Source organism: Enterococcus ratti (assembly GCF_001886195.1).
Lineage (GTDB): Bacteria > Bacillota > Bacilli > Lactobacillales > Enterococcaceae > Enterococcus_B > Enterococcus_B ratti.
Map to the genome: position 1 here is coordinate 1 of NZ_JXLB01000015.1, position 57,671 is coordinate 57,671.

Here is a 57,671-nt window from a genome sequence, read left to right on the forward strand (position 1 = left end):
AAACAAGTATTCAGGTACAGAAAGTGTGCTACTACGCTCAACAGTTAAGCTTGTACAGGTAAAAGAACGCTTAGCCAAACAACTGATTGAACAAACAAAACTACTCCCTGAATTTGATCTTTATCAAAGTGTTCGCAGAAGTGCTTAACTCCGAGAAATAAGAAGGAATTCACGAAACTTACTTTTCAAATTTTTGTGAATTTCGGCTTANATTTTATCTCACGCTCTTTTTTATAATAAAAACGGTTTATGGATGCCAAAGAATTCACTAAAAAAGCTGTCTTTCGCTTTATTACTTTTTTCTTAAAGTAGCAAATTTACAATTTTTTAGTTTATTTTGTAAGATGATGACGAGAAATAAGTGTTGATGTTATTTCTTCTTGTTTTTTCTCGTTTGCGTGGATTTCTTGTGTGTTGTGACGAACCAATAAGAAGTTTACTAATACGAGAAAAGAGGTAGAAAGAAAAACGCTGCGATACCCAAATACGCTGGAAACACTCGAACCAATCATTGGTCCTACAACGTTACCGGTTGCTTGAAAAGATTGGTTGTAGCTAAAGATGCGTCCGGCTGCTTGTTGAGGAGAATATTTGGTGATTAATGCTTGAACGGCTGGCAGAAGACAGGCATCAGAAATACCAATCAAGAAACGAAGAATAGCAAGTTCCCAAACATTCGTAACAAAAGCCATGGGGATGTAAACTAAAATAGCAAATCCTAACCCGATAGCTAAAATCCGCTCACTACCAATTTTATCACCTAGACGACCAAAGCGCGGAGCAGCAATCAACGTGGCAATTCCGGGAATGGAAGCTACGATGCCACTGATTAGCGTTACATTTCCATGACCATGTAGCAGTTGGCGAATGTATAGACTGATGATTGGACTGATCGAGTTATTCGACGCTTGAATGATCATAGTAGTGACAAACATACCAATGACGACATGCGGGTAAGGTAATTCTTTAAAGATTTGCTTTGCGGAAGCCATGTTTTCTTTTTTTATAGGAACAAATGTTTCATGAACGAAAAAGAGGCTAAGCAAAAAGACGAGAAATAAAATGATGCCGGTAATAAAGAAAGTTGGACGAAACCCAAAAGCAGAAGCAGAAATTCCGCCAAGTAATGGACCAAGTAAAGTTCCTGTGACTGAACCAGTTGCCAAGGTGCCTAGAACTTGACCACTTTTTTCTTTTGGTGTACCTGTAGCGACCAGTGCAGTTGCGTTACTAATGTATCCAGAAAAAATACCTTGCAATAACCGAAGTGCAACGAGCTGATGCACGCTTGTTACACATCCCATCAATGAAATCACTAGGGCCATTCCCAAAGAAGAACGCAAAAGCATTAGTTTTCTACCTTTTTGGTCTGCAAGTTTCCCCCACCAAGGAGAAATTAACGTAGTTACTAAAAAGGTCGAAGAAAAAGTTAGTCCGCTCCAGAAATTCAATTGAGATGTGTTGTAGTTTCCTAATGTATCTATGTATAAGGACATAAATGGCATTACTAAGCTAAAACCGATGCCTGCCATAAATGTTCCAAACCATAGGACAAATAAATTTTGCTCCCAAGTTGCTCGTTTTCTAAATAGTTTTTCTTTTATCTGTGTGGTCAATGGGATATCCTTCTTTCTGAAAGTTTTCATTTATACTTGTTATTATAAACTACAAAGTGTAGTTTATCAACGGTCCCCCTTTTTTCTATTGGTTTTTCATGGTAAACTAATCAGGTGAAGCAGTGAATTGACAAGGGGAATAATGAAATGAAAAAAAGAAATCTATCTCAAGAAAAAATTATTGCTTGCCTTCGTGAATTAGCAGAAGAGATGGATGTTCAACAAGTCACTTTTCAACATCTGGCGAAACACTTAAATGTTAAATCGCCTTCACTATATAATCATTTCAAAAATATACGTGAAGTAAAAACTGCGTTGACGGCAAAATTATTGCAAGAACTAAATGATGAATTGCGGTATTCATTAGTAGGAAAAAGTGGGGCGGAAGCTTTACGTATATATGCACAAATTTATCAATCTTTTGCTTTGGCGAACCAATCTGTTTATGAATTGCTGATTAGTGTTCCGCATACGAAAGAAGAAATTTTGTTGGAAGGCATCTATGAAACGAACCAAATTATTCTCCAATTATTTGAATCTTTTGATTTAACGAAAAAAGAGAAAACCCATCGAAGCAGAGAGCTACGAAGTATGATTCATGGATATCTCTCTTTACGATTTTTAGGCTATTTTACAAAAGAATCCAATGTGTCTCCAGAAGACAGTTATTCTTGGATGATCAATGACTTTATTGCTACATTGCCTAGTAAGTAAACGAACATTTTTCTTCAAAAGGGATTCATTCATAAAATGACCCTTTTATAAGAGAAATTTCTTGCAACTTGTTTGAAAAGTGACTAAGATGATTCTAGGAAAAGCAAAGAGAAGGAGTACGAGTAAGATGTATCAAGTAGTGACGATGTTTGGGGATAATGAGCCTTGGTGGTTTTTTGAAAACTGGGAAGAAGATATTGAAATGGAAGAAACGTTTGATTCCTTCGAAGAAGCGCAAGCCGATTATGAACAAAAATGGCTAACCATCAAAGATCAATACGAGTATATCAATGCAAAAAGCAACTTTCTAAGTGCCTTTTGGAATGACGGAGATGAGCGTTGGTGTGAAGAATGCGACGATGACTTGCAACAATATAAGGGACTAGCCTTGTTACAAAATCATCAGCCAATTACTTTAAAAAGCAGAAAGGAATTTTATGAAACAACTAATTCTAGCGGAAAAACCAAGCGTTGCGAAAGACCTAAGCAAGGTGCTTGGTGCTAATCAAAAACATAAAAGTTATTATGAAGGACCTAAAGTGATTGTTACTTGGGCCCTTGGTCATTTGTTAGGGTTAAAAATGCCTGAAGATTTAAAGAAAGAATGGCAAAACTGGCAAATGGATACTTTACCAATGATTCCTAAAGATTTGGGAATCAAGCCATTACCAAAAACAGGTCATCAACTAAAAGCAATCAAACAATTAGCGCAACGTAAAGACATTTCAGAAGCCGTGATTGCCACAGACGCAGGTAGAGAAGGAGAATTAGTCGCACGCTGGATTTTAGAATACGTTCATTTTCATAAACCAGTCAAAAGGTTATGGATTTCTTCTCAAACGGATAAAGCAATTAAGTTAGGTTTTAAACAATTAAAACCAGCTAAAGAATACGACGCACTTTATCATTCAGCATTGGCTAGAGCAAAAGCCGACTGGCTAGTAGGGCTAAACGTCACGCGTGCATTGACGATCAAGTATCAAGATAATCTATCAGCCGGGCGGGTTCAAACACCGACTTTGGCTTTAGTCAGAAAGCAAGAGCGTAAGATTGAGACATTTAAACCGAAAACTTATTTTTCAATTTTGCTAGAAGTACAAAATGAGCAGGCAAAAATGGTACAAAAAAATCAATTTGCTTTAACGACTCATGAAGAAGCGCAAGCGCTGGTTCAACGTTTAATGAAGAGCAAGGGAAGTGTGACAGCAATTCAAGAAAATACAAAAATAGAAGCCGCTCCTTTGCCTTATGATTTAACTGAAATTCAACGAGAAGCCAATCAACGTTATGGCTATTCAGCTAAACAAACATTAGGATTTGTTCAAAGCTTGTATGAAACACATAAAATTGTGACTTATCCACGAACGGATAGTAAATATTTGACAACTGATATGAAAAGCACAATGAAAGAACGATTACAGGCAGTAAGCGACTTTGCTCCAGAAGTGAAACAATACTTAAAAAATGGAGCGCTGGTTCGTCAAACCAAAGTATTTCAAGACAACAAAGTAACCGATCATCACGCGTTGTTACCGACTGAAAATCGTCCACGTTATGAAAAATTAAGCAACGAAGAACAAAAAATTTATCAGATGATCGTTACTCGATTTTTGGGGTTATTTGCTGCACCGCATAAAATTCGTCAAATCAAAGTTACTGTAACCTTTGAAAAAGAGCAGTTTGTTTTTCATCAAACACACGTACTGCAAGCCGGCTGGAAAAAAAATAATCAAAGTGAATCCAATGAGATAAATTGGGCAAAAGGCATGCGTATTCAACCCAACTTTACGATCAAAAAAGAACTCACTACGCCGCCTAAGCCATTAACTGAAGCCAGTCTTTTAGGACAAATGGAAAAACACAGTTTGGGAACACCGGCGACTCGTGCAGAAATCATTGAAAAATTGATCAAATCAGAACTAATGGAACGGGCACCTCAAGGCTTGCAAGTTTCACCAAAAGGAAAGCAACTGTTAGAATTAGTGAATCCTTCACTTGTTACGCCAGATCTGACAGAAAGCTGGGAAAAAGATTTAGAGGCTATTGCAGCCGGAAAAAAACAGGCCCATTATTTTCTAAAAGGAATTGAAAAAGAGACAAAACGTTTAGTACAAGAAATTAAAACGAGTAAACAAGAATATAAAGATTTTTCAATTACGCAAAAAAAATGTCCGGAATGCGGGGCAAATTTACGAGAAAAAAATACACGTGATGGAAAAATTTATCTTTGCACCAATCAAGCGTGTACCTATCGTAGAAGAAAAGAGCCAAAACTTTCCAATCACCGTTGTCCACAATGCCATAAAAAAATGGAGATTATTGAAGGAAAAAGCGGAGCGTATTTCCGTTGTAAATATGATGGAACCACAGAAAAAATGTTAGATAAAAACGCACAAAAGAAAAAGATGACAAAGCATGAAGAACGTCGCTTGCTAAAAAAATATTCCCAAGCCGAAGAACCAGAGGAAAGTCCATTAGCCGCAGCTTTAAAAGCCGCAATGAAAAAATAAAAAGACTAAAAGAAACTGACATGCGCGCAAATTTCGATTGAAAAATCAAACAATGCGTGCGTGCTTTGTTTAAAAGCGATCATAAGCGAAAGAGAGGATTGAAAATGTAAACAAATGCACAAGAAAACGTCGTAAATCTCGCTTTGTTTAAAGTCGTTTTATTAAATAAACCCATACAAAAATTGAGAACGAATTTACGCATTTTTTAGCGGGTGTTTCGAAGTTTTGAATCTTACTATTTTTATGTTTAAAATCTGAGCAGACAGAAAGTCAAAAATAGTATTTTTTGGAAAATCTAGAATGTTGCCAAAAGTTTGAGAACCAAAGCTCCTTCATTTCAGCTAATCAAATAGACAATTTTTTGGGCTGTGTTTTTCTAATTATAATTCCTCATATATCGGTGAATGATCTAGATAGTTTAAGAGTTTGATGAAATCTGAAAATTGCAAGATTAAGGTCGAAGTATTGCTGTTTGGGTGAACCCCCACTGTGTCATTTTGATCAATCGCAACATCAATTACTACGTTGGATGCGTTTTTCCTGATCGTGCATCAAGGCAAGGGGTGTCACCGTACCGGGAGCCACGCCTAGTAATTCATAAAGCTGCTCTTTTGAAAGAAAAGATAAGCGCCTTTCTTTTAAGTGCTTGGCCAGCTGTTTTAAATTTGCTTGTTTTTCGTCAGGTAAAATAATTAAATAAGCTCGCTTCCCTTTTTTTGCCTTTACTAAAAGATTTTTCACCTGCGGTCCCGGAAGAGAAAAAGATAGATTCCTCACTGAAGTAATGGCTGGATGTTCTACCTTTTGATAAGAAATGTTTAGGACTTCCAGCAACTTATAAGCTTCTTTTTCAGCTGTAACAGCCATGTTCCAATCATTTCCTTTCGTTTTCTTTAGTTTAACATAAAAAATAGTTGACAAATAAAAAATAATCATGTAAATTACACGTAAGTTAAAATAGACGACATCGAAAAGAAGAGTAGCGAGTAATGGTTTTAAGAGAGTCTCTGGCAGGTGAAAAGAGGCAACACTTACTAGTGAAACACATCTTGGAGTCGGTTTTCTGAAACATAGTAGGAAAATCCGGGAAGCCCGTTACAGCTGCGGTCATTGTTGGATGACCAGATGAGGTTAATTTCCGTGAGGAATTGACAAAAAAAGGTGGAACCACGTTATTTACGTCCTTTGATCAAAAGATCAAAGGACGTTTTTTGGGTTTCACGAATCATTCGGCAACTAAAAGATAATTCGTTTTTAGCTGGTTTTTTTGCTAAGAATGACTGCATGAGGTTTCTTTTGTGAAAAAGAAACAAATAGAGGTGGAATCACGTAGTATACGTCCTCTTGACGAGAGTCAAGTGGATTTTTTTATTTATTAATGAGGAGGAAAAGGAATGAATGATTTAATAAGCGTTATGCCGCAACTATTGGTAGGAGCTCTCACGACCTTGAAATTGTTTGTTTTTACTTTAGTTGGCTCGTTGCCATTAGGAATGATTTTTGCGTTAGGTTTAGCTATACGCTTTAAACCAATTCGTTATTTCTTGCAAACGTACGTTTGGATCATACGAGGAACCCCTTTATTATTACAGTTAATTTTTATTTTTTATGGGTTGCCGACGATTGGCATTGTATTTGATCGTTTTGAAGCGGCACTACTTGCTTTTATTTTAAATTATGCTGCTTATTTTGCGGAAATCTTCCGTGGCGGTATCCAATCGATTCCAAAAGGACAATATGAAGCGGCACAAGTTTTACAATTGAGTTCTTTACAGACAGTCATTAAAATTGTGATTCCACAAGTGACAAAAATTGTTTTGCCATCAGTCGGAAATGAGATCATTAATTTAGTGAAAGATTCTTCTTTAATCTATATCTTAGGGTTAGGAGATGTGATGCGTGCAGGTAAGATTGCTATGGAACGTGACGCCACGCTGCTGCCCCTGCTTGGTGTAGCTTTTATTTATTTAGCGTTAACGGGTATTTTAACACTAATCATGAAACAAGTGGAAGGAAAACTAACTTATTACCGCTAGGAGGAACGAGTATGATGGAATTAAAAAAAATAAGCAAGGCATTCGGTGAGAAAAAAGTCATTAAAGAATTGGATTTGGTTATTCCGCAAGGACAAACTATCGCAATAGTCGGTCCTTCGGGCGGTGGTAAAACCACTCTTTTAAGAATTTTAGCAGGGTTAGAAAAAGCAGATAGTGGAGACTTTTATTTAGATGATTTGTCATTTGATCCAACAAAATTAAAGACAAATGAACAAGTAGTCGGTATAGTTTTTCAAGATTTTCAACTTTTTCCGCACTTAAGTGTTTATGATAACATTACTTTAGCACCAAAAATAGTCTTGAAGCAATCAAAAGAAACTTATACGACAAGAGCAAAAGAATTAGCGACTTCGCTTGGTATTAGCGATTTGCTCGCGAACTATCCCTATCAATTATCTGGCGGACAAAAACAACGAGTAGCGATTGCACGGGCACTTGCAATGAATCCACGGATATTGGCATATGATGAACCGACAAGTGCATTAGATCCTGAACTGCGGCAACAAGTAGAACGCTTGATTGAATCATTGAAAACAAAAGGCGTAACTCAAATCATTGTGACCCATGATCTTATTTTTGCCGAAAACGTGGGGGATCAATTAGTAAAAGTCATGCCCAATAAATAAAAAGGAGGGACAGTAATGCGAAGAATACGTTTGTTCCTTGCTATTTTTGCAGGAATCTTTTTTCTTTCCGGTTGCAGAAACGAAAAGAGCAATAAAGACAATTGGACCACTATCAAAGAAGAAAAAAAATAATTATTGGCTTAGATGATACCTTCGTACCAATGGGATTTCGTGACAAAGAAGGCAACTTAACTGGATTTGACATTGATCTTGCGTCAGCAGTGTTTAAAGAATATGGGATAAATGTGGTTTTTCAACCGATCGATTGGTCAATGAAAGAGTTTGAATTAACTAACGGGACGATTGATCTTATCTGGAACGGTTATTCAAAAACAGCAGAAAGAGCTAGGAAAGTTCAATTCACCAAACCTTACATGAAAAATGAGCAAGTGTTAATTACCCCTAAAAAGTCAAAAATTAAAAGTTTTCCTCAAATGAAAGGAAAATTACTAGGAGCTCAAAATGGTTCTTCCGGTTATGACGTGTTTATCAAGCAACCCAAAGTGTTAAAAGACACTGTAAAAAATCAAGAGGCAGTTTTATATGATAGCTTTAATGAAGCACTGATTGACTTGAAAAGTGGACGAATCGATGGATTATTGATGGATAAAGTATACGCTGGTTATTATTTGAAACAAAGACATGAATTAGCAGAATTTAACATGACAACGGGAAATTATCAAAGCGAAAATTTCGTTGTCGGTGTACGTAAAAATGATAATGAATTAGTCAAAAAAATAAATGAAGGAATAGCGCAATTAGAAAAGACAGGTGAATTTCAAAAAATCTCAACTAAATGGTTTGGCGAAGACGTTACGCCCAAGAAGTAATCAGTGAAAATGAAAGGAAAAAGATTCTTCAAGGTGTTTTTTTCTATACAATTTTGGAAAACCTTTTTGAACTAAAGTAGGTAGAAGCCATTTTTCTCCTATAGATATAGGATGAATGCCGCTCATTTAGCTAAGTGAAGGTGTTTCAGTGAAAAAGAGTTTTCATAAATCATTTTTTCGAAGTCTCCTTTTGTGTTGAAAGGGGTTTCGTGTTATTCTATTTTAGTGAGGAGTAACGCAAGAAAGGAAGAAAGAAATGGAACATCAAAAATTAACGGAATTTCCTAATGATTTCTTATGGGGATCAGCATCTGCTGCTTACCAAGTAGAAGGAGCATGGCAAGAAGACGGTAAAGGTGAATCAATCTGGGATCGTTTTGTACGTATTCCCGGTAAAACATTTAAAGGAACAAATGGGGATTTAGCTGTCGATCATTACCATCGTTTTAAAGAAGACATTGCTTTAATGAAAGAGCAAGGGTTAAAAGCCTATCGTTTTTCTGTAGCATGGACGCGTATCTTTCCTAATGGACGTGGGAAAATCAATCAAGCCGGCTTAGATTTTTATCAAGAACTAATTGATGAATTGATCAAAAATGATATCGAACCAATAGTAACTTTATACCATTGGGACTTGCCACAAGCCTTACAAGAAGAATACGCTGGCTGGGAATCGCGTCAAATTATTGAAGACTTCACCCACTACGCCGAAACCTTATTCAATGCTTTTCGTGGAAAAGTTCATTATTGGGTTAGTTTAAATGAACAAAATATTTTCACCTCATTAGGTTATTTGTTAGCTGCTCATCCCCCAGGTGTAACGAATCCTAAACGGATGTATCAAGTAAATCACATTGCTAATTTAGCCAATGCCGCAGTAATTAATAAATTTCATGAACTAGCAATGCCGGGAAAAATTGGTCCAAGTTTTGCTTATACACCAAATTATCCGATCAACAGTGACCCAAAAAACATACTAGCAGCAGAAAATGCCGAAGATTTGTTGGCTCATTATTGGCTGGACGTGTACATGTGGGGAAAATATCCGGTTGCTGCAATGAATTTTTTAGAAGAACATGGTTGGGCACCAAAAATAGAAGAAGGGGATGTCGAATTACTTGAATCAGCTAAACCGGACTTTTTAGGTATTAATTATTATCAAACGTCTACTAATGCTTTTAATCCTTTCGATGGTGTTGGAGCAGGAAAAATGAATACAACCGGAAAAAAAGGTTCTTCAGAAGAAACTGGCGTTCCCGGTATGTATAAAAAAGTTGAAAATCCTTTTGTAGAACGGACCAATTGGGATTGGGAAATTGATCCAGAAGGGCTCAGAATTGCGCTAAGACGAATTACTAGTCGCTATCGTACGCCTGTATTGATTACCGAAAACGGGTTAGGAGAATACGATCAACTGACACCCGAAAAGAAAATTCATGATGACTATCGTATCACCTACCTTTCTAATCATGTCAAAGCAATCAAAGAAGCAATTTCTGACGGTGCGAACGTACTCGGATATTGTACGTGGTCGTATACAGATTTACTAAGCTGGTTAAATGGTTATCAAAAACGTTATGGTTTTGTATATGTAGATCAAGATGAAACACAAAAAGGTTCTCTTAATCGTTACAAGAAAGACAGCTATTATTGGTATCAACAACTAATTAAAGAAAACGGGACGAATCTTTAAAAAGACTCCATAAAAAATACGAAAATGCAAACTTAGCTTGCTTAAAAATTAAATGAAGTAGCAAAGCGATGAAAGATAAAAATTTAATAAGTAAACTAAAATTTTCAAGAGTTGTTTAACTTTTTGTAAAGTTTTAGTTTATTTTTTTGTTTTTCTTCGCATGATTAGATGGCTAGTATATTTAGAATCGTTTTTACCAGCTTACATTTTTATGACTGTGGAGAACAAAACTTTAAAAACAAAACTTTTGTTCGCTCACTTTTTTTTGTATAATGGAATTTGATGAAATGAGGGATAAAAATGGCGAAGAAAAAACGTCCTGCGAAGAAAAAGAAAAAGACGAAAAAGCAGCAGCAACAGCAGGAACAGCTTTTTACGATCAGTATCGGCTTTGTTTTAGTACTATTTGCTATTTTCGGCTTTTTAAAATTAGGTTTTTTAGGTACTTTAGTTGCAAATGGTTTTCGGATAATTGCTGGCAATACGTACCAAGTTCTCTGCTTTTTACTAGCTATGTTGGGCTTGGCGATTGTTGTCAAAAATACCGAATTTAAAATAGGAAAAAGTCGTCGATGGTTGGGCGGTCTACTCTTTTATTTAGGACTACTCTTACTTTTACATGCTCATCTTTTTGGAAAACTCCATAGCGGTGAACCGAATATTCTAGGGACAACTTGGGACTTGTTAGCAAGCGACATTAAGCAAAGCCAAGTGGAAAATAATGTTGGCGGTGGGATGGTTGGCGCAACGTTATATCATTTGACTTATTTCTTGATTGCTCAACCCGGTAGTTATTTCGCCGCTATTTTATTATTGTTAAGCGGGGCAGTTGTTTTTAGCAACATAGAAGGATACCAGCTGGTAAATGGCTTGCAAACAATAGGGGAACGCCTTCAAGAGTTGTTGGAAGGAGATCCTGAAAAGCAAGCGAAAAAGCAAGCGGCAAGAGCAGAACGCCGACAACAGCGTGTCAAAGCACGAGAAGAGAAAAAACAAGCAGCAATAGCAGCTGCTGAAGCTGAAATTTCTGAACTTGAAAAACGTCGATTAGCTAAACGGAAAGAAGAACGGACACTTTCTTATCAAGAAAAAATAGCAGAAGAAAAATTAGAACCATTAAATATCGTGCCGATTGATAGTTTTCAAGGAACTGTCTCATCTTCTTCAACTTTCTTACAAAAGGAAGAATCTCCAATTCCAGCGCCTGCTACGTCAGATTTATCGGTAGATGAAGTAGAAGATGATGGAACATCATTAGAGTTTGAAATTCAGGCAGAACAAGAAAATCAAGATTATGTACTACCAGCAATTGATTTACTTGATTCCGTAAAAACAACCGATCAAAGTGATGAGTATAAAAAAATTGAAAAAAATATTGGCGTCTTAGAAAAAACTTTTCAAAGTTTTGGTGTAGAAGCGAAAGTAGTCAAAGCAAGTTTAGGTCCATCTGTGACAAAATTTGAAGTCCAGCCAGCTGTAGGAGTTAAAGTAAGTAAAATTGTTAGTTTAACAGATGACATTGCTTTAGCATTAGCTGCCAAAGATGTGCGGATGGAAGCGCCAATTCCGGGAAAATCACTGATTGGGATTGAAGTGCCAAATAGTAAAATCAGTATGGTTTCATTCAGAGAGATTATTGAAGCCCAACCCAATCATCCAGATAAATTACTAGAGGTGCCTTTAGGACGAGACGTTTCTGGACGAGTGCAAACGGCGGATCTTTCAAAGATGCCGCATTTACTTGTAGCCGGTTCAACGGGTAGCGGAAAATCGGTGGCGATAAACGGGATCATTACAAGTATTTTGATGCGGGCGAAACCCCATGAAGTCAAATTAATGATGATTGACCCTAAAATGGTTGAATTAAATATGTACAATGGGATTCCTCATCTTCTAACACCGGTTGTCACTAACCCAAGAAAAGCGGCACAGGCTTTACAAAAAGTTGTTCAAGAAATGGAAGAACGTTATGAAAAGTTTGCTGCAACTGGTGTTAGAAACATCGCCGGCTATAATGAATGGATTCAACAAAAAAATTTAGAAAATGGAACAAAGCATCCTACTTTACCATTTATTATTGTAATTGTTGACGAGCTAGCCGACTTAATGATGGTTGCAAGCAACGAAGTAGAAGATGCCATCATTCGTTTAGCGCAAATGGCACGTGCAGCTGGGATTCATATGATTTTAGCCACTCAAAGGCCAAGTGTGGATGTTATCACAGGAATTATTAAAGCAAACGTTCCTTCTCGAATGGCATTTGCAGTATCTAGCGGAACGGATTCACGAACGATTATTGATACCAATGGAGCAGAAAAGCTTTTAGGTCGTGGAGATATGCTTTTCTTGCCAATGGGAGAAAATAAACCAATACGGGTACAAGGCGCTTTTATTTCCGATCATGAAGTAGAAAGAGTGGTAAATTTTGTAACCGACCAGCAAGAAGCTCATTATGAAGAAAAAATGATGCCAACGGATGAAGCTGACTCAACTGGTTCAGTGGAACAACCACAAGATGAACTATTTGAAGAAGCCAAAGCATTGGTGATTGAAATGCAAACAGCAAGTATTTCATTATTGCAACGTAGGTTTAGAATTGGTTATAATCGCGCAGCACGCTTAGTAGATGAACTAGAAGCACATGGCGTTGTTGGACCATCCGAAGGTAGTAAACCGCGGAAGGTATTTATAGAACAAGTAGAAGATCCTATAGATAATTTGCCGACGGATCACGAATCATAATAAAAAGAAAGAGGCAAGTCTCACAATTACAGGCTTCCTCTTTTTTTATTAGTGGAACTGTACATAGAATATCGTCACATGAATAGTAATTTTCTTGTTGAAAGAAAATAATAGAAAAATATTCGCGTATTTTTTAAATAGATAAAGATTTTTCTACTGCTTAAAAGAAGAATAAAACATTCATAACTGTAAGGATCAACTGAAATTTGTTGCATGATAGAGCAAAAATCCAAGAAGGGAAGAAAATCGTGAAAAAACATGTGAAAATTTTAGGAATATTCATTTGTATAGGTGGATTATTATTAGGAAGGATGAGTTATCTAGAACACCGTAAGGCGCAAAGGGCAGCAGATTTACTAACAGCAGAAAGACAGTCTGTGAAGGTTTTAAAAGAAAAATTTGCCGAAATTAAAGAAGTAAAGGTGGAACATTTCAAAAAGAATCATATGACAGGAACGTATGGTGCACTGGTGACAATGATAAATATGGAAGGAAATGAAGTTTTTTTTGATTATTTTTATACAAAAGAAGCAAATGAAATTGGAAGTTACGGTATAGAAAATCGAGAAGTCCAAAAAGAAGGAAGAACGACTAATATAATAAAAGTAACTTATACAAATGGTGAGGTTGCCTATATATGACGATAACAGATGAAGATTGTCGGCATTTAAGTGAACACGTTTATTGGATAGATCCAATGCATCGCAACTATAAGAAGGATTCTTATAAAGAAGGCAGGATAAAAAAAATCGGAACTAAAGAGTTTAAAATTCTCAGACAAAAAGAAAATTCTAAGATTGACGGGATGCAAGCAATGGCAGTGGCACCAGTAATAAATGGCAATGTTGTGCTTTCTTTTATCGTTCTTGTTTATGCAGGAACAAATACAGCAGATATAAAAGACATTAGTACCGACTTGATTACTATCGGTGGGTTCTTAGATAAAACTGCCTCCTCGGGTTTTTCAATTGAACGTAGTCCTCAACGTTTAAAAGGACAAGCCAACTCTGCGTTACAATTTGCAAAGGAAGTGAAAACAGCGTTTGCCTGTTCACAAATTACGACAACAGGGCATTCCTTGGGGGAATATCTTGCTTTGATGGTGGCTGCTGAAAATCAATGGCACAATATTGGCTTTAATGGGCCGGATCCTTATGAACTGTTAACGTCAAAAGCCAAAAAATGGACGAAAAGTCATGCAAGCTGGTTAAAAAACTATCGTCATCAAGGAGATTTGCTTGGTAATTTAATGGGAAATAAAACGGGAGCAGAAATAAAAATAAATTTAGGAAAAGATTTATTTCCTTTTCAAGAGGACTATCATTCATTGGCAAGTTGGAATTTTGATGCTAAAGGAAAACTCGTGATTCCCAAAAAGGACTTCAACCAAAAAGCAAGAGTGAAACAAGAAATCTATCGTTTAAATGAAGATTTTGATGTAAAGTGGCGAGATTGTCAGGAAATTAAAAGAACGCTGAAAAAACAAACGAAAGGAGAACTGTCTAAAAATGTACGTCTTTATTTGGACAGTAAACAGGCTTATTTAGTTGTTACTAGTATTCAAGCTAAGTATCACTTAGCAATTACAGATATATTAAATATTTATCAAAAAGCAATTCAAGAAACGAATACAGCTTGGCAAGAAACTTTAAAGTTAGCAAGGAATCAGACTACTCTTTTATCTAATGCTCAAATCAAAGAACACTTAGCAATTGGAGGCGCAACGAAGCAAAAAAATGTTCTTGCGCCTATCCATTTTTATCAAGAGAAAATAAATCAGTTCAAGCAAATAGACCAAAGATTTACTTCTTTAATAAATGAATTAAAAATGAAAATTGCTGAATTAGTGCAAAGAGATCAGGAATTGGCGCAATGGTTGGGAAAAAGGGAGGCTTTTTATGGATGAATCAGAACGGCTTGCTTTGATTAATTATCAAATACAGAGAAACTTGGAAAAAGAGCAAGAAGAATTAATGGTTGTTCAGAAAAAAGGAGAACAGCTTATTCAAGAGTCTTTTGCTGCAATTTGTCAATTGTATCAAGCTTCTTCAAAAGAAATTCAAGTCCAAGTATTTGTTCATGCCCGTCAAACAGTCAAACGTTTGCAAGTGTCTTATCATATGGAGTTGCTGCTTAAAAAGAAGAGAATCCTTCAACGATTAGAAGTAGTCAAACGAATCTATAAAAACGACTAAGGAGATGAAAAAATTGGTTGAAATGGCACAAGTACTATTGAGAGATTTAAAGAGAAGTTTGGAAGAAAATTATGTACAAGTGATGGGACAAGTTTGTTGCCAACAAGCATCCACTAGACGACAAAAAGTGATGGACAACGGAAAAAAAGAACTAAAAGCAGTAAAATCCTTCATTGATACTTCAACGGAAGAATTAAGTGTCTATATTGAAGGTAAATTTGGAGAAAAGGTGAAAAAAGTATTTGATGAACAAAAACACCAATTAAAAAGTTACTGACAGACTATAGACAAAAGCTGTTCCAAACACGAAAGCCCGAGTTTGGAACAGCTTTTTATCTGCTTCATTTCGAGTTTTTGGACAAAAAATAAAGGCTCTTTGTCTTTTCTATAGCTATGTCGTTAATTTCTTTAAATTCATTGTAGCAGACACAAGCATTATATGCGTCGCGACTTTTTCTAAGTTTCGAAACTCGGTTCAACGCATCCCATACTTTTCTTTTGCATCCGCGAATATTCGTTCAATCGTTTGTTTTCGTTTTTTGTAAATCGATTTATTTTGATTAATTAGACGAAGATGTTTTGCTTCATTCATCATCCTAAACATGTCTCGTGATGACTCGTTCAGTCTTTATCTACAGTCTGACAGCAACTAAAAAATTGCTGATATTTTTTTCTTATTCTATGAACGCTTGATTTAAACATTAGAATAAGTTATAGTATGTAGCGATACTTTGAAAAAAAGAGGGAAACAATTTTGGAAAAACAATCCATTTATGGTTTAACAATTGAAGAATTAACCGCATGGTTTTTAGAAAATGGAGAAAAAAAATTTCGTGCGGCTCAAGTTTGGGAATGGCTATATATAAAGCGCGTGAGAGATTTCTCAGAAATGACTAACTTATCGAAAAATTTAATTGCCAAGTTAACGACACAATTTATGATCAATCCATTAAAACAAATGGTTGTACAAGAAGCCTCGGACGGAACAGTAAAATATTTATTTGAGTTACCGGATAAAAATATGATTGAAACCGTATTGATGAGACAAGAATATGGCTTGTCCGTGTGTGTGACTACCCAAGTAGGCTGTAACATCGGCTGTACCTTTTGTGCGAGTGGTCTTTTAAAAAAGAATCGCGACTTAACTGCTGGTGAAATTGTGGCGCAAATCATGATGGTTCAGCATTATTTTGATGAGCGACAAAAAGGGGAACGAGTCTCTCACGTTGTTGTGATGGGAATTGGAGAACCTTTTGATAACTATGATAATGTGATGAATTTCTTGCATATTATCAATGAGGCAAAAGGATTAGCAATTGGTGCACGTCATATCACTGTGTCAACTAGTGGATTGGCTAATAAGATTAAAGAATTTGCCAATAACGGGCTGCAAGTGAATTTAGCAATCTCGTTACATGCGCCCAATAATGAAATTCGTACGTCAATCATGCGCATCAATCGCCGTTTTCCAATTGAAAAATTGATGGATGCGGTAGATGAATATCTAGAAAAAACAAATCGTCGAATTACATTTGAATATATTATGTTGAATCAAGTGAATGATCGACCACAGCATGCACAACAGCTAGCTGATTTACTGAAAGATAAAAAGAAACTTACTTATGTAAATTTAATTCCCTATAATCCAGTTAGTGAACATGATCAATACACAAGAAGCACCAAAGCAGACGTCTTAAAATTTTATGATGTATTGAAAAAAAATGGAGTTAATTGTGTTATTCGTAAAGAACATGGAACAGATATTGATGCAGCCTGCGGACAATTGCGCAGTAAGCAAATGAAAAAACACATTTTTGAATAAAAAAACCGCAAGAGTAGCCGAGTTCGATCAGTTAAAGTAAAAGATGACTGGTCGCGCTCGGTTAATTTTATTAAAGAAATTTTTTTATAGTTTTCGTTTAGAAAAAATGTGGACTAACGAGAGTTACGCTTTTTTATTTGAATTCAATCATTTATTTGAGCATTGAAAATACAAACTACTTCTTAAGATAAATTTGCACTAGCAGCATAAGAAACATTTTCTTATTTATTGGTAGAAGACTTGCTTACTACGAGCATAACCTTTTCTCTTTTTAATCACAGACTGTTAAAATAAGCAAAAAGAGAGGAATGGCTATGATCATTAGTGAATTTGAACATGAGGATTTAGGATTAAGAGACCAGTTGGCTTGATCTTTTAAGATTAGTAGATTAGTGCAGCTCGATGAGTATGGCAAAGATTCAGTGGAAAAAGTAAAACAATTGATGGCATCTGAGTGTATTGCTGTATCGGCTATTGAAGCAGGTAAGCTGATTGGTTTTGTAGGAGCAATTCCTTTTTAAAAGCTATAGCTTGGTGCAAACCACCCTTTTGAATTGAAGGGTGGTTATGATTTCAATTTTATTTACTCGTCATTTCCAGCTTTCAATTGGTAGATTTTTGAAGGGCGTCCAATTCCTACAGGACGTTCGCCGATTTCATCAAAATATTGAAGCATGGCTTTTTTAAAATTTGAGTGATCGATCATTTTAAAGTCAATTCCCAAGAATTTTGCAAACACCTTACGTGCTTCTGTAATCGTAAAGTCTTTTCCTAAGACTTGTAAAACTTGTGGTTCGTGTTCCATTTTGTTTACGACGCGTTTAAAAGCTTTGAGGATGATTTCACTGTGGTCAAACGCCAAAGTGTCTTTTCCAGAAGATTTACCTGTGAGTAAGTTCAAAGAAATAGCTACATTATTGCTTGTTAAGTGAATGGTATTGCCTTCACGTTCTAACGTAAACCAACGGACTTCTTTTGCATCATCGCCTGCGATCAAAGGTTCTTCACCGATAAAAGCTAAGTAACTAACTGTTACGACCCATCCACGAGGATCACGATTTGGTGTGCTAAATGTGTGTAATTGTTCAATATTTTCTTGCGAGATAACGACACCTGTTTCTTCTTTTGTTTCACGCAAGACACTTGCACCTGTAGATTCATTTTTTTGTACGAATCCTCCAGGCAAAGCCCATGAGTTGCGATACGGATGGCTCTTTCTTTTTATAAGCAAGATTTTTAACTGATCTTCTTCTTTGTTGTAACACATCAACACGATATCTACAGTCAAAGAAGGTTTATCATATTCCGGACGTTTTTGTTTGTGATACCAAGCAAGAAAATCCGCTTCACTTGCTTCGTGTTCATAATACAATTTTTCTTCTTCTTTAGAAGCAAATTTTTTCATTTTTCTAACCTCCCTGTGACTTTTTTAGTTTAAAAGTCCTTTTTTCTCATTTTAGCAGACTTAAAAAAAAGTTTGCATTATATTACGTATTATATGTGAAATAAAAATGGCAAGATCAAATTAAATAAGAAGAAAAGCAGGTAAAAAGGTAAAATTTTTTGCTTTTCTTCACGAATGGCAAAGAAGCCGCATAAAATGATGTAGACATCTAAAGCGAATCGGAGGAGCTTAGAAGTCCAAATAAAGCTGTTTAAATTTCCATGAAGATTGAAATAGCCATACATTCGCATATAAAAATAACTAAATAGTAAGTGGAGAAATGAAAGAAATGCCATACTGATCGTAAAATAAAGATATTTTTTTTGCATGATTTTCAACCTTTCTTATACAATGAGCTTAAGTCCCAATAGTAAATCATTTTATAAATGACTAATAATGTAGTAATGGGAATTTTTTTGTGAAGTTAGTAGTAAAAGAAACGTTTTGTATCTAAATCAACCCATATTTTTTAGAACTTCTTTTTTATTATAACATGTTTTAAATCAGATAATGCGACGGAAAACGGTATCTGCTAGATGGAAACGAAAAAATGGTAGCAGTCCTTTTGTTTTATGGTATACTAGCAAAGAAGTGAATTCGCATCATGCGTTAAAGGAGGAAGAGCCCCATGGCAGAAAAGGAAACTTTTTATATTACAACGCCAATTTATTATCCAAGTGGTAAGCTGCATATCGGTAATTCATATACAACAATTGCCTGTGATGCAATTGCCCGTTATAAGCGATTGATGGGCTTTGATGTGTTTTACCTCACTGGGGTGGACGAACATGGTCAAAAAATAGAAAAAAAAGCAGCAGAGTTGGGTGTTGAGCCGCAAACGTATGTGGATAAAATGGCTGCGGATGTGAAAAAATTATGGAAAACTCTTGACATTAGCTACGATAAATTTATTCGAACAACGGATGATTATCACAAAGCGGCTGTTCAAAAAATTTTTGATCGTTTGGTTAAACAAGGAGACATTTACCTTGGCGAATATGAAGGCTGGTATTCTGTTTCTGATGAAGAATTTTTTACTGAAACGCAACTAGCAGAAGTCTACAAGGATGAGCAAGGAAAGGTTATTGGCGGTAAAGCGCCAAGTGGTCATGAAGTAGAATTAGTGAAAGAAAAATCTTATTTCTTCCGTATGAGCAAATATGCTGATCGTCTTTTAGATTATTATGATGCACACCCTGAATTCATCCAACCAGAATCTCGTAAAAATGAAATGATCAATAATTTTATTAAACCCGGTTTAGAGGACCTCGCTGTTTCAAGAACCACCTTTAATTGGGGGATTCCAGTTAAAGAGGATCCTAAACATGTGGTTTACGTATGGATTGATGCTTTGTCTAACTATATTACCGCGTTAGGTTATGGTTCAGAGGATGATTCATTGTTTAAAAAATATTGGCCAGCAGATGTTCATATGGTAGGAAAAGAAATTGTGCGTTTTCACACGATTTATTGGCCGATCATGTTGATGGCCTTAGATTTGCCTTTGCCTAAAAAAGTATTTGGTCATGGATGGTTATTAATGAAAGATGGTAAAATGTCTAAATCAAAAGGCAACGTAGTTTATCCTGAAATGTTAGTGGAACGTTATGGATTAGATGCTTTACGTTACTATTTATTACGTGCAGTTCCGTTTGGTTCAGATGGAGTATTTACACCGGAAGATTTTGTTTCTCGTGTGAACTACGACTTAGCAAATGATCTTGGAAACTTGTTAAATCGTACCGTTGCGATGATTAATAAATACTGTGGCGGCATTGTTCCTGATTATGCTTCTTTGGTCACGCCTTTTGATAGCGAGTTATCGACAACTGCTGCAAATGTAGTGGGACGCTATCACGATGCCATGGAAAAAATGGAGTTTAATACAGCATTAGCGGAGATTTGGGTCTTAGTTTCTCGTGCGAATAAATATATTGATGAGACAGAGCCATGGGTATTAGCAAAAGATGAGGAAAAGAAAAAAGAATTGGATAGCGTGATGATCCATTTAGCGGAATCGCTACGGATTACTGCTATTTTATTGCAGCCGATTATGACAGAAACACCAACAAAAATCTTTAATCAACTTGGATTGAATCCAGAATTAATGAATCTAGAAGGTTTGCATTTTGGTGAATTTCCTTCGGGGACAAAAGTTACAGTCAAAGGAACGCCTATTTTTCCACGGCTGGACATGGAAAAAGAAGTTAGCTATATTCAAGAAAAAATGTCTGAAGGAACGCAAACAAATGAAGAGTCTGTAAAATGGGATCCAGAAGAAACAGAACTTGTTTCCAGCAAAGATAAGCAAATTAAATTTGATGTGTTTGAAAAAATTGAGTTAAAGGTAGCCGAAGTGATTGACTGTCAAAAAGTTGAAGGAGCAGATAAGTTGTTGCAATTCCGATTAGATGCAGGAGATAAGCAAGACCGTCAAATTTTATCCGGTATTGCTGAATTTTACCCGGATCCAAGTGAATTGATTGGTAAAAAGTTAGTGATTGTAGCAAATTTAAAACCACGTAAAATGCGTGGACAAATTAGTCAAGGAATGATTCTTTCGGCAGAAGCATTAGATGGGTCGTTACAAGTCGTCGAAGCACCAAAATCTATGCCCAATGGTTCGATAGTGGCTTGATTTTTTGAATAGAAAAAAATATGCGCTTATTTTTAGTTTGTAGACAAAAGTATCAATTGCCTGTTTGTATAAAAGGTAAAGCAGATGCTTTTGTCTTTTTTTGTGGAAAATAAACGAGTATGAGAACGTCTGATCATTTGTCTACTTTTATTTAATATACATCTGTATTTTTCCTAATTGATGAAAAAAGAGCTCTTTAATTATCCGGCTTTGAAAGAATTTTTATCTGCCTGTACGATAAGAATGAGAACTTAAGCTGCAACTATCTAATAATAGCTGCTTTGATAAAAATTTCTGAAAAATAATGGAAAAATAGAATATTCTCAGTTATACTAAATTTTATATTAAAATCCATAAAAAGGAGATGCGAATGAACGGTAAGTTAAAACGTGAAATTAATTTATTTGGAGCATTAGCTACTGTTATGGGAACAGTTATTGGTGCAGGCGTTTTTTTTAAAACGGCGGCAGTTACTGCCAGTACGCAGTCTACAAGTTTGACATTGTTTGCGTGGCTGTTGGGCGGATTTTTAACAATCTGTGCGGGATTAACTGTAGCTGAACTTGCTACGGCTATCCCTGAAACGGGGGGAGCTGTAAAATATATCGAAGCAGCTTATGGAAAGCTCCCAAGTTTTTTACTAGGGTGGTCACAAAGTTTGATTTATTTTCCGGCCAATATTGCCGCATTATCCATCATTTTTGCGACGCAGTTGACAAATTTATTGCAATGGTCTACAGATGATCGTTTACCCATTGCTATAGTTACAGCCATTTCAATTACAGGTCTAAATTTATTAGGAACTAAAATGGGTACGTTTGTACAATCGACTACTTTAGTGATTAAACTGATTCCTCTAGCAGTTATTGTTATTTGGGGATTGTTAACGCCTAGTAATAGTATGATGCAATTATTTCCAGTTATAGCTGGAAAAGATGCTTCTTTTATGGAAGGATTAAGCAGTGCGTTGTTGGCTACGTTATTTGCTTACGACGGATGGCTAGGTGTAGGTGCCATCGCTGGTGAAATGAAACATCCTGAAAAGAATTTGCCGAAAGCTATTATTTTAGGTTTAAGTTTTGTGACAGGAGTTTATCTTTTAATTAACTATGTTTTTTTAAAAATGTTACCGATAAATCAACTTGCTAGTAATCTCAATGCGGCGTCAGATGCTTCAGGCGTTATTTTTGGTTCTATTGGTGGGAAAATTGTGACAATCGGCATATTAATTTCTGTATATGGTGCGCTAAATGGATACACATTAACAGGAATACGTATTCCTTATGCTATGGCGTTGGAAAATGAGTTGCCTTTTAGCAGCCAATTAACAAAGCTTTCAAAAAAATTTACGGTTCCGTATACCCCAGCAATTTTTCAGTTAGTGATAGCATGCGTTATGATGAGTTTAGGGTCATTTGATTTTTTAACGGATATGTTAATATTTGTGATGTGGCTATTTAGTTTATTAATTTTTATTGGAGTATTTATTTTAAGAAAGAAACAACCAAATCTTTTACGTCCGTATAAGGTTCCTTTGTACCCAGTGATTCCTTTAATTGCTATCTTTGGTGCGGTTTTTATTTTGGGAATGACGTTACTTACTCAAACAGGTCTTGCCTTAATTGGTATCGCGGTGACTTTGTTAGGTATACCAGTTTATTATTATAAAAGTAAATGAGTACTTTTAAATTAGAATCTGTGAGGAAAGAACGTCACAGATTCTTTATTTTGCAAGAAAAAATTTTTTATCAAGAACGCTTGATTTTTGTCTTTACTACTATTTCCTTAATTGCATATATGCTAAAGTAAGGGAGAAAAGTTTTATATCTAGAAATATTTTTTGAGAAAAATTATTAGATAAATAAGATCTTACGAGGAGAGATAGAAGATGATATTTGATTCTCATACTCATTTGAATGTGGAACAATTCAATGAGGATATTCCAGAAACGATTGAACGAGCAAAAAAATTAGGTGTATCTAAAATGGCTGTGGTTGGGTTTGATACACCAACCATTGATAAATCGTTAGCACTTAGTCGTGATTATCCTAATTTATACAGTATTATTGGTTGGCATCCAACAGAAGCAGGAGGCTATACAAAAGAAATTGAAGTAAAACTTCAAGAACAATTGACTACACCAAAAGTTGTTGCTCTAGGAGAAATTGGCTTGGATTATCATTGGATGCAAGACCCTAAAGAGATTCAAGATCGGGTTTTTCGTAGACAAATAGCGATTGCCAAAGAAATGAATTTACCAATTAGTGTTCATACTAGAGAAGCGCTTGAAGATACGTATAAAATTTTAAAAGAAGAAAATGTACGGGATATTGGCGGTATTATGCACAGCTTTAGTGGGAATGTAGAATGGGCCAAGAAATTTCTTGAATTAGGCATGCATCTTTCTTTTAGCGGTGTAGTGACGTTTAAAAAAGCGACAGACGTACAAGAAGCAGCCATGAATGTACCTCTTAATCAAATGTTAGTCGAAACAGATGCACCATATTTAGCACCAGTTCCCTATCGTGGAAAACGTAATGAACCTGGCTATACACGTTATACTGTAGAAAAAATCGCCGAGTTGCGCCATTTAACAATGGAAGAAGTGGCTGGTCATACGTGGAAAAATGCCCATCGCTTGTTTAGGTTAAATGAAAATGACTAAGATGAAGATTGAAGAAATCATAGTTGTTGAAGGAAAAGACGACACAAGAAGATTGCAAGAAGTAGTGAATGCTGACACGATCGAAACGATTGGTTCTGCGATTAATGAAGAGATTTTGATGCAAATTGAGCATGCACAGGAAACGCGTGGTGTCATTATTTTTACGGATCCGGATTTTTCTGGAGAAAAAATTCGCAAGACGATTATGGAAGCTGTTCCGCAAGCCAAGCATGCTTTTTTACCGCGTAAACAAGCTCAACCAAGAAAAAAAGGTAGTCTTGGCGTAGAACATGCAAGTGATGAAGCCATTTTAGAAGCTTTGAAAAAAGTGGTGACACCTGCTGTGACTGAGGAATTGACTGAAATACCAAGAGAGGTACTTATTGCTCATGGATTAATTGCAGGAGCAAAAGCAAAGGAAAAACGGGAAAAACTAGGTGATGAATTGAGAATCGGTTATACGAATGGTAAACAGTTGGAGAGGCGTTTAAAAATGTTTCGAATTACACCAGAAGAATTTGCACGAGCAATGAAAAAAGTGGAGGAACAAGATGAGTGAACAGCGTGATATTGCGACACCTTCTAGAACGAAAGAAATCTTATTAAAACATGGATTTTCATTTAAAAAAAGTTTAGGGCAAAATTTTTTAACGGAGCCTAATATTTTAAAAAAAATTGTTAAGACTGGAAATATCAATGAACAAACGAATGTGATTGAAGTGGGACCGGGAATTGGCGCGTTGACGGAACAACTAGCACGAAATGCTAAACAAGTTGTGGCTTTTGAGATTGATGATCGTTTGATTCCCGTGCTAAAAGAGACATTGGCGATTTATCAGAACGTGACCGTTATCAACAAGGATATTTTAAAAACAGACTTAAAGCAAGAAGCTGTTGCTTGCTTTGAACAAGAGTTACCCATTAAAGTAGTAGCTAATTTGCCTTATTACATCACGACTCCGATCATGCTACATTTTTTAGAATCAGATTTGTTGGTAGAAGAAATGGTTGTAATGATGCAAAAAGAAGTAGCTGACCGAATTTCTGCTAAGCCGGGAACCAAAGCTTATGGTTCTTTGTCGATTGCGGTTCAGTATTATATGGAAGCCGTCGTTGCTTTTATTGTTCCTAAAACGGTGTTCATGCCACAGCCAAACGTTGATTCGGCAATCTTAAAGTTAACGCGAAGAAATAAGCCGGCTGTGACAGTCACAGATGAAAAATCTTTTTTTCGTTTAACGAAAGCTGCTTTTAATCAGAGAAGAAAAACATTATGGAATAACTTGCAAGCCGTTTATGGCAAAGAGGAAGAAACGAAAACATGGTTGGCGAAAAGTTTAGCACAAGCACATATTGATCCTAAACGTCGTGGTGAAACGCTTTCAATAGAAGAGTTTGCTGCTTTAAGTAATGCAATGGTAGAAAAATAGAGAAAAATTGTTGGATGCTTCACTTAGTTGGGTATTCAACAATTTTTATGTGTAGGTGTCTTGACATGTTTCCTAACTGAAGTTAAAATAAGACGACACAAATATGTCAAGACATATAAGGAGTGAAAGCAAATGAAAAATAATTCTGTACGTTCACTGACAATTTCAGCCTTGCTAATAGGGTTGGGAGTAATCATTCCTATGGTTATGCCTAAAATCATGATTCCACCTGCTTCTTTTACCTTAGCTTCTCATGTACCTATATTTCTAGCGATGTTTTTTTCACCAACTATTGCAATTACAGTAGCTTTAGGGACCACCTTTGGTTTCTTTTTGACTACTCCGGTTATTATTGCACTTCGCGCATTATCACATCTTGTTTTTGTCATGATTGGTGCGTGGTATTTGCAAAAAAAGCCTGATATTGTTTTAAAAAATGGACAGTTTACTTTAGCTAATTGGCGTTTTCAAGGATTCAATTTGTTGATAGGTATTATACATTCACTGGTTGAAATGCTTGTTGTGAGTGCATTTTTCTTTGTAGGTAATTTGCCAGAAACTTACTATTCGCAAGGCTATTTTTATACAGTATTTATTTTGATGGGAATTGGCGGTTTGATCCATAGCTTAGTGGATTGCACGATTGCTTATTTTATAGCCGGTACTTTAAGTAAATCCTTTAATTTTCCTGTTTTTATGAAAGCCAAAAAAGTAAGTCAACAAAAATTAGCAACAAAAAGAATAAAAAAGCAGTTTAGTTGATTAATTGTAAGAATTTACAGAGAAATTGTGATTAAAAACAATAAGATAAATGGATAATAAATTTAGCTTTAAAAAACAGAAGAAATCTCAGAACTTTTATTCGGAGATTTCTTCTGTTAATTTATTTTTATAGTGAGTAGAGCAATTGCATGCATAAGATTTGACGTAGGGGGTTAAACTAAGGTGATCACTTCTTCCGTATCTTTGTCAAAGAAGTGACCTTTATTGATATTAAATGCTAATTCAACCATTTCTTTCGGTTTGTGGAAGTCTCTGGCATCTACTCTAGAAATAAATTCTGTTGTTCCAGTTTTTGTATAAAGCATGGTTTCAGCACCTAATAACTCGGACACGACGACTTCTGAACGAACTACTGCTTCTGGTTGCGCTTCTAATACAACTTGTTCGCTGTGAATATCTTCCGGACGAATGCCAAAAACAATTTCTTTGCCTTCATAACCTTTTTCGACTAATATTTTATTTTTTCCTTCTGGAATAGTTAATTGAAGACCTAATCCATCAGAAATAATACCTTTATTTAACATAACATGGAAGAAGTTCATCGCCGGTGAACCGATAAAACCTGCGACGAACATATTCACCGGGGTGTCATAAACTTCTTTTGGTGTTCCAATTTGTTGAATGAATCCGTCTTTCATAATTACAATCCGATCAGCCATGGTCATGGCTTCTGTTTGGTCATGGGTGACATAAATTGTTGTAGTTTCTAAACGTTGGTGTAATTTTGCAATTTCAGCCCGCATGGCTACCCGTAATTTTGCATCTAAATTTGACAATGGCTCGTCCATCAAAAAAACTTTTGCATCACGAACAATGGCTCGTCCTAATGCCACGCGTTGACGTTGACCACCGGATAAGGCAGCGGGTTTTCTTTTTAAGTAGTCGGTTAATCCTAAGATTTCAGCTGCATTTTCCACCCGTTTTTTAATGTCTGCCTTGTCATATTTTCTGAGTTTTAAGCCAAAAGCCATGTTATCAAAAACAGTCATATGTGGGTACAATGCATAATTCTGAAAAACCATCGCGATGTCACGATCTTTTGGTGCTACATCATTCATCACTTTCCCACCGATGCTTAGTTCACCTTTTGATATATCTTCTAGTCCAGCAATCATTCGTAGCGTTGTTGATTTTCCACAGCCAGAAGGACCGACAAAGACAATAAATTCGCGATCATCAATTGTCAAATTAAAGTCAGTGACAGAATAATTTTCTGCGTTGTCATATTTTTTGTATACGTGATTCAAAGCCATTTTTACCATCTCGTTATTTCCCACTTTCCTTTTTAATTAAATGTTTTCGTTAAGTATAATTGAAAGCGCTATTTTTAGACAATGTCAAGTTGAACAAGAATAAATTTGTTTTTTTGGTCAAGTTGCCTATTTTTGAGGTAGAAGGGTGAAAAATACTGTTTAACAAAAAAAGGAAAGTAAAAATGAGAATTGCTTTCACAACACACGATCGTAAAAAGCCATTGATGATCAATGGAGAGGACTATAAAGCACCTTAGAAAAACATGAATTATTTGCAATGGGGACGACTGGCGGAAAAATCATGGGAACTACCGGATGACAGGTGCATCCCTTTAAATATGAGCTGTTAGATGTCAATCAACAGATAGGAGTCATGATTTCAGAAAAAATAGTTAGATTTGGTTCTTTTTTGTGTGATCTTTTGGTCACTCAATCTCATAAACTAGATGTGATTGCTTTGATTGTTCGATGTTTACGAAATTCCGCTAGCTACGGATAAGGAAACCGCAGAATTTTTATTAAAAGGATTAGAAGCGAGTTATTTAAATTTTCGTGTGGTGGTATATGAATAAAAAACATTAACAAATTTCTAAATAACGTTTGTTTTTTAATAGATATTAAGCCACTATTTCTAATAAATGTGTAATTATTAACGAACATAATAGCGAATTAATTTAACAACATATGTTTTTTATTTACAGATAGCGATCCATATGCTATAGTTTTTTTGGGAATTTTATTCTCAAATATAAAACAGAGTAGAAAATAAAGCGTTAAGTGCTGGGAGGATGGGATGTTGCCTCTTTGACGAAGGATCAAAGGATTATTGAGATTCGCGGTTTTATTTTCGCATTCGCTGCATATACACGATGTAGCAGCTCTTAAAGGAGATGCTAGGAAATGAATAAAAATAGATTAGATGCACGTATGATTGCTACGATGGGCTTACTGATTGCCTTAATGGTTGCTTTATCCCGGTTGGTAGCGATCGAAACCCCTTTTATCAAAGTAAGCGTGACGTTTATTCCACAAATGGTCATGGGTATTCTTTTCGGACCTTTATGGTCTGGTTTAGGGGGAGTGTTGGCTGACTTAGTCGGAATGGCTTTATTTTCAAAAACGGCTTTCTTTATCGGTTTTACACTGAATGCTTTTATTGAAGGGGCAATTTATGGTTTCTTTTTTTATCGAAAGGAAATTACTTGGAAAAAGTCATTATTGGCTACGCTATCTGTCACGTTGCTTATTAATTTAATATTAACACCTTTATGGCTAGCGATGATGTATCATGTGCCATTATTTAGCTGGGTTGTCTGGGCGCCGAGATTATTAAAAACGGTGATATGGATACCAATTCAAACGATTGCTATGTATTACGTTGGTCGCAGCATTCCATATAAAAAGATATTAAAAAATTTAACGATACGCGCAAAATAATGAATGAAAAAAGCTACTTTCCCATCCCAGAAGGCAGCTTTTTTCATTTACATGTTTATAAAATGAATAACATGACTGAAAAACGATATGGTAAAAAATATAAGAATACCTAGAATGGATAAACTATGTGTTATCTATTTATTTGTTTTGTAAATTGTGCTTGATAGAGTTGATGGTAGTGACCATCTTTTTGTAATAACTCTTCATGGGTGCCCATTTCGACGATGGCTCCATGATCCATGACGAGAATTTGATCTGCATTTTTGATCGTTGACAAACGATGAGCAATAACGAAACTGGTTTTGCCTTTCATCATCGTTAAAAAAGCATCCTGAATTTTCTTTTCTGTTAAAGTGTCGACCGAACTAGTTGCTTCATCAAGAATCAACATAGGTGGATTACTAATCATCGTACGAGCAATTGTCAACAACTGTCTCTGACCATCTGATATTTTAAGATTTTGACCACCAATTTTTGTGGCTAGTTTTTCAGGCAAACGTTCCACAAATTCATACATATACGAAGCCTTTAATGCTTGATAGATTTCTTCATCACTTGCATCAGGGTTTCCATATTGGAGGTTGGCTCTTAAGGTGCTATCAAATAACCAAGTATCTTGTAGAACCATTCCAAAACTTTTGCGCAAGGAATCTCTTTGAATATCTCTAATATCATATCCATCAATAGTAATTGCTCCTACTGTCGGATCGTAAAAGCGCATCAACAAATTGACTAAAGTGGATTTTCCAGCACCAGTTTTTCCGACAATTGCAATGGTTTGACCTGGTTTTGCAACAAAATTGAAATTTTCAATTAAGCGTTGACTAGGCTCGTAGGAAAAAGAAACATGATTGAATGCAACTTCTCCTTGAATCGTTGCAGGATTTAATATATAGGCATTTGATTCATCTGGTGTTTCTTCTGATTGATCCATTAATTCAAAGGCGCGCTCTAAACCAGAAAAAGCAGTCTGAATTTGGGTGGTGATTCCAGAGAGTTCAATGAAAGGTTTTGAAAACTGGCTAGCATAAATCGTAAAGCTAGAAATAATTCCAATGGTAATTGTGGAGCCACTTCTTAATGCAAGTAAGCCACCAATTAATCCAATAGAAAGATAAGCTAAATGATCGACAAAGCGAGAAGAAGGATTGGTTAAAGAAGAAGAAAATTGAGCTCGTTGCCCTTTTTCATATAAATCGGCGTTTAATGCTTTAAATTGTTGTTGACTTTTTTCTTCTTGTTGAAAAGCTTTAATAATTTTTTGATTTCCAATGCGTTCAGTCATAAAACCTGAGATATTTCCGATAATCTTTTGCTGCTTGTCAAAGTCATTTTGTGATGCTCGAGCGACTCCCCAACTTACAAGAAAAATAATCGGTGTGGAACATATGACTACTATAGTAAGTAAAGGACTAAGGTGTAGCATAAAAACGAAAGACAAAATGATGATGGCTACTCCAGTAAATAATTGATTAAAAGCCGATGAGATGGCAATTGAGATGTTGTCCATATCATTGGTAAAACGACTGACGATATTTCCATGAACATGTTGGTCATAGTAACGTAGTGGTAACTGATTTAAATGAGCAAAAGCGTCTTTTCTTAGTTTTGCTACTGAAAGATAAGCTAAGCGATTGCTTAGTACTTGAATGAACCACTGACTAATCACATTGATTAGTACAATCACGCCAAATAGTAATAAAAGATGAAATAATTGGATAAACCTTACTTGTTTTGTGCCAATCATTTGATCAATGCTTTGTCCAATTAATAACGTCATGATAACCGTAGCGATACCATTAATGATGCCTAAAAAAGTGGCTACCCAGATGTTTTTTGAATAAGCGGTAAGGTAAGGGACGAAGCGTTTAAAAGTCTGCCAAGGGAATCTTTTTGGTTTCATTTTATTTTTCCTCCTGTGATGCGGCAATTTCACGATAGGCTGGTGAATGTGTCAATAGTTCTTCATGAGTGCCTTGTGCAATGATTTGGCCTTGATCCATCACAAGTATTAGATGAGCTTCTTGAATGGAACGAACGCGTTGAGAAATAATAATCACAGTATTGTTCAATGAAGTTTGCAGTGCTTTTCTTAGATTTAAATCAGTTTGATAATCTAAGGCACTTAAAGAATCGTCTAAGATCAGTAATTCTGGTTTTGCAATCAGTGCACGGGCAATCGTTAACCGTTGTTTTTGACCACCTGAGAAATTCTTTCCATTTTCCAGCACTTTTGTTTCTAAGCCGTTTGGTAATTGACGTACGAAATTTTCGGCTTGAGCAATTCTTAATGCTTTCCAACACTCTTCATCTGTTGCATTTTCTTTTCCCCATTGTAAATTTTCACGAATCGTTCCAGTAAATAATACAGCGGTTTGAGGAACTTGAGCTATTTGATTTCTCAAAGAATCGAGTTTCCATGAGCGAACATCAACGGCGTCAAAAGTAATAGAACCTGCATCAACATCATAAAATCGCGGGATCAATTGAGTTAAAGTCGTTTTTCCGCTGCCAGTTGGCCCGATGATTCCTAAAACAGTATCTCGTTTCAAAGTAAACGTAACATTTTGTAAAGACAAACCTGCATTTTTCGTGTAGCGAAAATTTACATGATCAAATTGCACGAGCGTTTCTGCGTGATGATTTGGCGTAAGTGCTTCTTTTGAATCATTCATTGTATTTTTAGTTGCTAACACTTCTTTGATTCGATTACCTGAAGCTTCAGCACGTGTAAAGATGACGACTAAATTAGAAACAACGATTAAGGCTAATAACATCTGATTCATGTAATTAATTAAGGCTAATACTTCTCCTTGCTGTAAGTGACCAGTGTTTACTTTGATTCCACCTATCGTTAATAAACAAATAATGCCGATATTCATGATAAAGGTGGTGGCTGGTGATAAAAGGGCAGAGATGTTGGAAACATGTAAATAATTTTTGGCTAACGCATCGGTCTTTTTATTGAAGTTATCTTTTTCAGTTTTGGTACGAGAAAAAGCACGAATGACGCGGACACCGCTCAGATTTTGACTCACTATTTCATTTAAACGGTCTAGTTTTTCTTGTACTTTTTGATAAAGAGGGATTGTTTTTTTGATGATAAAAAATAAAATAACTGAAAAGATGGGCAATAAAGCTAAGAAAAATAATCCAATTTCCCAATCAATTATAAAGCTCATAACGACTGAGCCAATGCTTAAAAAAGGTGCACGAATGAGTAAGCGAATGACCATTGCAAGTGCTAGTTGTAATTGGTTGATGTCGTTAGTCATACGAGTAATCAAAGTATCTGTGCCAAAGTGATTTAACTCGTTATGTGAAAAAGAGTTAATTTTTTTGATTAGTTGATTTCTAAGCTCCGTACCAAATCCTTGAGAAGCAACGGAAGCATAGTATTGACAGATAATGGCACAAATTAAGCCGATTACAGACATCGCAATCATCCATCCGCCCATTTGAATGATGACATTGCGATTATGCATTTTTAGCCCGTTATCAATTAATGAGGCCATTAATAAAGGCAAAATCAATTCGAAAACAGCTTCTAAGAACTTAAAAACTGGACCTAGAATAATTTGTTTACGATAGTCTTTTGCATAACGTAATAACTGAATCATAGAGTTCCTCCTAAAATATAATGACTAAGTGAAGCAGAATAAATGAAAACTTATAGCAAAGTAAGACGTTTAACTGCTTAACAAGACGATACGAGGTTGCGACAATGTACTTTGTTTCGAAAAAGCAGAAACTTCTTTTGAAACAATTTTGTCTGTATTTTAGGTTTGAAGCTCTGTCGCAATTTAGCATTATCATTGTACAAGCAGGTACTCTCACATTGTAGCCTATGAAATTTAGAATGAAAAGTGAAGAAGTTCTTTTGCTAAAGAAACTTTATGTGAAAAGGGAACATTCACTTAGTTTTTTTCCTGCTTAATCAAAGAAACAACGAATTACTTATTGATAAAATAAATACGTTTTCTATTATTGAGGAGAGGTGAAAGGATGTTAAAAGAAAAAATCCAGCGTTATCTAGAAAATCAGACCGCATTTATTGATTTAACGCGATTAAGTGAAGTTTTTACAGCAAACGATTTAGCAGAACATTTCAACGTAAAGCGTAATACGATTAGCAATTATCTTAATCAGTTAAATGAAGAAGGGGTTCTAGTTAAAATTAATTCACGACCTGCTTACTATTTTCATAAAGCTGCTTTTGAGTATCAGTTTTTTGCGTTAAGAAAAATGTATTATGCAACAATCAAAGAAATTTTAGCAGAACAGCCGATTTTTGCTTGAAGTAAGGATTTGTTTTCATTAGTGATTGGGCACGACGCCAGTTTAAAAGAAGGAATCGAGCAAATTAAAACGGTTTTGGTTTATCCAGAAGCTGGACTGCCTGTTTTGCTTACAGGGGAAAGCGGAACGGGGAAAAGTTTTTTAGTGAACATGATTTATCGATATTGTTTAGCTTATGATCTATTTCCAGAAAATGTTCCGTTTGTGACAATAAACTGTGCACAGTATGCGAATAACTCGGAACTATTGACAAGTAATTTATTTGGACATGTTCAGGGTGCTTATACTGGAGCCACTCAAGATAAAATAGGGGCTTTTGAAGCAGCTGATGGCGGAATGTTGTTTTTAGACGAAGTTCATCGATTAAGCCCTGAAGGACAAGAAAAATTATTTACTTACTTAGATCAAGAAATCATCTACCGTATGGGAGATACCAATCAAATAAAGAAAGTAAACGTGCGTCTCTTTTTTGCTACGACGGAAGAAGTCACGATACCTACTTTTTTGCGTAGAATTCCTTTTAAAATTGATTTTCTTTCATTGAAAGCTCGCAGTAAAGAAGAACGATTAGAATTGATCTATGCTTTTTTTCTAAATGAACAGCGTACCATTAAACGACCGATAAAAGTAAGCGGTCAAGTTTTGTCGCTACTAGCAAATCAAAATTTTTTAGGAAATATCGGTGAATTGAAAATAGTGTAAAAGTAGCGGTAGCTAAAGCTTTTACAGAACAAAAAGAGGAAGACAGCTTATCAATTAAGTTGCAGCATTTACAAAAATTTCCCTTTTTTTAGGTGAAGACGAGCAGCGAATATTGGCAGAAAGAGTTGCCAATCTATTGCTCAAAATTTGTGCAAATGACACATTAATTGATACTAAAGATTATTTCATTGAAGGAATTGATGAAAAGTACCGTGGGCGCATACTTTCTTATTTACTGATGCATGCTGTTACGCAGCGAATAGCTGCACATATCGAACAATTAAACTGTCATCCATTGGAAATCAGAAGATATTACCGGCAATTTGCGTATTAAACGGAGAAATTTTATCTTTTCAACTCGTTAAAATTGAATAAAAGAAGTTCTAAAAACTGACTTTTGAAAAAGAAGATCAAGATGCTTTGTCATTTCTAGTTTTTCACAATAAATTACTCATACCACTTGCTGAAATGGTTAAATAGCTGCTAGTGGTATGAGCTTAATTAATGTAAACGGTTATTTGAATGGCATTAATTTAAAAGGTTAGTTATTCGTTAATTCAGTTAAAGCTGTTCGTGGTTGGATATTGGCATCAATGACATTATAAAAAGCATTTGGTGTGTTTGAAACATCCCATACAGCTAAAATGACATGGTAGCCGATATGATCACCGGGAATATTGATTGTTTGTGTGGGATTTGTTTTGGCTTCCTCACCATTCATAGGTACTTCTCCGATCAATTCAAGTTCGTCACGTGAGAGAGGTTTGTTTTGGTTCCAACCATTTTTAGTAATGTAGTAATGGAACTTGGTAGTTGGATGTGTTTGTGTAAACGTCCAAGTGAATTTGGTTGGGCCGGTAGTAACATTTTGTTTTGTCCAGAGGGTAGATGTTTGTTTGTCCATTTCAAACCCTTTCACACCATTTGCAGAAGCAATTTTTCCATCGGCAGGCCCTGCTGCGGGAAATCCTTTCAATGCTTCTAACGATTGTGGTTCATCAATGACTGCACCATACTTTAGTTTAGCGGCTTCCTGATCAATTCTTTTATCTAAGCTTCCTTGATAACCACGACTAATAGGGCTTTTTACATAACCGTGAGCAGAAACGTTGACGGATGATGCTGCGGTTAATCCTGTTGTTGCTAAAACCATTCCTAATACGAATAAAGAACTTTTTTTCATTTTTATTCCCCCAATAACTTTATTTTTTTGAAAAATATCTTTCGATTACTTAGTATAACGTTTTTTATTAATAACGTTTATTTTGTATGTTAATGCAACAAAACAAACGAGTAGAAAATTAAAAGCAACAACGTTTCTTTGAATTTGGCTTAGTTGATGTTCTAGTAGTATAAAACTTCTTCAAGAATTATTTTATATCGAAAACAACAAGAAAAGAGATAGTTAAATCGGATAAGGAGACTTTTTAAGTCACTCTATCCGATTTTTTAGAAAAAACCTTTTTGTTATATATATTAGAAATCACAATTTTAAGTAAAGATAAATTTATAAATCGTTTTCATATGCTAAAAATGAAAGATTAAGAATTTTTGAAAATATATTTTTCTACTTAACTAGGAACTTTTTTCAAAGAACTTCTCATAAGTGAAGTTTTTAATTTGTTAAAGTATTCTTTAGCGGCAGATAATTCTAACCAATCAAAAAAAAGCAAACCTTGTTCAATCTCATGTATAGCTGATTGATCGCCATCTGCTAGTTTATCTAAAGCGGCAAACATTTTATAATGTGCCATATCTAAAGAACGTTTGTGTTTTTGTGCCATGCGTTTTAATTCTTGTAAAAAATGTTTCCGTAAAATCACTGAATGGCGTTTAAATGAAAGACGTAAGCCATTTAGAATAAAATTGGAGAAAAGATTTTGGGAGTAAGTAGCATCTATGTAAGTTTTCATTTTCGAAACGCTCGTTTGAAATGAATGAATAATGTATTGATCATCAAAAATAAATAAACAATTTGCAAAAATTGTTAATTCAAAATGGCCCCAAGTTTCAATTTTTTCAAGGTAGTTTTTTATAACAGTGATTTCCTCCTCAATCTCCGGAGTAATTTCTGATTGATGGTAGCGATAATTCATAATTAGTTTTCGTTGTGCATAGATTAGCCGATAGTAGATATTTCCTGTTTTTCCATATTCATTTAGTAATTCTAATTCTTGCTCTGGGGTAATTGTATTGGCTGAAATGAAATAATTAGTTAATTTTTGTTTGTTAGTAAGAGAATTATTATTAAGAAGGAATTGATATTCTTCTAAAGAAACATTCATCCGTTCAAGGTAATTAACTAATAGTTCAAAGCTAATTTTTGTACCACGAGATTCAAAAGCTGCAAGCGTTCCACGTTGAGAGATTCCACGAGTGAGCTGTTCTTGCGTTAGACCACGTTCTTTTCTTAATTTACGAATGAGAGAAGAATGATTTTTCATATATAAACCTCCTAATGTTTTTTTTAAATCATAACATAATTATTATGTAATTTTAATAAATTGTCATTTTCGTTGATTATTTATTAAAAAGTGCGTACTTTTAGAGGATTTGTTGCAAGAGCATACAAATCGCTACGATTGTTTTTATTTATGTTTTAATATGTTATGTAAACAAAAAAAGATGGAGGCGATTTTATGAAGAAAAAAACGTGGTTGTTCTCAATAGGAGTATTAAGTGCGCTGTTAAGTGGGGGAGTAGCTGTTAGTGCTGCTGATACAGCTGATATGATGCCTGATATTTCAAGTAAACAAATTGCAGTTGGCTATTATCATAATTGGCACGCAGGACAAGGTGCTGGCTATAAAGGAGGAAGTCCAGCAGATATTGATTTAGCAAAAGTAAATCCTTTTTATAATGTAATTACGGTTTCATTTATGAAGGGTGAAGGGATTCCTACTTTTAAACCTTACAATATGTCAGATCAAGCGTTTCGTGAAAAAGTAGCCGCTTTAAATGCTCAAGGACGGGCAGTCATTCTCTCGTTAGGAGGAGCAGATTCACATATTGAATTGCGTCGGGGACAAGAGCAAGCATTTGCCAATGAAATTATTCGTTTAGTTGAAGTATATGGTTTCGATGGTTTAGATATTGACTTGGAACAAACGGCTGTAGCTGCTGGGGACAATCAGACAGTAATTCCTGCGGCGTTAAAAATTGTTCGTGAACATTATAAGAAAGAAAACAAACATTTTATTATTTCAATGGCGCCAGAATTTCCTTATTTAAGAACGCAAGGAGCGTATGTACCGTACCTTACTGCTTTACAAAACGAATATGATTTTATTGCGCCGCAGTTATACAATCAAGCTGGAGATGGTATTAGTGTGGGGGTGGAATGGATTGCTCAAAACAATGATAATAAAAAATATGAGTTTTTGTATGGGATTTCAAAATTATTGAATGAAGGAGGCGGAGGGTTTACTCGAATTCCTGCAAGTAAATTAGCGTTAGGTATCCCTGCCAATGAAGATGCTGCCGCAAATGGTTATGTAAAAGACCCAGAAAAAGTTTACCAAGTGTTTGAACAAATGGAAAAAGATAAAACACCATTAAAAGGAATTATGACGTGGAGTATCAATTGGGATGAAGGAAAAAATTCATCTGGCGTAGCTTATAATGAATCCTTTGCGAAGGCTTATCAAAATCTATTCAAAGAACAAGTACCGGATACAGAAAAACCTTCTAAACCAAAGAATTTAAAAGGCACAGCTACCCAATCGAGTGTTTCATTAAGCTGGTCGGCTTCAACGGATAATGTTCGTGTTTCACATTATAATGTTTATCAAAATAATCAATTAATCGGAACAAGCGATACAACAAGTTATACGGTTACGAATCTTTCACCTGATACTACCTATTCATTTACGGTTGAAGCGGTAGATGCTTCCAATAACTGTTCCACACCTTCTGATGTCTTAAAAATTAAAACTCAAGCAGCTGCGCCGCTAGCTGTACCTTCTGCACCTGCTAATCTAGCAGTAAAAAATGTAACAAAAAATACTGTGACTCTTAGCTGGGCAGCAAACGATTCGAAAGAAGAAGTGACAAGCTATGAAATCTATCGAAACGGTGTTCGTGTTGCTACTACAAATACCCCATCGTTTGTTGATAATGGATTGTTGACTGATACAACTTATCATTATCAAATAACTGCTGTGAATGCTGCTGGTACTTCAGAAAAAAGTTCTCAAGTTACTGCAACAACTGAAGGCGAAAATCCGCAAGAAAATACTTGGTTGTTAGGTAAAAAATATGAAATTGGAGACATTGTAATGTATAAAGGACATCTTTATCGTTGCATCCAAGCACATACTGCTTCAATTGGTTGGGAACCTGACATTACTTGGGCATTATGGCAAAAGATTAGTTAAAAATAAGATGACAAAAAAAGCAGCAATCGCTAATGTTCAGAAGATTTGCTGCTTCTTTTTATCGTACAAATGGGAATAAAAAAGAAGTGAAAATATAAGTGCGGTCTTTTTTTATTCAGTTAAATTTAGACCGAATTTTCTGAAAATTAAAAAGGGAAGAGAAGGAAGTTGCTACCAGATCTTTAATCTTTTCCCTTTTTAATTATTTTTAAATCAATGAATCGTAGAAATAGGTTGAGGAAAGATAGTTTCTGTCAAAAAAGAGTGAGAAGTTTTACATTGGTGGTGAAATTGACCATTCTTCGCCCATTTGTTTTCCCTCCAATTTCTTATTTATTTGATCTACTATTTTTTATCCAGTTTAATTATAATGGATGGAGGAATTAACTGCTGAAAATGCTGGTTATTGCAACAGTATAATTGTAAAGAGTAGGTGTACTTGCAGAAAAAAGAATTAAACAAACCATTAAACCAGTAAAAATAAGTCCAATATTCTAAGCATCTATACTATAATAGATCATATCAACTATTATTTGGAGGAATTTCCATGAGACAAAAAATTGCAGTTTTAGGTCCGGGGTCGTGGGGAACTGCTTTAGCACAGACATTAGCAGAAAATGGACATGATGTTCGTATTTGGGGAAATGTCCCCGAACAAATTGATGAAATCAATCAATATCATACAAATAAACATTTTTTACCTGATTTAAAAATTCCAGAAACAATTATTGGATATAAAGAATTAGCGGATGCTGTAAAAGATGTAGATGCTGTGTTATTTGTCGTGCCGACAAAAGCTATTCGTTCCGTTGCACAAGAATTAATCGAAAAAATGAATACAAAACCGGTCATTATACATGCAAGTAAGGGGTTAGAACAAGAAACGCATAAGCGCATTTCTGAAGTAATTGCTGAAGAAATACCTGAAGAAAAAAGACAGGCGATTGTCGTTCTTTCTGGACCAAGTCATGCAGAAGAAGTCGCTGTTCATGACATTACTACCATCACTGCCGCTAGCTTTGATCAAAAAGCTGCAGCATATGTTCAAGACATTTTTATGAATGATTACTTTAGAATTTACACTAATAATGATGTGATTGGTGTTGAAACGGGTGCTGCTTTAAAAAATATTATAGCTATCGGTGCTGGTGGAATTCATGGATTGGGCTTTGGAGATGATGCTAAAGCAGCGATTATGACACGTGGGCTTGCTGAAATTAGTCGATTAGGTGTAGCGATGGGGGCCGATCCTTTAACGTTTATTGGATTAAGCGGTGTAGGAGACTTGATTGTCACGTGTACGAGTGTTCATTCTCGAAACTGGCGAGCGGGAAATCTGCTTGGACAAGGCCATAAGCTAGAAGAAGTGCTAGAAAATATGGGGATGGTCGTTGAAGGAGTGTCTACAACGAAAGCCGCTGTTGAGTTAGCTGAACAGTTAGGTGTAGAAATGCCTATTACGAAAGCTATTTATAATGTGTTGTACAAAGGTGAAGACATTAAAAAAGCTGCAAAAGAAATTATGTTGCGAGATGGTAAAATGGAAAATGAATTTTCTTTAAAATAATTATTGGCAGTTGAATGAGAGGATTAAAAAATGAAAGTGAAAAAAGCAATTATCCCCGCAGGCGGCTTGGGTACGCATTTTTTGCCTGCAACTAAGGCGATGGCTAAAGAAACGTTACCTATTGTTGATAAGCCGATCATTCAGTTTGTTGTTGAAGAAGCCTTAGATTCAGGGATCGAAGATATTTTGATTGTAACAGGAAGAGAAAAACGTACGATTGAAGATCACTTTGATGCAAATCTTGAACTAGAAGTGAATTTGCAAGATAAAGAAAAAATGGATTTATTAAAAATGGTGAAAAAAACTGAGAATGTGCATCTCCATTTTATCCGTCAATCTCGTTCAAAAGGGTTAGGTCATGCGGTTCTTCAAGCAAAAGCTTTTGTGGGAAATGAACCTTTTGTTGTGTTGCTAGGGGATGATTTAATGGTAGATCAAATTCCTTTGACTAAACAATTAATGCTTGATTATGAAGTGACACATTGCCCTACGATTGCGGCAATGGAAGTTTCACCAGAAGATACTTCAAAATATGGAATCATTGATTCAGTAATAGAAGAAAAAACGGGTAGATATCAGGTGAAAAAATTAGTAGAAAAACCATTGCCAGAAGATTCTCCATGTAATTTTGCCATCATTGGACGTTATTTGCTGACGCCTGAAATTTTTCCAATATTAGAAAGACAAAAACCCAGTGTTGACAATGAAATCCAATTGATGGATGCGATTAATCATTTAAAGTATGGTCAAAAGGTATATGCACGAGCATTTAAAGGAAAGCGGTATGATGTTAGTGATAAATTTGGGTATATAAAAGCAAATGTTGAATATGGATTGCATCATTTTGAAGTTGCAGAGGCTCTGAAAGATTATCTTGTTCGTCTTAGCAAAGAATTATGAATGCTTCAATTTTTAATGGTTTTAATTAATTTTTCCTTTTTTATGTAGAATGAAAAAGTTAAAAATATGATAGGTACAGTAAAGGTGTGTAGCGTTGCATGGAAAAACTAATTACAATTGGTCAATTTCTTCTTGATGGATTGAAATGGCTGATGGAAGGAACTCACTGGTTGTTGTTAACTCCAGTAGTGCTGATTAGTGCGTATGTTCTATTTAAAATGATAAAAAAAGGCGAATCTGTTTTAATTTTCATTTGGGCTTTAGCGACCCTTTCGATTATGTGTATGATGCTTGAGCTTGTTTTAGGTGTTCGGGTAGCAAGTTTAATAGGTGCTGCGTGTTCTTTGTTCGTTTGTATACTTGTTTGTTTGAAGAAATTTCATATTGTAAAAAAAGGGAAGCATGCTGTTTCTTCTCGTGACAAAAGAAGAAAAATAAGATAGAAAAAACAAGTGAGAGCAAAAAAACAGCATATGCTATTTTTGAATTTAGTGGTTTAAACTGCATGATATTGGCGTCTTTTATTTAATATTATTTTTTCTTCTTTTAAAGACGTTTGAACCAAGAAAAAAGTAGATAAAAAAATCCTAAGTATGTAGAACTTAGGGGAAATAATAAAGATAATTTATATGTAAAGAGAACGGACCTAGGTTTTTTAATAGTTTTGAGCTTGCACTTAACCGTGAGATTACTTAAAATGAGGAAAGATAGAAACAGTTGAATAAAAAAAGGCTCCCTGATAGTTAGCGGCAACTAACTATCAGGGAATGACCAGTCACACGCATACACCCTGACCGATCATTTGCCATAGTCAATGCATTGCATCGACCTTATTTATTGTACCTAATTTAAGGGGAAAATTCTACCCTTATAGAGATTTTTTATAAGATCGCATGCTAGTTTATTTGCTATGTCAAGGTATTGGGCAGAACGCTCAATACCTTTTTTTGTGCTTGTTTAGTAAACTTTAGCAAAGGTGAATCTAAGGAATTTTTTGTTTTTCATCTTCTTAAATTAGGTAGTTGTTTTTAGTGTGAAAGTAAAGGTAGGAGAAATCGATGAGTTTACAGTATTTTGATTATTGTCATCAATTAGAAGAAAAATTAAGGATAGGGGAACCATTAATGTTGCGGGCAGGTTCTTTGATTGCCAACCAAATTTCTTTAGGAGGTAAATTGCAGATTTTTGCAAGCCGATCTTTAATAGGTGTAGCCTTTGAATTTTGGGATCAGTTACCGGAAGTTATTCCAAGTAGGCTAATCAAAAATCCAGCAAATGGTGTTTATGAACGCTTAGAAGGAACTGGTCAAGCAATTATTGAGCAACTTTCTGTAAAAAATGAAGATATTTTTTTACTTCTTTCAAATGAAGGGAGAGAGCCATGTATTGTAGAATTGGCACAATGGATCAAGGCGAATGGGCATTTGTTGATTATTGTAACAGGTTTTGATTTGTCTAGGAGTATTAAATCACAGCATAGCAGCGGTTTAAGATTATTTGAATTTGCTGATTTAGTATTAGATAATCAAGCGAGGATGAATGATACGGTTTTATCTTTACCGGATAAAAATTTGACTATTTGTAGCAGTTCTTCGATTGCGACGTTGTTGTTATTGCAGCAAACTCTTTATTTTACAGTTTGTCAACTCATCCGTTAAGAAAAAACAAGCTAATTATAAGAGGGGATTCAAAAAATGAGTAGAATCAAATGTGAAATAAAATTCTTTATCTTATTTACATTTTTTTAATGAGAAAATGGTTAAACGTTAAACAAACATTGTTTCATTTTTGGTAGGAAAAACAGACAGTTTACCAATAAAAAGCGCTTTACAAAAAATTTTACATATAAAATTGGTATAAAAGAGACAAGAAAGAATTCATTTGAATTCTTTCTTGTCTCTTAATACACGTTGATGAAAGAGTCTTCCCCAAAACTCTTTACATTGCAATTATAGTACATTAGTTATGAATATTGCAACGAAGATTGTTCATTGATTAAAAAAAGTCTTAGATAAATAACGTTTCTATTGGTCTATCTATTTTATTCTTTGATTAATAAAGGAGGATAAATGAATATTAATAAATATTTACTTATAAAATATGTTTATATACTCTTTGATAAAATGATAAAAAATAATTTTTTTATCTTAAAATAATAAAATAAATATATTTTTAATTTAAAATTAATCATTTTTCATCAATAAAAACTAGTTTTTTAAATTTGTAAAAATTTACTTGTATAAATGTAATATATTCTTTTAATATATAATTAATGTCTAAATAATTTTTTTACTGTATAATTTTAATGGGCAAAATTTCAAATAAAAATGCAAGGTTTCTTTTTCCTATTAGGCACAATTTTTATTATGATCGCGATTGCAATTGGTTTGCAGTAAGCTAAAAAATTAATACTCACTATTTCTGAAATAGTAGAAAGGACTTTCTTATTAGTGAGTGACTAATACACAGTAATCAAAGTTAGTAGAGGTACTTAAAATAATTTTTTGCTGTTCTTTGGCGAGCTGTTTAAAACATATTTTAGAAAAATGGCGCCTATGATAACTTGGATAATGAACAGGAAAGAGGAAAAAAATGAAATTGATTCGACAAAAAGAACGAAATCAAAGTTTGGGGAACTTTTGAAAAACAATCTGAGAGCATACTGTTTGTCTGTTTGCTCTGTTGATGATACCCTAATGATAGTTAGACATGAAAAATTAAGGGAGGAATTAAGATGGCAGATTTAAAAGGTCGTTCAGAAGATGCAAAAGATAAAGTAGTTGGTGAAGGAAAAGAAGCATACGGAAAAGTCACAAATGATAAGAGTAAAGAAGCTGAAGGTAAGGCTCAATCACTTGGAGCAGATATTAAGAAAAAAGCACGCGATCTCGGTGATGAACTTAAAGAAGGCTTTGAGGATGTTAAGGAAAAATTCTCTAAAAAAGAGGATAGAAAATAAAAAATTTGAGAATTAGTTTGAGTAAATCTAAAGAAAAGATACTCTTTTTAATTTAATAAGCTAAGATCGTAGAGAAAAGGAATTAACCTAGTCTGCGGTCTTTTTTTAGTGGTAGATATCTCTAGGGGAAATTTTCAAAACTGAACTATCTTAATTAATTTTTAAGAAAATGACAGCTCCTATTTTCGTTTTTGGTAATCAGTTCAGTAAGATTTGTAAAAGGTTCAGTCAAGTAACTAGGGATAATCTAAAAATAAAAAGGGTGTAGTTCTTTCAATGATGAAAAGGATCGATGCTATTGATTTTTACACTTTTGTGTGTTGCTTTATAAAATTCATCTTATATCATTTTTTTGTAGCATGTTTAAAAGTTACTGGATAGGGAATAAAAAATGAAAACTTAAGCATAGACCTTCTTTCTTCAGAAAATTAGTATGTAGCCAATCTTGCTATAGTTATTCATAAAAATATGTTAAAATAGCTAAAGTATATTTGCAATAGATGAGTGAAGAAAATGAGCGAATATGTTCTAAAGGTTATGTGCTGCTAAGAATGAAAAGTGAAGTTTATTTTTGTTTCTTAAAAAAATATTGTTGCCTTGTTTTTTGAAAATGGCAGACGCTAGCGATTTATCTATTTTGTTGTATAATAGGAAAGAATAGTCGATTTTGATGATGTCGGCTTTTGTATTTTGAAAATAAACGATTCATTTATCCAATAAAATTTGTTTAAAACTAACAATCAGTTAATTGAAACAACTGCCAAATAGCTACTTTTTATTTGATAGCAAAAAATCATACATAAAAGGAGTATAAGCAAAGATGAGTTGTTCATTAAAATGAATCATCTATTTAATAAAAAAAGAAAATCGATGTCTTTAAACTTAGGCATCATAAGAAGAGGTGAAAGTGGTGCATACGATTAAGATTATCCCTTTAGGCGGGGTACGTGAAAATGGGAAAAATATGTATATAGCCGAAGTAGGAGAAGATATTTTTGTGTTAGATTGTGGTCTAAAATATCCTGAAAACGAATTGTTAGGAATTGATGTTGTGATTCCAGACTTTACGTATTTAGAAGAAAATGTGGAGCGAGTAGCAGGAGTCTTTTTGACGCATGGACATGCAGATTCAATTGGTGCGTTGCCTTATTTATTATCAAAGTTATCTGTGCCGGTATTTGGAACAGAGCTTACGATTGAATTAGCTAAATTAAGTGTTGGCCGAAACGAAGCAGCTAAGAGATTCAAGGATTTTCATGTAGTGGATGAACATACGGAAATTGATTTTGGTGAAACAGTGGTGAGCTTTTTCCGTACGACGCATACGATACCAGATTCTGTAGGAATTAATTTAAAAACTAAAGAAGGCAGTATTGTGTATACTGGTGATTTTAAATTTGATCAGACAGCAATTCCTATGTATCAGACTGATTATGTACGCTTGGCAGAGATTGGTAAAGAAGGAGTGTTAGCTTTGCTTAGTGAATCAGCAAATGCTGAAAATCCTGTTCCTGTAGCATCAGAATTACAAATTGCAGATGAAGTCTTTGATACCATCAAATATTGGGATGGGAGAATTATTGTTGCTTGTGTAGCAAGCAATCTTCAACGCGTCCAACAAATTCTTGATGCAGCTGACAAAGCGCAAAGAAAAGTAGTATTGACTGGACAAGACTTTGAAAGAATCATCCGAACAGCCATGCGTTTAGAAAAACTGCAATTGCCTCATGAAGATTTACTTGTTACGTTGAAGGACATGAAGAAGTATCGACCTGAAGAACTCATTATTTTAGAAACCGGACGTATGGGTGAACCAATCAAATCATTGCAAAAAATGGCTAATAAAACACATCGTAATATTAAGATTGAAGAAGGAGATCTTGTTTATATTACAACAACACCGAGCATTGCGATGGAAACAATGGTAGCTAAAACGGAAGATATAGTTTTCCGTGCAGGAGGAACTGTGAAATTAATTTCTGAAAATATGCGTGTTTCAGGACATGCGAATCCCAATGATTTGCAATTGATGCTTAATTTCATGAAACCGACCTATTTTATTCCTGTACAAGGTGAATATCGTGAATTAGCGGCTCATGCGGATCTGGCTCATACTGTGGGTATTCCTTATAAAAATATTTACATTACAGGTCGTGGTGATGTCTTAGAATACAAAAATGAACGAATGAGTGTGTCAGGAACGATTAGTGCTGAAAACGTGATGATTGACGGTCTAGGAATTGGTGATATCGGCAACATCGTTTTGCGCGATCGTAAAATATTGTCAGAAGATGGTATTTTTGTGGCGGTGGTGACAATCAGTCGTCGTGAAAAGAAAATCATTTCAAAACCTCAAATCACTTCTCGAGGTTTTGTCTATGTTAAGGCAAGTCGTGATTTAATGAAAGAAAGCAGTACGATGATTGAAGAGATTGTTGAAAAACATTTAGAAAGTAACGACTTTGAATGGAGTAAATTGAAACAAGATATTAGAGATCAGTTAGGGCGATATTTATTTGAGCAGACAAGACGTCGTCCGGTGATTTTACCAGTGATTATGGAAGCTGCCCAACGTAAAAGTAGAAAATAGTGTAAATGAGTAAAGGATGTGAAGATAATTTATTCCCGTCAACTGGGGAAATATTTTCATGTCCTTTTTTATGAAGTAATCGCTACTAAAATTTTATTTATTTCTTTAGCTTTTTTGTGAGAACGGTTATTTCTGCTTATTTAGACGATAAAAACAAGAGAATTTACAAGATAAAGTTGGATTTACCAAATAGGAGATTTATTGTGTGTGTCACGCAGGGGCTTCTCGTGGCATGAATACTTTAATTAGGTTTAAAAAAGAAGAACTAGTTAAGTGCCGTAAAAAATTAGACAGAAATATCAAGCTTATTAGAAAGTTTTGGAGAAGATCATTTCTTTTATTTCTGTGAATTGGGAGACATAAATTTATTTTTGGCAAGGGAGTTGAGGCTTGGTACAAACTGTATTATCTGTTACAATACTTTGTATATACTGTACTATTGTTTGAAAAAATTCTCATTAGATGAAATTGATTTATTTGGTGAAGAAACAAAAAAGCAAGAGGAGTGAGAGAAGTGAGAATTACTTATCATGGGCATTCTTGTTTATCCTTTGAAATGAAAAATGGACAGCGACTCATCATTGATCCATTTATTACAGGTAATCCAATGACTGATTTAACTGTCGATGAAGTGATAGCAGATTGGATATTGGTTACTCATGGGCATAGTGATCATATTGGTGACATGGTACCTATTGCTAGGAAAAATGATGCCACAGTTATAAGTATTGTTGAAATAACAGATTATGCTGAAAGTTTAGGATTGAAAAGTCATGGAATGAACATTGGTGGAAAATATGAATTTCCATTTGGCTTAGTAAAGTTTGTTCCTGCGCAGCATAGCTCTAGTTATGTAATTGGTGATAGTCTTCGCTATATGGGTGAACCTAGCGGAATCATCATTCAAGCAGAAGGAAAAACGGTTTATCACGCAGGAGATACTGCTGATTTTAGCGATCTGTCTTTATTGGCAGAACAGTTTTCAATTGATGTAGCATTTTTACCGATTGGTGATAACTACACTATGGGGCCAGAAGATGCGGTAAGAGCAGCAAAGCGAATCGGTGCTAAGTTAGTTGTGCCTATTCATTACAATACATTTCCTGTTATTCAACAAGATCCTCAATCCTTTATAGCAAGGCTGGGAAAAAATGAAGGAAAAATAATGAGCGTTTCAGAAATGCTGGAAGTGTAGGGAAAAATATGGCAACAAAACATGACTTAATTTTAGAATATATAGAAGAATTACCGGTTGGAAATCGAATTTCAGTTAGAAGCATCGCCAAAGAATTAAGTGTTAGCGAAGGAACTGCTTATCGAGCAATTAAAGACGCCGAAAATATTGGGTTAGTTTCTACTATTCAGCGGGTGGGGACAATTCGAATTGAACGCAAACTAAAAAAACACATTGAACGATTGACATTTGGTGAAGTAGTAAAAATTATTGAAGGAGACGTACTTGGCGGTTCGGCAGGTCTAGACAAAGTGTTAAATAAATTTGTGATTGGTGCAATGACAAAACATGCAATGGAGCGGTATATTACCCCAGGTTCATTAATGATTGTTGGAAATCGTACGGAAGTTCAAAAACTTGCTTTAGAAGATGGTGCAGCAGTTTTAATTACTGGCGGTTTTGATACAACCCCTGAGATTGCTCGTTTAGCAGATGAACTGGCGATGCCGATTCTTCAAACGACCTATGATACGTTTACAGTAGCGACGATGATTAATCGAGCGTTAAGTGATCAGTTAATTAAAAAAGATATTATGCTAGTGAGTGACATCTTTATGTCGGTAGAAAAAAACCATTATTTGCAACAAACAGATACAGTAGCAGATTATCAAAAGTTATCAGAAGAAACACACCATTCACGATTTCCTGTAGTCAACCGCCATATGCGATTAGTGGGAATTGTTACAGCAAAAGATGTATTAGGAAAATCTCCGATGCAAATCATTGATCGTGTGATGACAAAAGATCCCATCAGTGTGAAAAAAACAATGAGCGTGGCATCTGTTAGTCATCAGATGATTTGGGATGGCTTAGAAGTGATGCCAGTAGTGTCAGATGATTTAATCCTTGAAGGGATGATTACTAGACAAGCTGTCATGAAAGCAATGCAATTAGTTCAACGACAACCACAGATTGCAGATACCATTTCTGATCAGATTACTGATGGAATTCAAACGATTAATGTAGATCGAGCGGGAAATCCTTTAGAAAATCCAAAATTTAGATTTATTGTTACTCCACAAATGGTTAATGGAGTAGGTACAATTTCATTTGGTGTTTTAAGCGAGATTCTCTCTGATGTCGTACAAAAAACGATGATACTGAATCAGCGAAGAAATGTCATCATTGAACAGATAAACTTGCATTATCTTCGGTTGATCCAGCTTGAAAGTGAATTAGACATTCGTCCAAGAGTATTAGAAATTGGTCGCAGATCAGCCAAATTGGATGTTGAAGTCTATATTGAAAATACGATCGTTTCAAAGGCAATTATTGTTTGTCAAGTAATGGAACGCTCTTAGAAAGTAGGAAAGTTATGACCGTACAATCTGAAATTTTAAGGCAAATAAAAAAATACAATCGAATCATTATTCATCGACATCTGCGGCCTGATCCAGATGCCTTAGGTTCTCAAGTGGGGTTAGCAGAAATATTAAGGGCGACGTTTCCACAAAAAGAAATCTATCAAGTAGGGGAAACGGTTGAAGGATTACGCTTTTTAGCAGAAATGGAAATAATTGATGATCAGATGTATAAAGGAGCACTTGTCATTGTTACAGATACAGCAAATTCACCTAGAATTAGTGATGAACGCTTTAAATTAGGAGATAAACTCATAAAAATTGATCATCACCCAAATGATGAACCTTACGGCGAGCTTTCGTGGGTGGATACTAAGGCAAGCAGCTGTAGTGAAATGATTGCGGCATTTACTCTGATGTTTCCCAATGACTTGATTCTTAATGCCCGTGCCGCTCGATTACTTTATGCTGGAATTGTAGGAGATACCGGCCGTTTCTTATATCCTGCGACAACACCAAAAACATTGGAGATTGCCGCACATTTAATGGGCTATCCCTTTGATGTCAGTGCACTTAATCGTGAAATTGAACAAATCTCTATGAAAATAGCAAGACTGTCAGGCTATTTGTATCAACATCTTCAAGTAAATAAAAATGGGGCAGGAAAAGTAATTTTAACACAAAAATTATTTCGTGAATATGGGATTAATGATTCTGAAACCGCAGCAATTGTTTCCTTACCGGGAAGAATTGATGAAGTATTAGCTTGGGGGATTTTTGTTGAGCAACCTGAAGGGTACTATCGGGTACGTTTACGTTCTAAAGGCCCAATCATTAATAAATTAGCCAAAAAATATCATGGTGGAGGACATCCCTTAGCTAGTGGTGCAACTGCTAAAAATTTGTCTGAAGTTGCACAAATTTACGAAGAAATCAAAGAAATTTGCCAATTATTTAAAAAAGAATGTTGAGAAACAGCTAAGCAATAGCTTTGATTATAAAGGCAATAAATTAGAAAAAGTGTGTTACAATCACATGAGCATCTTTTCAAATTGACAATTATCCGGTACAATAATGCTCAACGCTATTTTAAAAGGAGAAAGAAGATGACATTACCAAATTGCCCACAATGCGGCTGTGAATACACTTATGAAGATCGAGGATTAATGATTTGTCCGGAATGTGCGAATGAATGGACTAGTGAAGAAATTATTGAGCAAGAAGAAGGATTGATCGTACTTGATGCAAATGATAATCGACTAGAAGAAGGTGACAGTGTAATAATAATTAAAGATTTAAAAGTCAAAGGAGCATCAAGTACGATCAAACAAGGAACAAAAGTAAAAAATATCCGTTTGGTGGAAGGTGATCACAACATCGATTGTAAAATTGATGGATTTGGACCAATGAAATTAAAATCGGAATTTGTTAAAAAAATATAAAATGCTCAAGGAATTTTCACATTCTTTTTAAGACACACATGGTAAAATAAGGTAAAGTAAAAAGGAGTGAAATTGGAATGCATGGACATGGCATGTACGGTTTTTTCGACCCAACATTTTTGTTAGTTATCATGGGGTTAGTTATTTCCGGTATTGCATCTGCTTATGTAAACAGTACATTTCGCAAATATGATCAAATCAAAAGTAAGAATAACATTACTGGCACACAAGCTGCTCAGTACATTTTACAAAGTCAACAAATCAATGATGTAGGGGTACAACAAATTGCTGGAGATCTGACGGATAATTATCATTCCGGCAATAAAATGTTGAGTTTATCGCAAGCAACAGCACAATCAACTTCAGTAGCTGCAATTGGTGTCGCTGCCCACGAATGCGGTCATGCTGTACAAGATGCAGTGAATTACGTACCATTAAAGATTCGTGCGGCATTGGTACCGGTAGCTAATTTTGGCTCCATGATTTCATTTCCGTTAATCATGATTGGTGTTTTATTAAGTTGGAATGCCACTTTAATAAATATTGGAATCTTCGCTTTTTCTTTCGCACTTTTGTTTCAGCTAGTCACGTTACCTGTGGAATTTAACGCTTCAAGACGTGCCATTCAAATTTTAAGTGAAGGCGGTCTGCTCACAGCAGAAGAAGTACCTATGGCTAAACACGTTTTATTTGCCGCTGCGTTAACCTATGTAGCTGCTGCGCTTTCTACTTTCTTACAATTGCTTCGCTTAATCTTATTGTTTGGCGGCAATCGTCGCGATTAAAGAAAATAGAGGAGTACTAGGTATTTCGCATCCATCTATTCAAATTAGTATAGACGTTTGAATAGAAAATTTGCTCTTTTAAAAATGTTTTTTATAAAGAAAATCAAATAGTAAGTCATTTCCTCGTGTTTCATGCCTATGCCAAGGAAAATGTGGCAGATATAAACGCTGGATTATTCGAAAAGTATTTTAAAAATTTTTGGATAATCCAGCTTTTCTTGATTTTTTAGCTGCAAGAAAGTCATAAATATCTTTAGTAAGTTTAAAAATCTTCTATTTTTAAATGAAGATTTTCATAAAAGAAAAATTATTTAGCGAAGAAAAAAACTTAATTCTGATGGAGACGCTGAATTAAATGAAGTAAATGGAGCCAAAGTTCATTTTCCCGGTTAGGGTCCAGATAAAAAATTTCAGCTGTTTGTTGTTGTGAATCAAAACAATCTGTAATAATCAAATCTGCCTGCTCAGGATTTTCAGTAATATGTAAAAATTGATCGTTAAAGATATTTTTTAAACGATTTCTTATATGGTAATTGCCGGACGCCATTTTATTCATCTGTATATGAACGACTAATTCTTTTTTTTCTTCTGTTTTTAAAAGAGTGTAAATCAAACGACTAAGAGGATTGATAAGTAACTGTTTATTCGGATAATTTAAAAATGCTGTATCAATGATTTCTTGTATTTTCTCCCACTGTTGATCTTCTCCATCAATTATTGAGTTTATATTAGGAAAGTAAAGTGCATAAAAATATTCATATTTTTCTTCAAACAAAAGAATAAAAGCAGTTAACATCATGATCAAATAATGATAATAATATTTTTTTTCAACTGATGCAATGGTTGGAAAATATTCAGCCAATTTTTTTACTAGAAAGGAAACGTGCCGACAAATAGGATGATTGCTTTTAGAAAATTCATATCCAAACAAAGTTTTCTGTTCTTCGGGGATGAGATTTGGAAAAAAATAACAAAGCAAAAAATTAAAATAAAGTATCTCATTTTGCACGAGTTTTTCGGGCAAAAAATTTGCTAAATAATTTTTCATTTCGCCAGTAAAGTCTTTTGTCTTTGTTAAAATTTTCATTATTTCATAAATAGCTAGCAGTTGTGCGTCTTCTAGAGGATAATGCGAAACCCGTATTAAAAAAGTAGCCATCAACAAATAAACTTTTTCCTGTGCCTTCGTAGCTTTTTTTGATAATAAAAGTTCATTAGATAAAGGGGTCTTTTTCACTTGAGAAAGTTTAATACTTGTTAAAGGCCAATCAATTCCTTGAAAAGCATCGAAAAAAAAGATATACATATATACTCTAAAAGACAATTCATTGCCTTTTAAGATGTAACAATTTTGTCGTGAAATAATCTGTAAATGAAATTTTTTAAGTGACCTATTTAATTGATTCGTCAATTTCTCTAAATAAGAGGGCGATATGTATAATTGCTCCAGTAAAAATTTTTTGGAAACAGGAGTCGCTGGTGTGTCAAACAGCAGCATTAAAAATTTAAAACGGTTTGATTCTCGTAAAAAAAATAATTTCATGTAGTGAAAGATAGCCACTTTTTCCTCTTTATGTTGAGAATCTAATTCAATTTCACCTTTAGGAGTAGAATAAATAAATCTTTGGATGTTTAATTGTTGAAAAATGGATCCGTTGAGTTTACGAATAATTTCTTTGATTGTTCTTTTAGGAATGGATAACATCTGAGATAGTTCGTGTAAAGAACATTTATTTGATTGAATGATGGTGTAGAGTACGAGTAACTCTTTTTTTTTCGCATCAATTAACATAAGTAGCTCCTTTCCATTTTATTTTTGTATAAGGGGGTACATAAACTGTGAGTGGAAACAGCTTTTAATGTGTGCTATTCTCACATAGTAAGAGTGTTTTATTATGTATGTTGTTATTTTAAAAGCATCTAATAATTATTTATTCTATTGTTCATTTCTTTGCTTCTTTTGTCAAGTTATAATACATATAATAGTATAAATAAATAATAAAAACACTGTTATTTACTGTATTTTGTTATGTTTAATTTTTGGGTTTTAGAAAAATATGTTAGTTTATCAACGTTCTGTTTTACTTTGGAATTAATTATTGGTAAAAAATGTTATGTATGTTATTTTTTATTGAATAGAATTTGGTTTGTTTAAAGGAGTAATACAAAGAACTTGTTAACAGGCGGAATGAATCAACGGTTAAAAGGAAGGATGATAATATGAGTAGAGTAACAAATTTTAGTAAAGAGTATTTACTTTTTAAAAGTATGGTATATGCTGAAGAAAATGGTTTATCTAAAATAACGGCAAGAAGTTTAGCATCTTTTTGTGGATGTTCTACTTATCCGATTTATGCTCATTTCAAATCAATACGTGTACTGAAAGAAAAAATTATTGAAGAAATAACAAAGTGCTTTGATCGTTACTTAATGGAATATGTAATAGACGATTTTTTTAGCATTGTTCATCTATTAAAGGAGTTCTTTTCGATTCATGAAAGTATTAAAGGTGTTGTTATTAAGTCTGAATTAGATATGGCTTCACTGTTTAAACGAGCATTTTCTGAATACGTTAAAGAAAATACTGGAATTAAAGAACCTTATTTATTAGAATTGCTTTGGCTTAATGCTTTAGGAAGTTTGAATTCGGATTGTTCTTCCCATGAGTTTTTTGAAACTATGACATTAATTTGGAACAAATTAGCAGAGTTAGAAGATGATTTACCGGAAGTGCTAACGAATATTCAATACTCTCCTAAATAAAAATAGCTATGAGCCAAATGTTTAAAAGCCAATCATTATTTTTAGTTGCACCTGAATTTGGAAAAGCAAAAAGGGCAAATAGTTCGTTTATCCTTTTATTTGTGCTATGATTGAAGTAAATAAAAGGAGTTGGTAATGATGAAAACATCAACAAAAGTAACGATTGGATTAGGTGTCGCAGCCGTAGCAAGTGTTTCAACAGCAGTAATTGTTTCAGGAAAAATCATTGAAAAAATTCATCATATGACTAACCGTATGAAAGTAAAAAAATTTGTAGAGAATACGTTTGATGGAAATGAAAAATTATTAAATATCGTCGAACATTTGTCTGACAGTGATCTAGATTCTTTGATGGGAATTTTAGAAAAAATTAAATCTAGTAAGAAGAAAATCTCTGTTCATGGGGATTCTTTAAAAGGAGCAACGGAAGAAATTAAGGAACGCCTACTACATTTTTTGGAGAAAATGAAATAATTCATTAAAAACGATCAAAAAAGCGTCAAGCCTATAAAAACGAATAAAAAAATTTCTTTATTCCAATTTACTGGCTACACGCTTTTTTGTTTTTCCGTAACGACTAATTTTGTAAAAGAAGCAAGTAACAAAAAAGTAAATCATTTGCTTGTTTTAAGTTGAATCCGGATAATTCTTGAAATCTTTCTATCCTGTACTTTAATGTATTTCGATGAAGAAATAACGATTTAGCAGCTGAACTAATATTTCCTAAATTTTTCCATAATACAACAATAATTTCTTCCATATCTGCATCTGCAATCATTTTTTGATAGCCTAAAATGAAAGAATTGTCACTTAATTTGTCTTTTGTGTAGTAGTGTAAAGCAACTTCTGGCAAAGACATGGTACCACCGTGTAATGCAAAAAAATTCTTTTCTTCTAAAAATAATTTTCTTTCTTCAGAAAACAAATTTGAAAAATTTTGTGTAGGAAAGTGAAAAGTTCCTACAAATGCTTGGGTGGTGATCGCAAAGTCTGCATCCAATGAAAGAAAAATCCCTCTAAGTTCAGAAGCATCAAGGTAGTCAGGATGTTTTTTTTCAATTAATAAGGCATCTGTTTCTGTATAAAAGAAAAAATCTTCTAAATAGAAAAATAGTTCATGAATGGTTTCTTGCCACTCTTGTTTAAGAAAATCTTCTCGTCAGTGAATTTGAAATTGGATCATGCGAAAACTTTCTTCAAGATGAAGTGGTTGGTTTGCAAACAAATAATGATACCACGGATGATTTTTCTTTGTGTTGGTCACAGGAAATAATGCTTTCAAAAGCTTTATTTCTTGTAAAGAAAGTGATTCTTTTTCAATCCATAAAAAAGAGTCGTCAATTGCAAAAGAAAGAATTTTTTCATTTGAGGAAGGTATGTTCTTTTTTTGGGCATTTGGATAAAGTGTCATTATTTTGGTCCAGTTCATTAGCTTCACCTCTTTTTTATTCTACCATAAGTTAAAAAATTAGTTACAATCTTTTTGACTTATGCTAAAGTTAAGCAAAAAAACAAAAGTAGGGGATTAATTGGAATTTAAGGAATTGGATAATCAAAAACATGATGATTGGATGCTTTTGGCTCTTGAAGAAGCGAAGAAAGCCGAAAAATTAGCAGAAGTACCGATTGGTGCTATCGTTGTTTTAAATAATGAAATTATTGGAAAAGGTTATAATTTAAGAGAAACTACTCAAGATGCAACAACACATGCAGAAATGATTGCAATTAGAGAAGCTTGTCAAAAAGTTGGTAGTTGGCGTTTAGAAGAAGCACGATTATATGTCACACTTGAGCCCTGTCCTATGTGCAGTGGCGCTATGATTTTATCTCGGATAAAGGAAGTTTATTTTGGTGCTTATGATCCAAAAGGTGGAGTGGCTGGTACGTTGATGAATTTACTAGAAGATGAACGCTTCAATCATCAAGTTCACGTAGTCGGTGGTGTGCTAGAAAAAAATTGTAGACAAATCTTAAGTGATTTTTTTAAAGAATTGCGTGTAAGAAAAAAGAAAAAAAGCTAGCCAAATAAAAAGAAATAAGGTATACTGTTACTTGCCGAAAGGCTAGGACAATGACGGGCTTGTGAAGCGTGTCAGATCTGGAAGGAAGCAGCACTAAGCAGGCTCCGTCATGTGTCTGATTAAAATAAGTAAGACATGTTGGTCCAATAAATAGTTGTTCGTTCTGCTATTTGTTGTGGCTTTTTTTAATTTATATTCACTTAGGAGCCCGGTTTAAGATCGGTCTTCTTTTTTTGTCTATAACTGTTAAGATAAAGTTTCTTCTAATCTTTGCTTGAAGAGAAAAAACATGCAAAGTGAACAAAGAAACGTCCTATGGTATGATAAAGAAAAGTGAGGCGAATAAAAAATATGGAAGAAATAGTGTTTTTACATACAAATGATTTACATTCACATTTAGAAAATTGGCCCAAAATCAGAAGATTCATCAATCAAACAAAATGTAAAAACGAAACAAAAGAAAATACAACGACCATTACAGTTGATTTAGGAGACTTTGTTGATCGTTGGCATCCATTATCAGAAGCGACCGCTGGTCAGGCAAATGTTGAGTTAATGAATACGGTTGGCTATGATGCAGTAACGATTGGCAATAATGAAGGTGTAGGAAATAGCAAGGAGGAGTTGAACCATCTTTATGACCATGCCAATTTTGATGTATTATTAGACAATTTATTTGATAAGCAAACCTTACAACCGCCGAAATGGGCGAAGCGTTTTAAAATCATTGAAACAGCTCAGCACACAAAAATTGGTCTCATTGCTTTTACTGCACCATTTCCGTTGACTTATAGTCCAAATGGTTGGGATGTTCGTAGCCCTTACGATATATTGCCTCAACTAGTCGAAGAATTAAGACCAAAAGTGAATGTTCTTGTTTTGATGAGTCATTTAGGAATACAAGACGATAGTCAAATTGCACAAGATCTGCCAGCCATTGATGTGATTTTAGGATCGCACACTCACCATTTATTTATAGATGGGAAAACAATTAATAAGGTCCAACTTGCCGCAGCAGGAAAATATGGGCAATATGTTGGAGAAGTTCATTTAACACTTGATGAAAATAAAAAAATCATAAAAAAATCGGCAAAGACTATAGCTACTGAAGCGATGACAGCATTCAGTGAAGATGAGCAAGAAATAAAAGGGTATTTAGATCAAGGACATCAATGCTTAAGTGAGAAAAAAGTAGCAAACTTACCTTTTCCTTTGTCTTTAGACATTTTTAATAATCATTCGTTTATTCATGAAGCATTGGAAGCAGTTAAATATAAGGGACAAACGAAGGCAGCAATGTTAAATAGCGGATTATTTTTAACCGGATTAGCAGCAGGAATTGTCAATCAAGACCATCTTCATACGGCTTTGCCTCATCCAATGCATTTGTTGAATGTTTCACTTAAAGGAAGAGATCTCATTCGTCTCGTGTTAGAAATTGAGAAAAATCGTGGTTTTTTACGCAATTATCCGATAAAAGGAATGGGGTTTCGTGGAAAAGTTTTTGGTCAAGTTGTTTATAGAGGGATTTCTTACGATGCCGTGAATCATCAAGTTTATTGGTTGAATCAACCAATCGATAATGAGCGTTACTATCTTTTTACAACGGTCGACCATTTTATGTTTATTCCGTTCTTTCCAACGATTGAAATAGTTGGAGAAAATGAGTTTTTATTTCCGGAATTTATTCGTAGTGTAGTAGGTGAGTACTTAAAAGCTCACTATCCAATCAAATAAAAACAAGGTATAATAAGAGTAATAGGTGGTGAAAGCATGTCGACCAAGCAAAACGCGCAGTATGCGAGAGAAGCAGAAATAAATGAAAAAAAGGCATCAAAAAACGTAGAGGATCAAACAATTACAAAAGAGCTCACGAATGTTTTGGAAGAAATCATCGAAGAACCTAAAGCACAGACAATTAAAGAGGAAAGTATTACTTTTTTAGATGAGATAAATTTTTTGATAGGAGAAAAACATTATCGATTAGTCGCTAATCATCGAGAAGGGTTTGATCCAGAAAAGCTTGGTGAAAGATACAGTGATATTTTGTCTAAATATGATTATATCGTTGGTGATTGGGGTTATGAACAGTTAAGACTAAAAGGTTTTTTTCGAATAGATAACAGACGTGCGCATCCAGAACAACGGATTGATTCTTTAGAAGATTATCTTTATGAATATTGTAATTTTGGGTGTGCTTATTTTGTGATTGAACAAATCAGTGGGAAAAAAGACAAGCATGCACAGCGGCGAAGAAAAAAGAAAAAACAAAATCGA

General features: G+C 34.7%; 44 protein-coding genes, 1 other RNA gene, 10 pseudogenes, 1 riboswitch and 1 other annotated feature (1 of these 57 running past the window's edge). Of the genes and pseudogenes, 43 read left to right on the top strand and 12 right to left on the bottom strand.

Annotated elements, in window-relative coordinates; genetic code table 11:
* Positions 1–332 precede the first annotated feature (332 nt).
* A complete protein-coding gene (locus RV14_RS08105; protein WP_071855776.1) occupies positions 333–1,616 on the bottom strand; it encodes a multidrug efflux MFS transporter in 1,284 nt (427 codons plus the stop codon).
* 147 nt (positions 1,617–1,763) lie between these two features.
* On the opposite strand from RV14_RS08105, the gene RV14_RS08110 reads away from it, so the two are divergent.
* From RV14_RS08110 to RV14_RS08120, 3 genes are all read left to right on the top strand, one after another.
* Complete coding sequence (locus RV14_RS08110) at positions 1,764–2,330, top strand: TetR/AcrR family transcriptional regulator (RefSeq protein WP_071855777.1); 567 nt, start codon at positions 1,764–1,766, stop codon at positions 2,328–2,330.
* A 127-nt stretch (positions 2,331–2,457) separates the two neighbouring features.
* A complete protein-coding gene (locus tag RV14_RS08115) occupies positions 2,458–2,835 on the top strand; it encodes a DUF1033 family protein (protein WP_071855778.1) in 378 nt (125 codons plus the stop codon).
* Positions 2,768–4,840, top strand: a complete 2,073-nt coding sequence (locus tag RV14_RS08120; RefSeq protein ID WP_071855779.1) for a DNA topoisomerase 3 — start codon at positions 2,768–2,770, stop codon at positions 4,838–4,840. Before RV14_RS08115 ends, RV14_RS08120 begins: the two co-directional genes overlap by 68 nt.
* Before the next feature lie 380 nt (positions 4,841–5,220).
* Here the strand turns inward: RV14_RS08120 and RV14_RS08125 are convergent.
* Positions 5,221–5,707 (bottom strand): annotated as a pseudogene (locus RV14_RS08125) (prolyl-tRNA synthetase associated domain-containing protein).
* A 91-nt stretch (positions 5,708–5,798) separates the two neighbouring features.
* Positions 5,799–6,029, top strand: a binding site (T-box leader).
* A 205-nt stretch (positions 6,030–6,234) separates the two neighbouring features.
* Between RV14_RS08125 and RV14_RS08135 the strand changes: the two are divergent.
* The 10 genes and pseudogenes from RV14_RS08135 to RV14_RS08175 all read left to right on the top strand — a co-directional run bounded on the left by RV14_RS08135 (position 6,235) and on the right by RV14_RS08175 (position 15,260).
* Positions 6,235–6,876 carry an amino acid ABC transporter permease gene (locus tag RV14_RS08135; RefSeq protein ID WP_071855780.1) on the top strand — a complete coding sequence of 214 codons (642 nt, stop codon included), beginning with the start codon at positions 6,235–6,237 and terminating at the stop codon, positions 6,874–6,876.
* An 11-nt stretch (positions 6,877–6,887) separates the two neighbouring features.
* The gene (locus tag RV14_RS08140) at positions 6,888–7,523 is read left to right on the top strand and encodes an amino acid ABC transporter ATP-binding protein (protein ID WP_071855781.1); all 636 of its coding nucleotides are present in this window, start codon (positions 6,888–6,890) and stop codon (positions 7,521–7,523) included.
* Between the two features lie 15 nt (positions 7,524–7,538).
* Positions 7,539–8,353, top strand: a pseudogene (locus tag RV14_RS08145) (amino acid ABC transporter substrate-binding protein).
* A 256-nt stretch (positions 8,354–8,609) separates the two neighbouring features.
* Positions 8,610–10,046, top strand: coding sequence for a glycoside hydrolase family 1 protein (locus RV14_RS08150; RefSeq protein ID WP_071855782.1), 1,437 nt, complete (start codon positions 8,610–8,612; stop codon positions 10,044–10,046).
* 300 nt (positions 10,047–10,346) lie between these two features.
* A pseudogene (locus tag RV14_RS13040) lies at positions 10,347–11,088 on the top strand (cell division protein FtsK); the annotation flags it as partial.
* 191 nt (positions 11,089–11,279) lie between these two features.
* Positions 11,280–12,788, top strand: a pseudogene (locus RV14_RS13045) (DNA translocase FtsK); the annotation flags it as partial.
* Between the two features lie 311 nt (positions 12,789–13,099).
* A complete protein-coding gene (locus tag RV14_RS08160; RefSeq protein ID WP_369886769.1) occupies positions 13,100–13,429 on the top strand; it encodes a hypothetical protein in 330 nt (109 codons plus the stop codon).
* Entirely contained in the window at positions 13,426–14,694 is a 1,269-nt protein-coding gene (locus RV14_RS08165) for an alpha/beta hydrolase family protein (RefSeq protein ID WP_071855784.1), read from the top strand. The genes RV14_RS08160 and RV14_RS08165 overlap by 4 nt, the downstream gene beginning before the upstream one ends.
* Positions 14,687–14,983, top strand: a complete 297-nt coding sequence (locus tag RV14_RS08170; protein ID WP_071855785.1) for a hypothetical protein — start codon at positions 14,687–14,689, stop codon at positions 14,981–14,983. The genes RV14_RS08165 and RV14_RS08170 overlap by 8 nt, the downstream gene beginning before the upstream one ends.
* A gap of 13 nt (positions 14,984–14,996) precedes the next feature.
* A complete protein-coding gene (locus tag RV14_RS08175) occupies positions 14,997–15,260 on the top strand; it encodes a hypothetical protein (RefSeq protein WP_071855786.1) in 264 nt (87 codons plus the stop codon).
* Here RV14_RS08175 and RV14_RS11905 read toward each other — a convergent pair.
* Positions 15,254–15,575, bottom strand: a pseudogene (locus tag RV14_RS11905) (transposase); the annotation flags it as partial. The gene RV14_RS08175 and the pseudogene RV14_RS11905 sit on opposite strands and share 7 nt — an antisense overlap.
* A gap of 162 nt (positions 15,576–15,737) precedes the next feature.
* Here RV14_RS11905 and rlmN point away from each other — a divergent pair.
* Positions 15,738–16,805 (top strand): dual-specificity RNA methyltransferase RlmN, encoded by a 1,068-nt coding sequence (gene rlmN / locus RV14_RS08180; protein WP_071855787.1) that lies wholly within the window; start codon positions 15,738–15,740, stop codon positions 16,803–16,805.
* 314 nt (positions 16,806–17,119) lie between these two features.
* A pseudogene (locus tag RV14_RS12710) lies at positions 17,120–17,320 on the top strand (aminoglycoside N-acetyltransferase AAC(6')-Ii); the annotation flags it as partial.
* 68 nt (positions 17,321–17,388) lie between these two features.
* Here RV14_RS12710 and RV14_RS08185 read toward each other — a convergent pair.
* Together RV14_RS08185 and RV14_RS08190 are read right to left on the bottom strand one after the other, a co-directional pair.
* Positions 17,389–18,210: an NUDIX domain-containing protein gene (locus RV14_RS08185; protein ID WP_071855788.1), complete on the bottom strand. Its 822-nt coding sequence runs from the start codon at positions 18,208–18,210 to the stop codon at positions 17,389–17,391.
* 89 nt (positions 18,211–18,299) lie between these two features.
* A complete protein-coding gene (locus RV14_RS08190; RefSeq protein WP_071855789.1) occupies positions 18,300–18,578 on the bottom strand; it encodes a hypothetical protein in 279 nt (92 codons plus the stop codon).
* Positions 18,579–18,877: 299 nt separating this feature from the next.
* Here RV14_RS08190 and metG point away from each other — a divergent pair, with 299 nt between their 5' ends.
* From metG to RV14_RS08220, 6 genes are all read left to right on the top strand, one after another.
* Positions 18,878–20,887: a methionine--tRNA ligase gene (gene metG, locus RV14_RS08195; RefSeq protein ID WP_071855790.1), complete on the top strand. Its 2,010-nt coding sequence runs from the start codon at positions 18,878–18,880 to the stop codon at positions 20,885–20,887.
* 370 nt (positions 20,888–21,257) lie between these two features.
* Positions 21,258–22,565 carry an APC family permease gene (locus RV14_RS08200; protein ID WP_071855791.1) on the top strand — a complete coding sequence of 436 codons (1,308 nt, stop codon included), beginning with the start codon at positions 21,258–21,260 and terminating at the stop codon, positions 22,563–22,565.
* A 210-nt stretch (positions 22,566–22,775) separates the two neighbouring features.
* Positions 22,776–23,552 carry a TatD family hydrolase gene (locus tag RV14_RS08205; RefSeq protein ID WP_071855792.1) on the top strand — a complete coding sequence of 259 codons (777 nt, stop codon included), beginning with the start codon at positions 22,776–22,778 and terminating at the stop codon, positions 23,550–23,552.
* Positions 23,545–24,111, top strand: coding sequence for a ribonuclease M5 (gene rnmV, locus RV14_RS08210; RefSeq protein WP_071855826.1), 567 nt, complete (start codon positions 23,545–23,547; stop codon positions 24,109–24,111). The genes RV14_RS08205 and rnmV overlap by 8 nt, the downstream gene beginning before the upstream one ends.
* Positions 24,104–24,982 (top strand): 16S rRNA (adenine(1518)-N(6)/adenine(1519)-N(6))-dimethyltransferase RsmA, encoded by an 879-nt coding sequence (gene rsmA / locus RV14_RS08215; RefSeq protein ID WP_071855793.1) that lies wholly within the window; start codon positions 24,104–24,106, stop codon positions 24,980–24,982. Before rnmV ends, rsmA begins: the two co-directional genes overlap by 8 nt.
* Positions 24,983–25,114: 132 nt before the next feature.
* Complete coding sequence (locus tag RV14_RS08220; RefSeq protein WP_071855794.1) at positions 25,115–25,744, top strand: hypothetical protein; 630 nt, start codon at positions 25,115–25,117, stop codon at positions 25,742–25,744.
* A 173-nt stretch (positions 25,745–25,917) separates the two neighbouring features.
* Here RV14_RS08220 and RV14_RS08225 read toward each other — a convergent pair whose 3' ends face one another.
* A complete protein-coding gene (locus tag RV14_RS08225; RefSeq protein ID WP_071855795.1) occupies positions 25,918–27,027 on the bottom strand; it encodes an ABC transporter ATP-binding protein in 1,110 nt (369 codons plus the stop codon).
* A gap of 173 nt (positions 27,028–27,200) precedes the next feature.
* Here RV14_RS08225 and RV14_RS12715 point away from each other — a divergent pair.
* Together RV14_RS12715 and RV14_RS08235 are read left to right on the top strand one after the other, a co-directional pair.
* Positions 27,201–27,590 (top strand): annotated as a pseudogene (locus RV14_RS12715) (methylglyoxal synthase).
* 180 nt (positions 27,591–27,770) lie between these two features.
* Positions 27,771–27,879: riboswitch (THF riboswitch) on the top strand.
* Between the two features lie 39 nt (positions 27,880–27,918).
* The gene (locus RV14_RS08235; RefSeq protein WP_071855796.1) at positions 27,919–28,455 is read left to right on the top strand and encodes a folate family ECF transporter S component; all 537 of its coding nucleotides are present in this window, start codon (positions 27,919–27,921) and stop codon (positions 28,453–28,455) included.
* A 130-nt stretch (positions 28,456–28,585) separates the two neighbouring features.
* On the opposite strand, the gene RV14_RS08240 is transcribed toward RV14_RS08235, so the two are convergent.
* Both RV14_RS08240 and RV14_RS08245 read right to left on the bottom strand, forming a co-directional pair.
* A complete protein-coding gene (locus RV14_RS08240) occupies positions 28,586–30,358 on the bottom strand; it encodes an ABC transporter ATP-binding protein (protein ID WP_071855797.1) in 1,773 nt (590 codons plus the stop codon).
* Between the two features lies 1 nt (position 30,359).
* Positions 30,360–32,075 (bottom strand): ABC transporter ATP-binding protein, encoded by a 1,716-nt coding sequence (locus RV14_RS08245; RefSeq protein ID WP_071855798.1) that lies wholly within the window; start codon positions 32,073–32,075, stop codon positions 30,360–30,362.
* A 385-nt stretch (positions 32,076–32,460) separates the two neighbouring features.
* Between RV14_RS08245 and RV14_RS08250 the strand changes: the two are divergent.
* Together RV14_RS08250 and RV14_RS08255 are read left to right on the top strand one after the other, a co-directional pair.
* Positions 32,461–33,533: pseudogene (locus RV14_RS08250) on the top strand (sigma 54-interacting transcriptional regulator); the annotation flags it as partial.
* Positions 33,527–33,790 (top strand): annotated as a pseudogene (locus tag RV14_RS08255) (SIS domain-containing protein); the annotation flags it as partial. The pseudogenes RV14_RS08250 and RV14_RS08255, both read left to right, overlap by 7 nt.
* A gap of 207 nt (positions 33,791–33,997) precedes the next feature.
* On the opposite strand, the gene RV14_RS08260 reads toward RV14_RS08255, so the two are convergent.
* Together RV14_RS08260 and RV14_RS08265 are read right to left on the bottom strand one after the other, a co-directional pair.
* Positions 33,998–34,639 (bottom strand): lytic polysaccharide monooxygenase auxiliary activity family 9 protein, encoded by a 642-nt coding sequence (locus RV14_RS08260; RefSeq protein ID WP_071855799.1) that lies wholly within the window; start codon positions 34,637–34,639, stop codon positions 33,998–34,000.
* Between the two features lie 388 nt (positions 34,640–35,027).
* On the bottom strand, positions 35,028–35,900 hold the full coding sequence (locus tag RV14_RS08265; RefSeq protein ID WP_071855800.1) for an Rgg family transcriptional regulator: 873 nt from the start codon (positions 35,898–35,900) through the stop codon (positions 35,028–35,030).
* A gap of 195 nt (positions 35,901–36,095) precedes the next feature.
* On the opposite strand from RV14_RS08265, the gene RV14_RS08270 reads away from it, so the two are divergent.
* From RV14_RS08270 to RV14_RS08330, 12 genes are all read left to right on the top strand, one after another.
* Positions 36,096–37,832, top strand: a complete 1,737-nt coding sequence (locus RV14_RS08270; protein ID WP_071855801.1) for a fibronectin type III domain-containing protein — start codon at positions 36,096–36,098, stop codon at positions 37,830–37,832.
* Positions 37,833–38,379: 547 nt separating this feature from the next.
* Positions 38,380–39,399 (top strand): NAD(P)H-dependent glycerol-3-phosphate dehydrogenase, encoded by a 1,020-nt coding sequence (locus tag RV14_RS08275; protein ID WP_071855802.1) that lies wholly within the window; start codon positions 38,380–38,382, stop codon positions 39,397–39,399.
* Between the two features lie 30 nt (positions 39,400–39,429).
* Positions 39,430–40,299, top strand: coding sequence for a UTP--glucose-1-phosphate uridylyltransferase GalU (gene galU / locus RV14_RS08280; RefSeq protein WP_071855803.1), 870 nt, complete (start codon positions 39,430–39,432; stop codon positions 40,297–40,299).
* A 98-nt stretch (positions 40,300–40,397) separates the two neighbouring features.
* Positions 40,398–40,742 (top strand): hypothetical protein, encoded by a 345-nt coding sequence (locus tag RV14_RS08285; protein WP_071855804.1) that lies wholly within the window; start codon positions 40,398–40,400, stop codon positions 40,740–40,742.
* A gap of 615 nt (positions 40,743–41,357) precedes the next feature.
* Positions 41,358–41,957, top strand: a complete 600-nt coding sequence (locus RV14_RS08290; protein ID WP_071855805.1) for an SIS domain-containing protein — start codon at positions 41,358–41,360, stop codon at positions 41,955–41,957.
* A gap of 1,076 nt (positions 41,958–43,033) precedes the next feature.
* Complete coding sequence (locus RV14_RS08300) at positions 43,034–43,258, top strand: CsbD family protein (RefSeq protein ID WP_071855807.1); 225 nt, start codon at positions 43,034–43,036, stop codon at positions 43,256–43,258.
* A gap of 910 nt (positions 43,259–44,168) precedes the next feature.
* On the top strand, positions 44,169–45,848 hold the full coding sequence (locus RV14_RS08305) for a ribonuclease J (RefSeq protein ID WP_071855827.1): 1,680 nt from the start codon (positions 44,169–44,171) through the stop codon (positions 45,846–45,848).
* Between the two features lie 514 nt (positions 45,849–46,362).
* A complete protein-coding gene (locus tag RV14_RS08310; protein ID WP_071855808.1) occupies positions 46,363–47,043 on the top strand; it encodes a metal-dependent hydrolase in 681 nt (226 codons plus the stop codon).
* Between the two features lie 8 nt (positions 47,044–47,051).
* Entirely contained in the window at positions 47,052–48,383 is a 1,332-nt protein-coding gene (locus RV14_RS08315) for a DRTGG domain-containing protein (RefSeq protein ID WP_071855809.1), read from the top strand.
* Positions 48,384–48,397: 14 nt separating this feature from the next.
* Positions 48,398–49,354, top strand: coding sequence for a DHH family phosphoesterase (locus tag RV14_RS08320; protein ID WP_071855810.1), 957 nt, complete (start codon positions 48,398–48,400; stop codon positions 49,352–49,354).
* A gap of 135 nt (positions 49,355–49,489) precedes the next feature.
* Positions 49,490–49,825, top strand: a complete 336-nt coding sequence (locus tag RV14_RS08325) for a zinc ribbon domain-containing protein YjdM (RefSeq protein WP_071855811.1) — start codon at positions 49,490–49,492, stop codon at positions 49,823–49,825.
* Positions 49,826–49,902: 77 nt separating this feature from the next.
* Complete coding sequence (locus tag RV14_RS08330; RefSeq protein ID WP_071855812.1) at positions 49,903–50,610, top strand: zinc metallopeptidase; 708 nt, start codon at positions 49,903–49,905, stop codon at positions 50,608–50,610.
* A gap of 328 nt (positions 50,611–50,938) precedes the next feature.
* On the opposite strand, the gene RV14_RS08335 is transcribed toward RV14_RS08330, so the two are convergent.
* A complete protein-coding gene (locus RV14_RS08335) occupies positions 50,939–52,402 on the bottom strand; it encodes a helix-turn-helix domain-containing protein (protein WP_071855813.1) in 1,464 nt (487 codons plus the stop codon).
* 428 nt (positions 52,403–52,830) lie between these two features.
* Between RV14_RS08335 and RV14_RS08340 the strand changes: the two genes are divergently transcribed.
* Entirely contained in the window at positions 52,831–53,373 is a 543-nt protein-coding gene (locus RV14_RS08340) for a TetR/AcrR family transcriptional regulator (RefSeq protein WP_071855814.1), read from the top strand.
* A gap of 138 nt (positions 53,374–53,511) precedes the next feature.
* Positions 53,512–53,847, top strand: coding sequence for a hypothetical protein (locus RV14_RS08345; RefSeq protein WP_071855815.1), 336 nt, complete (start codon positions 53,512–53,514; stop codon positions 53,845–53,847).
* Positions 53,848–53,950: 103 nt separating this feature from the next.
* On the opposite strand, the pseudogene RV14_RS08350 reads toward RV14_RS08345, so the two are convergent.
* A pseudogene (locus tag RV14_RS08350) lies at positions 53,951–54,802 on the bottom strand (helix-turn-helix domain-containing protein).
* 100 nt (positions 54,803–54,902) lie between these two features.
* Here RV14_RS08350 and tadA point away from each other — a divergent pair.
* The 4 genes from tadA to RV14_RS08370 form a co-directional block, all read left to right on the top strand.
* Positions 54,903–55,394, top strand: coding sequence for a tRNA adenosine(34) deaminase TadA (gene tadA / locus RV14_RS08355; protein WP_217265351.1), 492 nt, complete (start codon positions 54,903–54,905; stop codon positions 55,392–55,394).
* A 39-nt stretch (positions 55,395–55,433) separates the two neighbouring features.
* An RNA gene (ffs, locus tag RV14_RS08360) (signal recognition particle sRNA small type) lies at positions 55,434–55,520 on the top strand.
* A 225-nt stretch (positions 55,521–55,745) separates the two neighbouring features.
* A complete protein-coding gene (locus RV14_RS08365; protein ID WP_071855816.1) occupies positions 55,746–57,131 on the top strand; it encodes a bifunctional metallophosphatase/5'-nucleotidase in 1,386 nt (461 codons plus the stop codon).
* 36 nt (positions 57,132–57,167) lie between these two features.
* Positions 57,168–57,671, top strand: the 5' portion of a protein-coding gene (locus tag RV14_RS08370; RefSeq protein ID WP_071855817.1) for a YutD family protein. 150 nt of this gene lie beyond the right edge of the window; the window shows 504 of its 654 coding nt (coding positions 1–504); it begins with the start codon at positions 57,168–57,170; its stop codon lies beyond the right edge, outside the window.

Excerpts from the sequence above, each read along its gene's own strand:
- RV14_RS08110 (WP_071855777.1), top strand. The coding sequence starts at position 1,764 with ATGAAAAAAAGAAATCTATCTCAAGAAAAAATTATTGCTTGCCTTCGT.
- RV14_RS08115 (WP_071855778.1), top strand. The coding sequence starts at position 2,458 with ATGTATCAAGTAGTGACGATGTTTGGGGATAATGAGCCTTGGTGGTTT.
- RV14_RS08120 (WP_071855779.1), top strand. The coding sequence starts at position 2,768 with ATGAAACAACTAATTCTAGCGGAAAAACCAAGCGTTGCGAAAGACCTA.
- RV14_RS08135 (WP_071855780.1), top strand. The coding sequence starts at position 6,235 with ATGAATGATTTAATAAGCGTTATGCCGCAACTATTGGTAGGAGCTCTC.
- RV14_RS08140 (WP_071855781.1), top strand. The coding sequence starts at position 6,888 with ATGATGGAATTAAAAAAAATAAGCAAGGCATTCGGTGAGAAAAAAGTC.
- RV14_RS08150 (WP_071855782.1), top strand. The coding sequence starts at position 8,610 with ATGGAACATCAAAAATTAACGGAATTTCCTAATGATTTCTTATGGGGA.
- RV14_RS08160 (WP_369886769.1), top strand. The coding sequence starts at position 13,100 with ATGAGTTATCTAGAACACCGTAAGGCGCAAAGGGCAGCAGATTTACTA.
- RV14_RS08165 (WP_071855784.1), top strand. The coding sequence starts at position 13,426 with ATGACGATAACAGATGAAGATTGTCGGCATTTAAGTGAACACGTTTAT.
- RV14_RS08170 (WP_071855785.1), top strand. The coding sequence starts at position 14,687 with ATGGATGAATCAGAACGGCTTGCTTTGATTAATTATCAAATACAGAGA.
- RV14_RS08185 (WP_071855788.1), bottom strand. The coding sequence starts at position 18,210 with ATGAAAAAATTTGCTTCTAAAGAAGAAGAAAAATTGTATTATGAACAC.
- RV14_RS08190 (WP_071855789.1), bottom strand. The coding sequence starts at position 18,578 with ATGCAAAAAAAATATCTTTATTTTACGATCAGTATGGCATTTCTTTCA.
- metG (WP_071855790.1), top strand. The coding sequence starts at position 18,878 with ATGGCAGAAAAGGAAACTTTTTATATTACAACGCCAATTTATTATCCA.
- RV14_RS08200 (WP_071855791.1), top strand. The coding sequence starts at position 21,258 with ATGAACGGTAAGTTAAAACGTGAAATTAATTTATTTGGAGCATTAGCT.
- RV14_RS08205 (WP_071855792.1), top strand. The coding sequence starts at position 22,776 with ATGATATTTGATTCTCATACTCATTTGAATGTGGAACAATTCAATGAG.
- rnmV (WP_071855826.1), top strand. The coding sequence starts at position 23,545 with ATGACTAAGATGAAGATTGAAGAAATCATAGTTGTTGAAGGAAAAGAC.
- rsmA (WP_071855793.1), top strand. The coding sequence starts at position 24,104 with ATGAGTGAACAGCGTGATATTGCGACACCTTCTAGAACGAAAGAAATC.
- RV14_RS08220 (WP_071855794.1), top strand. The coding sequence starts at position 25,115 with ATGAAAAATAATTCTGTACGTTCACTGACAATTTCAGCCTTGCTAATA.
- RV14_RS08225 (WP_071855795.1), bottom strand. The coding sequence starts at position 27,027 with ATGGTAAAAATGGCTTTGAATCACGTATACAAAAAATATGACAACGCA.
- RV14_RS08235 (WP_071855796.1), top strand. The coding sequence starts at position 27,919 with ATGAATAAAAATAGATTAGATGCACGTATGATTGCTACGATGGGCTTA.
- RV14_RS08240 (WP_071855797.1), bottom strand. The coding sequence starts at position 30,358 with ATGAAACCAAAAAGATTCCCTTGGCAGACTTTTAAACGCTTCGTCCCT.
- RV14_RS08245 (WP_071855798.1), bottom strand. The coding sequence starts at position 32,075 with ATGATTCAGTTATTACGTTATGCAAAAGACTATCGTAAACAAATTATT.
- RV14_RS08260 (WP_071855799.1), bottom strand. The coding sequence starts at position 34,639 with ATGAAAAAAAGTTCTTTATTCGTATTAGGAATGGTTTTAGCAACAACA.
- RV14_RS08265 (WP_071855800.1), bottom strand. The coding sequence starts at position 35,900 with ATGAAAAATCATTCTTCTCTCATTCGTAAATTAAGAAAAGAACGTGGT.
- RV14_RS08270 (WP_071855801.1), top strand. The coding sequence starts at position 36,096 with ATGAAGAAAAAAACGTGGTTGTTCTCAATAGGAGTATTAAGTGCGCTG.
- RV14_RS08275 (WP_071855802.1), top strand. The coding sequence starts at position 38,380 with ATGAGACAAAAAATTGCAGTTTTAGGTCCGGGGTCGTGGGGAACTGCT.
- galU (WP_071855803.1), top strand. The coding sequence starts at position 39,430 with ATGAAAGTGAAAAAAGCAATTATCCCCGCAGGCGGCTTGGGTACGCAT.
- RV14_RS08285 (WP_071855804.1), top strand. The coding sequence starts at position 40,398 with ATGGAAAAACTAATTACAATTGGTCAATTTCTTCTTGATGGATTGAAA.
- RV14_RS08290 (WP_071855805.1), top strand. The coding sequence starts at position 41,358 with ATGAGTTTACAGTATTTTGATTATTGTCATCAATTAGAAGAAAAATTA.
- RV14_RS08300 (WP_071855807.1), top strand. The coding sequence starts at position 43,034 with ATGGCAGATTTAAAAGGTCGTTCAGAAGATGCAAAAGATAAAGTAGTT.
- RV14_RS08315 (WP_071855809.1), top strand. The coding sequence starts at position 47,052 with ATGGCAACAAAACATGACTTAATTTTAGAATATATAGAAGAATTACCG.
- RV14_RS08320 (WP_071855810.1), top strand. The coding sequence starts at position 48,398 with ATGACCGTACAATCTGAAATTTTAAGGCAAATAAAAAAATACAATCGA.
- RV14_RS08325 (WP_071855811.1), top strand. The coding sequence starts at position 49,490 with ATGACATTACCAAATTGCCCACAATGCGGCTGTGAATACACTTATGAA.
- RV14_RS08330 (WP_071855812.1), top strand. The coding sequence starts at position 49,903 with ATGCATGGACATGGCATGTACGGTTTTTTCGACCCAACATTTTTGTTA.
- RV14_RS08335 (WP_071855813.1), bottom strand. The coding sequence starts at position 52,402 with ATGTTAATTGATGCGAAAAAAAAAGAGTTACTCGTACTCTACACCATC.
- RV14_RS08340 (WP_071855814.1), top strand. The coding sequence starts at position 52,831 with ATGAGTAGAGTAACAAATTTTAGTAAAGAGTATTTACTTTTTAAAAGT.
- RV14_RS08345 (WP_071855815.1), top strand. The coding sequence starts at position 53,512 with ATGAAAACATCAACAAAAGTAACGATTGGATTAGGTGTCGCAGCCGTA.
- RV14_RS08365 (WP_071855816.1), top strand. The coding sequence starts at position 55,746 with ATGGAAGAAATAGTGTTTTTACATACAAATGATTTACATTCACATTTA.